Source organism: Streptomyces sp. NPDC052036 (assembly GCF_040680495.1).
Taxonomy (GTDB): domain Bacteria; phylum Actinomycetota; class Actinomycetes; order Streptomycetales; family Streptomycetaceae; genus Streptomyces.
Genome location: NZ_JBFAWW010000008.1, coordinates 239,325 through 285,294 on the forward strand (window position 1 = coordinate 239,325; position 45,970 = coordinate 285,294).

The 45,970-nt window shown below is 69.4% G+C and carries 37 protein-coding genes, 2 tRNA genes and 1 pseudogene (1 of these 40 running past the window's edge); 26 read left to right on the forward strand and 14 right to left on the reverse strand.

All coding sequences use genetic code 11. From position 1 onward, the window contains the following. The 8 genes from AB0L95_RS14920 to AB0L95_RS14955 form a co-directional block, all read right to left on the reverse strand. Nucleotides 1-326, reverse strand: the 5' portion of a protein-coding gene (locus tag AB0L95_RS14920; protein ID WP_365161842.1) for a superoxide dismutase. Its footprint begins 316 nt before the window's first position; 326 of the gene's 642 nt are visible here — the first part of the coding sequence; the start codon lies at nt 324-326; its stop codon lies beyond the left edge, outside the window. Nucleotides 327-468: 142 nt separating this feature from the next. Beyond that, nucleotides 469-1,845, reverse strand: a complete 1,377-nt coding sequence (locus AB0L95_RS14925) for an amino acid permease (protein ID WP_365161844.1) — start codon at nt 1,843-1,845, stop codon at nt 469-471. A 120-nt stretch (nt 1,846-1,965) separates the two neighbouring features. Further along, complete coding sequence (locus AB0L95_RS14930) at nt 1,966-2,859, reverse strand: TauD/TfdA family dioxygenase (protein WP_365161846.1); 894 nt, start codon at nt 2,857-2,859, stop codon at nt 1,966-1,968. A gap of 51 nt (nt 2,860-2,910) precedes the next feature. Further along, nucleotides 2,911-4,260 carry an LLM class flavin-dependent oxidoreductase gene (locus tag AB0L95_RS14935; protein WP_365161848.1) on the reverse strand — a complete coding sequence of 450 codons (1,350 nt, stop codon included), beginning with the start codon at nt 4,258-4,260 and terminating at the stop codon, nt 2,911-2,913. Beyond that, entirely contained in the window at nt 4,257-4,991 is a 735-nt protein-coding gene (locus tag AB0L95_RS14940) for an ABC transporter ATP-binding protein (protein ID WP_365161850.1), read from the reverse strand. The genes AB0L95_RS14935 and AB0L95_RS14940 overlap by 4 nt, the downstream gene beginning before the upstream one ends. Beyond that, on the reverse strand, nt 4,967-5,812 hold the full coding sequence (locus AB0L95_RS14945; RefSeq protein ID WP_365161852.1) for an ABC transporter permease: 846 nt from the start codon (nt 5,810-5,812) through the stop codon (nt 4,967-4,969). The genes AB0L95_RS14940 and AB0L95_RS14945 overlap by 25 nt, the downstream gene beginning before the upstream one ends. A gap of 5 nt (nt 5,813-5,817) precedes the next feature. Then, nucleotides 5,818-6,891 (reverse strand): ABC transporter substrate-binding protein, encoded by a 1,074-nt coding sequence (locus tag AB0L95_RS14950; protein WP_365161854.1) that lies wholly within the window; start codon nt 6,889-6,891, stop codon nt 5,818-5,820. A gap of 264 nt (nt 6,892-7,155) precedes the next feature. Then, nucleotides 7,156-8,346, reverse strand: a complete 1,191-nt coding sequence (locus AB0L95_RS14955) for an ROK family protein (protein WP_365161856.1) — start codon at nt 8,344-8,346, stop codon at nt 7,156-7,158. Nucleotides 8,347-8,814: 468 nt separating this feature from the next. Between AB0L95_RS14955 and AB0L95_RS14960 the strand changes: the two genes are divergently transcribed. Next, nucleotides 8,815-9,396, forward strand: a complete 582-nt coding sequence (locus AB0L95_RS14960; RefSeq protein ID WP_365161858.1) for a biotin transporter BioY — start codon at nt 8,815-8,817, stop codon at nt 9,394-9,396. A gap of 203 nt (nt 9,397-9,599) precedes the next feature. Here the strand turns inward: AB0L95_RS14960 and AB0L95_RS14965 are convergent, their stop codons facing one another. Then, nucleotides 9,600-11,075 (reverse strand): amino acid permease, encoded by a 1,476-nt coding sequence (locus AB0L95_RS14965; RefSeq protein WP_365161859.1) that lies wholly within the window; start codon nt 11,073-11,075, stop codon nt 9,600-9,602. A gap of 273 nt (nt 11,076-11,348) precedes the next feature. Between AB0L95_RS14965 and AB0L95_RS14970 the strand changes: the two genes are divergently transcribed. Continuing rightward, nucleotides 11,349-11,834, forward strand: a complete 486-nt coding sequence (locus tag AB0L95_RS14970) for a ribose-5-phosphate isomerase (RefSeq protein WP_365161861.1) — start codon at nt 11,349-11,351, stop codon at nt 11,832-11,834. A 97-nt stretch (nt 11,835-11,931) separates the two neighbouring features. Next, nucleotides 11,932-12,741: a DNA-formamidopyrimidine glycosylase family protein gene (locus AB0L95_RS14975; RefSeq protein WP_365161863.1), complete on the forward strand. Its 810-nt coding sequence runs from the start codon at nt 11,932-11,934 to the stop codon at nt 12,739-12,741. Nucleotides 12,742-12,802: 61 nt separating this feature from the next. Here AB0L95_RS14975 and AB0L95_RS14980 read toward each other — a convergent pair whose 3' ends face one another. Beyond that, complete coding sequence (locus AB0L95_RS14980; RefSeq protein ID WP_365161865.1) at nt 12,803-14,032, reverse strand: GNAT family N-acetyltransferase; 1,230 nt, start codon at nt 14,030-14,032, stop codon at nt 12,803-12,805. A 150-nt stretch (nt 14,033-14,182) separates the two neighbouring features. Here AB0L95_RS14980 and AB0L95_RS14985 point away from each other — a divergent pair, with 150 nt between their 5' ends. Next, the gene (locus tag AB0L95_RS14985) at nt 14,183-15,364 is read left to right on the forward strand and encodes a PP2C family protein-serine/threonine phosphatase (RefSeq protein ID WP_365161867.1); all 1,182 of its coding nucleotides are present in this window, start codon (nt 14,183-14,185) and stop codon (nt 15,362-15,364) included. A 183-nt stretch (nt 15,365-15,547) separates the two neighbouring features. Here the strand turns inward: AB0L95_RS14985 and AB0L95_RS14990 are convergent, their stop codons facing one another. Then, nucleotides 15,548-16,717, reverse strand: a complete 1,170-nt coding sequence (locus AB0L95_RS14990; RefSeq protein WP_365161869.1) for an acyltransferase family protein — start codon at nt 16,715-16,717, stop codon at nt 15,548-15,550. 556 nt (nt 16,718-17,273) lie between these two features. On the opposite strand from AB0L95_RS14990, the gene AB0L95_RS14995 reads away from it, so the two are divergent. Further along, entirely contained in the window at nt 17,274-17,468 is a 195-nt protein-coding gene (locus AB0L95_RS14995; protein WP_311696973.1) for a hypothetical protein, read from the forward strand. A gap of 170 nt (nt 17,469-17,638) precedes the next feature. Continuing rightward, nucleotides 17,639-18,214, forward strand: coding sequence for a hypothetical protein (locus tag AB0L95_RS15000; RefSeq protein ID WP_365161871.1), 576 nt, complete (start codon nt 17,639-17,641; stop codon nt 18,212-18,214). A gap of 482 nt (nt 18,215-18,696) precedes the next feature. Here AB0L95_RS15000 and AB0L95_RS15005 read toward each other — a convergent pair. After that, nucleotides 18,697-18,767 (reverse strand) — tRNA-Gly (locus AB0L95_RS15005). 151 nt (nt 18,768-18,918) lie between these two features. Between AB0L95_RS15005 and AB0L95_RS15010 the strand changes: the two genes are divergently transcribed. From AB0L95_RS15010 to clpX, 5 genes are all read left to right on the forward strand, one after another. After that, nucleotides 18,919-18,995: transfer RNA gene (locus AB0L95_RS15010), tRNA-Pro, on the forward strand. A gap of 212 nt (nt 18,996-19,207) precedes the next feature. Then, nucleotides 19,208-20,596: a trigger factor gene (gene tig / locus AB0L95_RS15015; protein WP_365161873.1), complete on the forward strand. Its 1,389-nt coding sequence runs from the start codon at nt 19,208-19,210 to the stop codon at nt 20,594-20,596. Nucleotides 20,597-21,068: 472 nt separating this feature from the next. Continuing rightward, nucleotides 21,069-21,680, forward strand: a complete 612-nt coding sequence (locus AB0L95_RS15020; RefSeq protein ID WP_365161915.1) for an ATP-dependent Clp protease proteolytic subunit — start codon at nt 21,069-21,071, stop codon at nt 21,678-21,680. Between the two features lie 154 nt (nt 21,681-21,834). Further along, on the forward strand, nt 21,835-22,515 hold the full coding sequence (locus tag AB0L95_RS15025; protein WP_365161875.1) for an ATP-dependent Clp protease proteolytic subunit: 681 nt from the start codon (nt 21,835-21,837) through the stop codon (nt 22,513-22,515). A 182-nt stretch (nt 22,516-22,697) separates the two neighbouring features. Further along, the gene (gene clpX / locus AB0L95_RS15030; RefSeq protein WP_365161876.1) at nt 22,698-23,984 is read left to right on the forward strand and encodes an ATP-dependent Clp protease ATP-binding subunit ClpX; all 1,287 of its coding nucleotides are present in this window, start codon (nt 22,698-22,700) and stop codon (nt 23,982-23,984) included. 96 nt (nt 23,985-24,080) lie between these two features. Here clpX and AB0L95_RS15035 read toward each other — a convergent pair whose 3' ends face one another. Next, nucleotides 24,081-25,043, reverse strand: a complete 963-nt coding sequence (locus AB0L95_RS15035) for a hypothetical protein (RefSeq protein ID WP_365161878.1) — start codon at nt 25,041-25,043, stop codon at nt 24,081-24,083. Between the two features lie 139 nt (nt 25,044-25,182). On the opposite strand from AB0L95_RS15035, the gene AB0L95_RS15040 reads away from it, so the two are divergent. The 13 genes and pseudogenes from AB0L95_RS15040 to AB0L95_RS15100 all read left to right on the forward strand — a co-directional run bounded on the left by AB0L95_RS15040 (nt 25,183) and on the right by AB0L95_RS15100 (nt 43,154). Next, the gene (locus tag AB0L95_RS15040) at nt 25,183-27,807 is read left to right on the forward strand and encodes a valine--tRNA ligase (RefSeq protein ID WP_365161880.1); all 2,625 of its coding nucleotides are present in this window, start codon (nt 25,183-25,185) and stop codon (nt 27,805-27,807) included. Between the two features lie 102 nt (nt 27,808-27,909). Next, nucleotides 27,910-29,418, forward strand: a complete 1,509-nt coding sequence (locus tag AB0L95_RS15045) for a folylpolyglutamate synthase/dihydrofolate synthase family protein (protein WP_365161882.1) — start codon at nt 27,910-27,912, stop codon at nt 29,416-29,418. Between the two features lie 7 nt (nt 29,419-29,425). Continuing rightward, nucleotides 29,426-29,785: a DUF4233 domain-containing protein gene (locus AB0L95_RS15050; RefSeq protein ID WP_365161884.1), complete on the forward strand. Its 360-nt coding sequence runs from the start codon at nt 29,426-29,428 to the stop codon at nt 29,783-29,785. 98 nt (nt 29,786-29,883) lie between these two features. After that, the gene (ndk, locus tag AB0L95_RS15055) at nt 29,884-30,297 is read left to right on the forward strand and encodes a nucleoside-diphosphate kinase (protein WP_365161886.1); all 414 of its coding nucleotides are present in this window, start codon (nt 29,884-29,886) and stop codon (nt 30,295-30,297) included. A 361-nt stretch (nt 30,298-30,658) separates the two neighbouring features. Next, nucleotides 30,659-31,678: a rod shape-determining protein gene (locus tag AB0L95_RS15060; RefSeq protein WP_234515679.1), complete on the forward strand. Its 1,020-nt coding sequence runs from the start codon at nt 30,659-30,661 to the stop codon at nt 31,676-31,678. A gap of 132 nt (nt 31,679-31,810) precedes the next feature. Continuing rightward, entirely contained in the window at nt 31,811-32,770 is a 960-nt protein-coding gene (mreC, locus tag AB0L95_RS15065; RefSeq protein ID WP_365161888.1) for a rod shape-determining protein MreC, read from the forward strand. Between the two features lie 24 nt (nt 32,771-32,794). Further along, nucleotides 32,795-33,463 (forward strand): rod shape-determining protein MreD, encoded by a 669-nt coding sequence (gene mreD, locus AB0L95_RS15070; protein ID WP_355912043.1) that lies wholly within the window; start codon nt 32,795-32,797, stop codon nt 33,461-33,463. Nucleotides 33,464-33,602: 139 nt separating this feature from the next. Then, complete coding sequence (mrdA, locus tag AB0L95_RS15075; RefSeq protein WP_365161890.1) at nt 33,603-35,858, forward strand: penicillin-binding protein 2; 2,256 nt, start codon at nt 33,603-33,605, stop codon at nt 35,856-35,858. Further along, nucleotides 35,855-37,054, forward strand: coding sequence for a rod shape-determining protein RodA (gene rodA, locus AB0L95_RS15080; protein WP_365161892.1), 1,200 nt, complete (start codon nt 35,855-35,857; stop codon nt 37,052-37,054). The genes mrdA and rodA overlap by 4 nt, the downstream gene beginning before the upstream one ends. Before the next feature lie 214 nt (nt 37,055-37,268). After that, nucleotides 37,269-38,807, forward strand: a complete 1,539-nt coding sequence (locus tag AB0L95_RS15085) for a CYTH and CHAD domain-containing protein (protein WP_365161893.1) — start codon at nt 37,269-37,271, stop codon at nt 38,805-38,807. Nucleotides 38,808-38,937: 130 nt separating this feature from the next. Continuing rightward, a complete protein-coding gene (locus tag AB0L95_RS15090; RefSeq protein ID WP_365161895.1) occupies nt 38,938-40,908 on the forward strand; it encodes a TIGR03960 family B12-binding radical SAM protein in 1,971 nt (656 codons plus the stop codon). A gap of 435 nt (nt 40,909-41,343) precedes the next feature. Then, nucleotides 41,344-41,720, forward strand: a pseudogene (locus tag AB0L95_RS15095) (SpoIIE family protein phosphatase). 657 nt (nt 41,721-42,377) lie between these two features. Continuing rightward, nucleotides 42,378-43,154: a hypothetical protein gene (locus AB0L95_RS15100; RefSeq protein WP_365161897.1), complete on the forward strand. Its 777-nt coding sequence runs from the start codon at nt 42,378-42,380 to the stop codon at nt 43,152-43,154. Here AB0L95_RS15100 and AB0L95_RS15105 read toward each other — a convergent pair. Further along, complete coding sequence (locus tag AB0L95_RS15105; RefSeq protein ID WP_365161899.1) at nt 43,099-43,908, reverse strand: hypothetical protein; 810 nt, start codon at nt 43,906-43,908, stop codon at nt 43,099-43,101. The genes AB0L95_RS15100 and AB0L95_RS15105 overlap by 56 nt on opposite strands. A gap of 169 nt (nt 43,909-44,077) precedes the next feature. On the opposite strand from AB0L95_RS15105, the gene AB0L95_RS15110 reads away from it, so the two are divergent. Further along, complete coding sequence (locus AB0L95_RS15110; RefSeq protein ID WP_365161900.1) at nt 44,078-45,154, forward strand: sodium-dependent transporter; 1,077 nt, start codon at nt 44,078-44,080, stop codon at nt 45,152-45,154. Nucleotides 45,155-45,308: 154 nt separating this feature from the next. Next, entirely contained in the window at nt 45,309-45,527 is a 219-nt protein-coding gene (locus AB0L95_RS15115; protein ID WP_365161902.1) for a DUF5133 domain-containing protein, read from the forward strand. Nucleotides 45,528-45,970: the final 443 nt, after the last annotated feature.

Genomic DNA, 45,970 nt, shown 5'->3' on the forward strand with positions numbered 1-45,970 from the left:
CCGAACGACTCGGCGATGGCGTCGGCCAGCTCGCCCACGCCGTCCTGCTCCAGCGGCTCCCCGCCGCCGTCACCGCTCATGTTCTGCCAGTAGATCGAGTGCAGGATGTGGCCGGAGAGATGGAAGGCCAGGTTCTTCTCCAGGCCGTTGATCGAGCCCCACGCTTCCTTGTCCCGCGCCTCGGAGAGCTGCTCCAGGGTGTCGTTGGCACCCTTCACATACGCCGCGTGGTGCTTGTCGTGGTGCAGCTCGATGATCTCGGGGCTGATCACGGGGGCGAGCGCGGCGTAGTCGTACGGCAGCTCGGGCAGCGTGTAGACGGGCATGGGGGTCCTCTCCTACCTCTTATTGCAAAGAGCTTGCAAGTACACGCTAGCAACAAAAAGAGCAGGGCGGGGCCGGGGCGGGCAAGAGGAAGGCCCCCACGTGTCGACGTGAGGGCCTTGCCGGTCGAAGGAGGGGACGGCGTCAGTCCCGGGCGCGTGCCCGCTGCCGGGCGTAGCCCAGCACGGCCAGGAACAGCGTCATGCCGCCCGTCGAGTACAGCTGCACCCGGGTGTCCGGCTGCCGGGCCATCAGTACGAAGATCGCCGTCATGCCCGCCAGCGCGACCCAGGTCAGCACCGGGAACGCCCACATCCGCACGACCAGCCGCTCGGGCGTCTCCTGTTCCAGCCGGCGGCGCATACGCAGCTGCGAGACCGCGATGAAGAACCAGACGACCAGGATCACCGCGCCGATCATGTTCAGCAGCCAGGGGAAGACGTCGTTCGGCCGCCAGTAGCTGAGCACGACACAGCCGAAACCGAACAGCGACGAGGTCAGCACGGCGGCCCGGGGCACACCGCCAAAGACCCGGCCCAGCGCCTTCGGGCCCTGGCCGCGCTGCACCAGCGAGTACGCGATGCGCGAGGAGCCGTAGATGTTGGCGTTCATCGCGGACAGCAGCGCGACCAGCACCACCACGCTCATCAGTCGTCCGGCGCCCGGAATGCCCAGGTGGTCGAGGGCCGCCACGTACGGGCCCTTCCCGACGACCTCCTTGTCGTGCCACGGGACGAGGGTGACGATGACCGCCATCGAACCGATGTAGAAGACCGCGATGCGCCACATCGCCGTACGGACCGCGCCCGCCACGCCCCGGACCGGATCCGGGGACTCCGCCGCGGCGATGGTGACGGTCTCCAGACCGCCGTACGCGAACACCGACGCGAGCAGTCCGATGACGAAGCCCTGGCTGCCGTGGGGCAGGAAGTCGCTGAGGTTCGAGGCGCCCGGGGAGTCGGTGCCGGGCAGCACCCCGGCGATCGCCAGCACGCCGAGCACCAGGAACAGCGTGATCGCACCGACCTTGAGCGCCGCGAACCAGAACTCGAACTCGCCGAAGTTCTTCACCGCGGCCAGGTTCGCACCGCAGAAGACGACCATGAACAGCGCCACCCACGCCCACTCAGGCGTCCCCGGCAGCCAGCCGGTCACGATCTTCGCGGCGCCGATGCCCTCCAGGCCGACGGCCGTGCACAGCAGCACCCAGAACGACCAGCCCGCGGTGAAGCCCGCCCAGGGGCCGATCGCCCGCTCGGCGTGCGCGGAGAAGGAGCCCGAGGAGGGATGGGCGGCCGACATCTCGCCGAGCATCCGCATCACCAGCATGACGAGCAGACCGGAGACGGCGTACGCGATCACGATCGACGGGCCGGCGGCGGCGATACCCGCGCCGGAGCCCACGAACAGTCCGGCGCCGATCACACCGCCGAGGGCGATCATCGACAGATGGCGCTGCTTCAGTCCGTGCGACAGGGCGACGCCGGTCTCCGGTGGTGTCTCGACGGTCGTGTGGGGCATGGGCGCCTCGTCCAATTGCAAGAGTCGGGCAAAAACCCCCACAGTCTGGGCAGCCTCTCCGCTCCGGCGGAGAAGCTGCCCACTATCCGGACGTCGGCTGTACGGAAGGTGAATCTCCCGTTACGCGGCGATCGTCGTGTAGTGCGAGGCGTCCCCCTCGATCACATAGCTCTCCTTGCCCTCCACGCCGACCGGGATGTCACCGGCGACGGTCACCCGGTTCAGACGGCGCGGCAGGCCGTCGTAGTTGTCGATGGCGTAGTGCTGGGTGATGCGGTTGTCGAACAGCACGAGCTGGTTCTCCGACCAGCGCCAGCGCAGGATGTTCTCCGGCCGGGTGACATACGCCTGGAGCAGGTCCAGGATCCTGCGGGACTCGGGCACCGACAGGCCGGCGATCCGCTGGGCGAACCCGCCGATGAACAGCCCCCGTTCGCCGGTCAGGGGGTGGACGCGCACCACCGGGTGGGCGGTGCGGTACCTGATCGAGGTGAACTGGGCGCGCTGGGCGGCCTTCTCCTCGTCGATCGCCTCGTCCGGCACCGCGTAGTCGTAGTCGTTGGTGTGCTCCGCCCACAGGGTGTCGGCGAGGCGGCGCAGGAGTTCCGGCAGGTCGCGATAGGCGGCCGCGGCGTTGGCGATCAGGGTCTCGCCGCCGTACGGCGGGATTGTGAGCGAGCGCAGGGTGCTGGCCTGCGGCGGATTGAGGACGAAGGTCACATCGGTGTGCCAGTGGTTGGCGCGGCCCCGCTCGCTGTCCACGGGCAGCACGTTCGGGGCGCCCTCGACGGCGGGCACCGTCGGGTGGGCGGTGGTGAGGTCCCCGAAGTGGCGGGCGAACGCCTGCTGGCCCTCGTCGTCGAGGTTCACCTCGTCGAAGACGAGCGCCTTGTGGACGTTGAGGGCCTCCCGGACGGCGGCGGCCGTCTCCTCGTCGAGGGGTTTGGAGAGGTCGACGCCGACGATCCGTGCGCCGATGTTCGCGGTGACCTTGTGGATCTCGATGGCCGGCATGGCGGGTCCTTTCAGACGGTGGCGAGGGCGGTCAGGCGGTGGCGAGTGCGGTCAGGCGGTGGCGAGTGCGGAGGTGCGGTCGGTGACGTACCGGTTGGCGGGCCGCGGGAGGCCGTAGCGCTCCCGCAGGGTCCGGCGCGGGCCGTACTCGGCGCGGAGCAGGCCCCGGGCGCGCAGGAGCGGGACGACATGCTCGACGAAGGCCTCCAGGCCGGAGGGCAGCAGCGCGGGCATGATGTTGAAGCCGTCGGCCGCACCCTGGGTGAACCATGTCTCGATGGCGTCCGCGACCTGCTCGGGCGTCCCGGCGAAGGTGAGGTGCCCGCGCCCGCCGCCGAGCCGTCCGATCAGCTGCCGCACGGTCAGCCGCTCGCGCCGGGCCAGCTCCACCACGAGCGTGTAACGGCTCTTGGCGCCCTCGATCGAGCTCTCGGGCGGGAGATCGGAGGGAAGTCCGGCGTCCAGGTCGAGGCTGCCGGGCTTCAGACGCAGCAGGTTCTCCAGCCGGTCGCGGCCGTGCTCGTGCACGATGTGCTCCTCGAGGACCCGCTCGTTCGCCCGCGCCTCGGCCTCCGTGGAGCCGAGCACCGGGACGATGCCGGGCAGCACCTTGATGTGGTCGGGGTCCCGGCCGGCCGCCCGGGTGAGGGACTTGAGGTCGGCGTAGAAGGCCTGCGCGCCGTCCAGCGTCTGCTGGGCGGTGAACACCGCCTCCGCGTACCGGGCCGCGAACCGCTTGCCGTCCTCGGAGGAGCCCGCCTGCACCAGCAGCGGATAACCCTGCGGCGAGCGCGGCACGTTGAGGGCGCCCTCGACGCTGAAGTACGTGCCCCGGTGCCGTGGCGGATGCAGCTTGGCGTCGTCGCCCCACACGCCCGCCGCCTTGTCGGCGACGATCAGATCGTCCTCCCAGCTGTCCCACAACTTCAGCGCCACGTCGAGGAACTCGGCGGCGCGGGCGTAGCGCTCGGCGTGCGCGGGCTCGTGCTCGGCACCGAAGTTGCGGGCGGCCTCGGCACCCGCGGTGGTCACGATGTTCCAGCCCGCCCGGCCGCCGCTGAGGATGTCCAGCGAGGCGAGTCTGCGGGCCAGGTTGTAGGGCGCGTTGTACGAGGTGGACGCCGTGGCGATCAGCCCGATGTGCTCGGTGGCCGTCGCCAGGGCGGTGAGCAGGGTGAGGGGCTCCAGGGCGCCGGAGGGGCGCTGCGCCACACCGCCCCACAGCTGGGGGCTGTCCGCGAGGAACAGCGAGTCGAAGGTGCCGCGCTCGGCGATCCGAGCGAGACCGACGTAGTGGGCCAGGTCCACATGAGCGTGCGGGTCGCTCTCCGGGAGCCGCCACGACGCCTCGTGGTGGCCGGTGTTCATCAGGAACGCGTTGAGATGCAGCTGACGGGTCATGCGGGATCCTCCGTGACGCCCAGCGCGGCGAGCAGCCGTTCCCGGTACGCGCCGAGGAGCGGGTCCCGGTACGAGCGCGGATGCGGGCGGTCGATGGTCAGGTCGAGGCCGATCCGGCCCCGGTCGAGGACGAGGACGCGGTCGGCGAGCACGATCGCCTCGTCCACGTCGTGGGTGACGAGCAGCACGGACGGCCGGTGGCGCTGCCACAGCTGCCGCAGCAGGCCGTGCATTCTGATCCGGGTGAGCGCGTCCAGCGCGCCGAACGGTTCGTCGGCCAGCAGCAGTTCGGGCTCCCGGACCAGGGAGCGGGCCAGGGCCGCGCGCTGGGCCTCGCCGCCGGACAGCTCGCCCGGCCAGGCCCGCTCCCGGCCTCCCAGGCCCACTTCGGCGAGGGCGGCCCGGCCGCGTTCGGCGGCCTCCTTGCCGTCCGTGCCCAGCAGGACGTTGTCCAGCACCCGGCGCCAGGGCAGCAGCCGCGAGTCCTGGAAGACCACGGAGACCCGCTCCGGCGCGGTGAGCCGACCGTCGCCGTCGACCTTGTGGTCGAGGCCGGCGATCGCCCGCAGCAGGGTGCTCTTGCCCGAGCCGCTGTGCCCGAGCAGGGCGGTGAACTGGCCGGCGGGCAGATCGAGATCGATGCCGTCGAGGACCTTGCGGCCGTCGTAGGACCGGGTCAGGCCCTGGATGCGGACGGCGGGGCGGGTCAGCTGCTCAGTGTGCGTCGCCACGACAGCACCCTCCGTTCGACGATGCGGACCGCGCTGTCGGAGGCCAGGCCGAAGATGCCGTAGATCGCCAGGCCGACGAGGATGACGTCCGTCTGGCCGTAGTTCTGGGCCTGGAACATCAGATAGCCGAGGCCGCTGGTGGCGTTGATCTGCTCCAGCACCACCAGACCCAGCCAGGAGCCGGTCACGCCGAGCCGCAGCCCGACAAAGAAGCCGGGCAGCGCGCCGGGGATCACGATCTGGCGGATGAACCGGTACCTCGACAGGCCCTGCACCTCCGCGAGTTCGACGAAGCGGCTGTCGATGCCGGACAGGGCGGCATGCGTGTTCAGATAGACCGGGACGTAGACGACGATGGCGATGATCGCGATCTTGAAGGTCTCGCCGATGCCCAGCCAGAGGATGAACAGCGGGATCAGACCGAGGGTCGGGATCGCCCGGTTGAGCTGCACGGTCCCGTCGATCAGTGCCTCACCGGTCCGGCTGAGTCCGGAGGCGAGCGCGAGCAGCACCCCGGCGGTCAGTCCGAGCGCGAAGCCGTAGGCGGCCCGCCGCAGCGAGGTCAGCACATCCGTGGACAGCGTGCCGTCGGTCCACAGACGGACCCCGGTCCTCAGAACCGTCCACGGGGCCGGGATCGCGGCCGGGTCCAGGCGGCCGGCGGCGGAGGCTGCGGCCCACAGGGCGAGGAGCAGAAGCGGGCCGAGGAGGCGGGCGGCGGGCAGCGGCCTGCCGGGGGCGAGACCGCGGCGCCTGCGTCGCGCGGGCGGAGCGGAGGGCGCCGCGGGTGCCGCGGCCGTGGTCGTGGTCGTCGTGGTCACGGCGCTCACCTCCGGTACTCCGCGGACACGGCCTTCGCCGCGAGGCCCTCGAAGCGCCGGTCGAAGAGCGAGCGGACGTCGAACTTCTTCACGAAGCCGCCCTCGGCCAGCAGATCGGCGGTCTCCTGCTCCCAGGCGATCGCCTCGTCCCAGCTCGGCGGGAACAACGGCTTGTTGGCGAGCCTGGTGATGGACTCGGCCTGGGCCAGGGTCAGGTTCTGCGTCCCGACGTAGAACTCCCGGTTCCAGAGGTCCGGGTGCTCCCACTGCCACACCTGGCCCTTCGCCCACTGCGGGATGTACGCGGCGATCGCGGCGGCCTTCGCGGGGTCGTTCAGCACCGGGGCGGGCGCCCACAGGAGATTGAGCAGGTCGACCACCTCGGTGGGGACCGTCCGGGCGCCCTTGGACGCGTACAGCTTCAGATACGCCGGCGCCTGGTTGTTGGCGAGCGGGGCGACGTCCACCTGGCCGGACTGCAACGCGGTGAGGAACTGGTTGCTGGTGAGCGGCACCAACTGGACGTCGTCGTACCTCAGGCCGGCCCTCTTCAGCGCGCGCAGCAGCACGACTCCCTGGGCCTGCCCCTGGGAGAAGGCGAGCTTCTTTCCCTTGAAATCCGCGACGGTGCGGATGTCGCTGCCGGGCTTCGTGGCGAAGAGATAGTTGGGCTTGCGGGTGATGTCGATCGCGACGATCTTTGCGTCGAAACCCTGATAGTGCGCCTGGATCGGCGGGATTCCCGCGTTGTTGGCGAGGTCGAGCGACTTGGCGCGGAAGGCGTTGATCACGTCCGGTCCCGCCCCGATGTTCACCCAACTCGACACGGTGAACGGCAGCGCGCGAAGGTGCGCCAGTTTGAACTGCAATTGCTGGACGTTCTGGTACGAGGCGATCTTCAGGCTCGTACCGGCCGGGACCCGGTCCGCGAGCGGGGCCGAGGAGGCCCCGGCCCCCGAGGTCCCGGCCGCGGCGCTGCTTCCCGCGCAGCCGGTCAGCCCGGCGGCACCGGCGGCGAGACCGAGCACAGAGGTGAGGAACAGACGCCGGTCGACACCGGACGCGGGCGGAGAAGGCATGGGAGGACTCCCTGGTTCACAGGACAGGCGTGACGTGACAGAGGAATTCCGGGCTCGACACAGCCCGGGAAAGGAAATCGCGGGGAGCGAGGAGAAGAGAAAGCAAAGGAAGGTGAAGGCGCCGCAGAGCATCGCCTGACGAGACGTCAGGGTGTCAATGTGTCAGCAACAAAGGGTGCGACAGATCATGCGCGGGCTCATGAACACGATGCTCCCGGCCCCGAAGAGGCGTGTCAACATTCCGAGTTTCTGAATTAATTCCGATCAGGTGGAGGCGCCCAGCGGATCCCTGTAGAGCACGTCCAGAGCCACCGAGCCGCCCGCCACGGCCAGTACGGAACCCGGGAAACTCGTCGGCAGGACCGCCGCCGCCCGGTCCGTTCCGACCGCCTCTCGCAGTGCCGACAGACAGTCCTCCCGGTGCATCACGCCGACCTCGGTGACCACGACCGTCTCCGGATTGAGCACGTCGAGCAGCAGCCCAGCCGCCCGCCCGGTCGCCCGCGCCCGGTCCACCAGCAGCCGTACGGCCGCCCGGTCGCCGGCCGCCGCCGCGGTGACCAGGTGCATCGGGTTCGCCCCGTCGATGACACCCGCCTCCCGGGCCCGCCGGCACAGCGTCCGCTCGCTCAGCTCGACCTGGAGGCAGCCGACGCGTCCGCAGTCGCACGGCTCGGTCCCGCCCGGTACCGGCAGATGGGAGATCGCCCCGGCCTGGGAGCGCGGCCCGTAGTGCACCTGGCCATGGGTGGCGAAGGCCGCGTCGACCACGTTGCCCACGAACAGATGCAGCACACTGCGGCTGCCGCGCGCCCGCCCGAACAGTCGCTCCCCGTTGACCAGGGCCCGCGCATGCCCGTCGATGTGCACCGGCAGCCCGGTGGCGGCGCCGAGCAACTCCCGCACGGGCACCTCCCGCCAGCCCAGCAGCGCATGTTCGACGATGGTCCCCGAGTCCCGGTCCACCCAACCGCCGGCCGCCACCCCCACCCCCAGGGGCGTGCCCGCCTCGCTGCCCGTGAGCAACGCCCGCAGCCCGTCGGCGGCCCGCGTCAGCACCCGCTCCGGGTCGGTGTGCTCGTGCGCGAGCCGCCGCTCGATCAGCACCCGCCCGCGCAGGTCCAGCAGGGCGACGGTGGTGTACGGCACCGCCACATGCACCCCGCCCACCACGAACCGGGAGTCGTCGAGGTCGACCGGTACATGCGGACGGCCCACCCCGCCCGAACGCCGGGGCGCCGCCGCCTCACGGATCAGCCCGATGTCGGTGAACCGGGCGCAGTAGTCCGTCACCGACGCCGGCGACAGCCCGGTGAGCCGGGCGATGGTGCTGCGCGCCACCGGTCCGTGTTCCAGCACGGACCGCAGGACGACGCTCGCGTTGGTCCTGCGCCGGTCGCGGGCGGCTGCACGGGGCACGGGGGAGGGGGCGGGGAGGCTTGCGGTTCGGGGCATGGGGCTTCCTCAGGGAACGGGTCCGACACTGCGCCGTCTTCGAACACTGGAGGCGCGCCGGAGCCGCTCCGCCCGCCTCACAGCAGGGGGCGACAGGTGGCCGTGCCCTGGCGTCGCAGGTCGACATAGCGACGCGACGTGAGATTCCGGGCCTGGGCAACCATGGGCTCGAAGCTAGCAAAACGGTTCACCACTGCCCAGACGGCGACCGACGGGCGAGACGGGAGCCCTGAGGAGTGCCATGCGGTTGGTGAATCCCTACAGTTGCCCTCGGGCGGAGCCCACCAGTGTCACCGCCGTCACCTCAGTGACCGGAATCACGCCGCATCGTGTGTAAGCCCCGGTTTTTGTGCACAGCCCACCAACTCCCGGATCCGGCCTTTGTCGAGCGCTGACGGTGATCGGCTCACCGGCCCTGGGATAGCGTCACGGTGTCCCGAACCGTCCCCACCGCCGGAGTGAGTTCCCATGAGCACCGCCACCGCCACAGTTGCCCGCCCCGGCGAGGTCCTCGCCGACCTGCTGCCCGCCTCCCGCGTGCGTGACGTCGCCCTCGTGGTCGGCGGTGCCGCGCTCACCGGACTCGCCGCGCAGCTCTCGGTGCCCGTGCCGGGCTCCCCGGTGCCGGTGACCGGCCAGACCTTCGCCGCGCTGCTCGTCGGCACGGCGCTCGGCGCCCGCCGCGGCTTCCTGTCGCTCGCCCTGTACGCGCTGGCCGGTGTCGCCGGCGTGCCGTGGTTCGCCGGCGGCGGCTCCGGTGCCGCCGCCCCGTCCTTCGGCTATGTCCTCGGCATGCTGCTGGCCTCCGCCGCCGTGGGCGCCCTGGCCCGCCGCGGCGCCGACCGCTCGGTGCTGCGCACGGCCGGCGCGATGCTGCTGGGCGAGGCGATCATCTACGCGGTCGGCGTCCCGTACCTGGCGCTGGCCACCGGTATGTCCGCGCACGCCGCGATCGCGGCCGGGCTCACCCCGTTCCTGATCGGCGACGCCCTCAAGGCGGCCCTGGCGATGGGCCTGCTGCCCACCGCCTGGAAGCTCGTCAGGAAGTGACGTAACCGCACCATCCGAGATCCCGCGGTACGGGGGCCGGGCAGCACGCCCGGCCCCGCCGTTTTCGTACGGCACCCCCGAGCCCGGACCCCGTTCGTCCCCGGAAACACAGAAGGGCCCCGCGGCCTTACGCCGCGGGGCCCTTCCCTTACGCCTTGTGCTGTGGCCTTTCCGGTCGCAGCACCAGCTCACTCACCTGCTGATCAGGCGCCGACCTCGGCCCGCGCCTGCTCCGCGTCCACCGTGGCGTCGGCGGTCCGGCCGCCGCCCAGCTTCTGCTTCACCACGGCGATCACGAGCACGACCGCCGCCACGAGCAGCGACAGCAGCACCGTCTCGCGTCCGTCGTGCTCGGTGTCGGTCAGCATGTAGCCGAGGACGAACACGATCAGTGCGGCGGCGGCCCAGGTCAGGTACGGGTACAGCCACATCTTCACGACCAGCTTCTCCGGTGCCTCACGCTGGATGATCTTCCGCATCCGCAGCTGCGAGAAGCAGATGACCAGCCAGACGAACAGGGCGACCGCACCGCTGGAGTTCACCAGGAAGAGGAAGACGGAGTCCGGGAACTTGTAGTTGAAGAACACCGCCAGGAAGCCGAAGAGGACGGAGACGACGATCGCCGCCATCGGCACGCCACGGCGGGTGGTGCGGGCGAAGGCCTTCGGCGCGTCGCCGCGCCTTCCCAGCGAGAAGGCCATGCGGGAGGCCGTGTAGAGCCCGGAGTTCAGACAGGACAGCACCGACGTCAGCACGATGAAGTTCATGATCTCGCCGGCGTGCGCGATCCCGAGGGAGTCCAGGGCGGCGACGTAGGAGCCCTTGTCCTTGATCGACGGGTCGTTCCACGGCAGCAGGGAGACGACCACGAGGATCGAGCCCAGGTAGAAGACGCCGATGCGCCAGATGATGCTGTTGGTCGACTTGGTCACCGCACGCTGCGGGTCCTCGGACTCGCCGGCCGCCAGCGTGGCGATCTCGCTGCCCATGAACGAGAAGACGACGAGCAGCACACCGGTGAGGATCGCCCCGGGACCGTGCGGCAGGAAGCCGCCGTGCGCGGTCAGGTTGCTCAGTCCCGCCTTGTCGCTGTGCACGCCGGGCAGCACACCGAAGATGGCGAGGGCGCCGACCACGATGAAGGCACCGATCGCCACGACCTTGATCCCGGCGAACCAGAACTCGAACTCACCGTAGGAGCCGACGGAGACCAGGTTGGTCGCGGTCAGCACGATCATCACGATGAGGGCCCAGCCCCACTGGGGCACGGCGGGGATCCAGCTCTGGAGGATCTTGGCGCCCGCGGTGGCCTCCACGGCCAGCACGACCACCCAGAAGAACCAGTACAGCCAGCCGATCGAGAAGCCGGCCCAGCGGCCGAGGGCGCGGTCCGCGTGCGCGGAGAAGGAGCCGGAGGTGGGGTTCGCGGCGGACATCTCGCCCAGCATGCGCATCACCAGCACCACGAGCGTGCCGACGAGGGCGTAGGAGAGCAGGATGCCGGGGCCGGCGGTGGCGATTCCGCTACTGGATCCGACGAACAGGCCGGCGCCGATGACGCCGCCGATGGCGATCATCGACAGATGGCGGTTCTTGAGTCCGGCCTGGAGACCGCCGTCGGGTTCTCCGGCGGAGCCGGGAGCATTTCCGGCCTTGGTGGGGGTCGGCTGCGAGGTCATGAAGGAAATTTCCTTTGAGCCGGGTGTACGGGGATGTGGGGGACACACGCACGTACGAACGCGGGCCCCGTACGGGGGCGAGGGCGCCAGAAGTACGGGGGCTCATACGAGCGGTGTACGAGCCGGTCCAGTGAATCGGAGGCGAAGAAATTCGGAAACCTTTGAATCCGGATTGTTACTTGAGGTTTTCTTGAGCTTCAATGGTGTAGCTCACATCTATTTCGCCCGGAACCCCGCGAAGCCGACCGACGGCAGGCGTGACACACTCGGGTCATGCGCGTGTATCTCGGCTCCGACCATGCCGGCTTCGAACTGAAGAACCACCTCGTCGAGTGGCTCAAGTCCGCCGGCCACGAGCCCGTCGACTGCGGGCCCCACATCTACGACGCCCAGGACGACTACCCGCCGTTCTGCCTCCGCGCGGCGGAGCGCACCGCGGCCGACCCCGACTCCCTCGGCATCGTGATCGGCGGCTCGGGCAACGGCGAGCAGATCGCCGCGAACAAGGTGAAGGGGGTCCGTGCGGCCCTCGCCTGGAGCGAGGAGACGGCGTCCCTCGGCCGCCAGCACAACAACGCGAACGTCGTCGCGGTGGGTGCGCGCATGCACACGCAGGACGAGGCGACGAAGTTCGTCGAGACGTTCCTGGCGACGCCGTTCTCGGGTGACGAGCGGCATGTGCGGCGCATCGACATGCTCGCGGACTACGAGACCACGGGCGACCTGCCGCCGATCCCCGCCCACCACCCGCAGGACTGACCGCCCGCCCGGCGTCCGGGGTGCCTGAACCGGGGCCGGGGTGCCCCTGCGGCGCCCCGGCGTCCGGCGTGCCGATGATCTGAAAGGTGGGGCAAGGGTGCCGGAGGGGCACACGATTCACCGGCTGGCCGAGGACTACGCCGCACGGTTCGCCGGCGGCCCCGTCACCGTCTCCAGCCCCCAGGGCAAGTTCGCCGACGCCGCCGCCCTGCTCGACGGCGCCGCACTGCACACCGCCGACGCCCACGGCAAGCACCTCTTCCTCGGCTTCCGCGGCGGCGACTGGGTGCACATCCACCTCGGCCTGTTCGGCAAGGTCACCTTCGGCGACGCCCCCGCGCCCCCGCCCACCGACACGGTCCGCCTCCGCCTGGCGAACCCCGCCTCGTACGTCGACCTGCGCGGCCCCACCACCTGCGCGCTGATCACGGACGAGGAGAAGGACGCGCTGCACGCCCGTCTCGGCCCCGACCCGCTCCGCGACGACGCCGACCCCGCGGCCGCCTACCGCCGCGTCTCCCGCAGCCGTACGACCATCGCCGCGCTGCTCATGGACCAGAAGGTCATCGCCGGAGTCGGCAACGTCTACCGCGCCGAGGTCCTCTTCCGGCACGGCGTCGACCCCTACCGCCCCGGCAAGGACATCTCCCCGGCCGAGTGGGACACGATCTGGGCCGACCTCGTCGGCCTGATGCGCGAGGGCGTCCGCAACAACCGCATCGACACCGTCCGCCCCGAACACACCCCCGAGGCCATGGGCCGCCCGCCGCGCGTGGACGACCACGGCGGCGAGGTGTACGTGTACCGCAGGGCGAACCTGTGCTGCCATGTCTGCGGGGGCGAGATCCGCACCGCCGGTCTCGCCGCCCGCAATCTCTTCTGGTGTCCGGGCTGCCAGAAGAGATAGCCGCCCGGCCGGGGCCCGAACCGGCGCCGTCGGGACCGGGACCGGGCCGCTGCCGGTTGCGTCAGAACCCGTGCGGCAGCCAGGGCGCCACCGTCGAGCCGAACGCGAGCGACGCCTCCGCCAGCGCCCCCTGCCGCAGCTCCCTCACCCGTCCGGCCGCCGCCAGCGTCGTGAGCGACACCCCGCCCAGGTACGCCGACCCCAGCTCGCGTACCGACAGGGCGAGATCGGCGGCGTCCGTCGTGCGCGCACAGGACGCGCCCTTCGCGTCCCCGATGAGCCGCCAACGCCCCTCGTTCCACGGACAGAAGGCGTCCGCCACCTCGAACACCACGTCCACCGGCGCCTGATATGTCCGCGCCTGAAGCGCCGCGCCGACGTCGACGAGTCGTACGTAGAGCGCGTCCCGCACTCGCGGCGTGCACCGCCGGATGTCGGACACCAGATGCTGCCAGGCCTCGTCCACCGGCCGGCCGTGCACGGCCAGCGTCGTCGTCAGATCGATGCCGAACAGGAAACGCCACAGCGCCGCGTCCGTCGCCGGATCGAGCGCGGCCAGATCCGACAGGGTGACCGTGCCGTTGTGCCCGGTGACGCCCCAGTCGAGCCGGGTGCGAAAGCGCGTGTACCCCGTGATCTCGCCGTCCCGCTCGGCGACCACACACTGCAACGCCGACGCCCCGTCCCGTCCGCCCGGCGGGTCGAGCAGCGCCACCCGCTCCCAGCCGGGCTCCCGCGCCGGCATGCCGGGGCGGCCGGGCACCAGCCGCGCGTACACCGCCTCGCACGCGTCGAGGACGTCGGCGGGCGCCGCGTACCGCAGTCGTACGTCATCCGTGCCGGGCGGAACGGACAGGTGCACCCGGCTCGTGTCGATCTCCGCGCCGAGCTGGAAGGTCCCGACGCCGTACCCGAACCTGCCGTAGATCGCCGGCTCGGACGCGGTCAGCACCGCGAGCGGCTCGCCCCAGTCACGGATGTCGTCCAGCTGTCGGCGCATCATCGATGTGAGCACCCCGCGCCGGCGGTGCGTCGCCGCGACGCCCACCATCGTGATGCCCGCCGTCGGGACGGGGGCGCCGCCGGGGACCGTGAGGCGGAAACGGTACGCCCCCGCCGTGCCCACGCACACCTCTTCGTCCCATACGCCCAAGGAACGGTCGAAATCGGTGAGTTCCTTCAACAGCGCCTGCTCTTCGGCCGATTCCTCCGTCCCGCCGAAGGCCCGGACGAGATTGCCGTACCAGTCGTCCCACTCGTTCTGCCGCAGCACCCGCACGTCCGTCGTCATAGACCATGCCTACCAGGGCAATGCGGGACGAGCGAGTGGATTTCCCCCCGGTCACAAGGGCCCGGTTCCTGTGAAGTTGAGCGCTCGGACGGGGGACAAGTGGGACCTCCCGTGCCAAGCACCTGGTCCGATGGATAGGGTCCCGAATCAATGGCAGCAGGACGAGAGCGGCGCGGAGAGGCCGAGACGTTCACGGCCCGGTTGAGGAAGCAGTGGCACCGGGCCCGCACCGGCATGCGCAGATCCGCCGTGGACTACTTCCGCGGGGACGGCTCGGACTGGGTGGCGCTGGCCGGTCTGCTGCTGATGGTTCCCCTGATCGCGGCCACCACCCTGGTCGATCCCGTCTGGTGCTCGCCGGCCGTGCTCGTCCTGCCGATCGTCGCCGGCGGTCTGCTGCTGCGCCCTTCCAGCCTGCTCGGTCTGTACGCCGCGGCGGCCACCGCGCTGATCGTCGAGTCGGTCAAGCTCGGCCCGTACACGGAGGGCCCGTCCCGGGTCACCCCCGGGATCGTGCTCGTGGTCGCGGCCTGCGGGTTCTTCGGGCTGCTGATCGCGCAGTTCCGCAGCCGGGTCGGCGTGCCCTGGCGGCGCGGCGGCACCATGCTCTTCGACCTGCGCGAACGCATCCGGGTCCAGAGCAAGCTGCCGAAGCTGCCGCTCGGCTGGCACCGCGAGATGGCGCTCAGACCCGCGGGCGGACAGTCGTTCTCGGGCGACTTCGTGGTCGCGGCCCGCACGAACGGGGGCCGCACCCTGGAGGTCGTCCTCACCGATGTCTCGGGCAAGGGTATGGACGCCGGCTCACGCGCCCTGCTGCTGTCCGGGGCGTTCGGCGGACTGCTGGGCTCGCTCCCGCCGCACGCCTTCCTGCCCGCCGCCAACGGCTATCTCCTCCGTCAGGACTGGGACGAGGGCTTCGCGACCTCCATCCATCTGGTCCTGGAACTGGAGTCGGGCGACTACGAGCTGTACTCGGCCGGCCATCCGCCGGGCCTCCAGCTCAGCGCGGGCAGCGGCCGCTGGGAGGAGAAAGTGGCGGAGGGCCCGCTCCTCGGGGTCTACGACGGCGCCCAGTTCGACTCCGTGAAGGGCACCCTGCGCCCCGGCGATGTGCTGATGCTGTTCACGGACGGCCTGGTGGAGACGGCCGACCGCGACATCGTCGAGGGCATGGACCGCCTCATGGGCGAGGCCGACCGCTATGTGGCGGGCGGCTTCCGCGGGGCCGCCTGGCATCTGATCGAGGCAGTGGCGAAGGACGTCAACGACGACCGGGCGCTGCTGCTGATCTGCCGGGAGGGCCCGACGGCCCAGGCAGTGATCCGCTGACTCCGGTGACCCGCTGAACCCGCTCATCCACTGAATCCGCTCAATCCGCTGGACGCGGCGACACACGAAGACCGCCTCCGCGCCCGTGTCCCTGGCGCGGAGGCGGTCCTGTCCTCGATCCGGAAGCGGTCGGAGGCGGTGCGGGGGGTGCCTTCGTACGATGCCGGGCGGCGGGCCCTGCGCTCAGGCCGTCGCCCGTTCGCGGGCCAGCGCCGCCGCGTCCCTCTGGAACGCCCAGTCCATCCGCGGCTCCATCGCGAACCGGAACACCCGGCGCACCGGGGGCGTGCACAGCAGCGTCACCACCGCGCCCGCGAGCAGCGTCACGACCACCTCGCCCAGGGGCCGGTGCAGCCAGGCCGCGTCGTACCACCCCTGGTAGTCGGCGCCCTTCACGAAGAAGCCGTGCAGCAGATAGCCGTACAGCGTGCCCGCGCCCAGCGTCGTGAACCACATCTTCCGGCCCGGCACCCAGGCGAAGAAGCAGGCGGTGAGGAGCAGCGAGCAGCCCAGCAGCGCGAGCACCATCAGCGGGCCGCACCACCACGGCGCGCCCAACTCCTGTGCGCTGTCGCGGTGGTAGAACCAGCCCGGGTTCATCCGCGGTACCGCCCACCACGCCACGGCGAGCGCACCGGCGAACACCGGCACCGCCAGGATCCGCACGACGCGGCGCCGTACCAGCTGGAAGTGCTCTTGCTTCATGGACAGGCCGATGACGAAGAACGGCAGGAACTGCAGCACCCGCTGGAGGTCGAGGTCGTCACCGATGTCGGGGGAGACGGACGCCAGCATGGCGATCACGACGGCCAGCGGGACGGGGTGGCGGACCAGCTTCCAGAGCGGGGTGGTCATCCGCCAGATGAAGAGCGCGGCCAGGAACCAGGTCAGATACCAGGGGTCGAGCAGGCTGATCGGCAGGCTGGGCTCCCCGCCGACGGTGCGTTTGAAGAGGACGTACGCCGTCTCGAACACGACGTACGGCACCAGGACACCCGTCACCAGCCGCTTCAGCCGGTCGGGGCGCATGTCGAAACTGCGCGAGAAATAGCCGGAGATGACGATGAACGCGGGCATGTGGAAGGCGTAGACGCACATGTACGCCGCCTGCAGGACGTGGCTGCCGCCCTTCAGCGGTTCCCAGGAGTGGCCCATGGCCACCAGCACGATCGCCAGGTACTTGGCGTTGTCGAAGAAGGCGTCACGCTGCTTCGCGGGCGGCTCGGCGGGTTCTGCGGTACGCGGACTCGGGACTCCGTCCGCGGGGGACCGCACCGGGGGGAGGGGCGCGCGTGCGTGCGGTGCCGACGATGGGCCTGTTGCTCTTGAGGAGGACGAGGCGGCGTGGAACATCTGAGGCACCCTAGCGTTGTCTGCGGGCTCTCGTAAAACCCTGGATGCGAATATTGGTTATCCCCTGCGGGTACCCAGGATTCGATGGGTTGGGCATTGCGGCGGCGTGTTCTGCCACACACTGCTGATCACTCGGGGAAACGCTCGGAGTTCCGCCGATTTTCTTACCGCATACGGGTGTTGTGTCCACATTCATGCCGACTAAAGAGGGCATATCGCCCGCGGGTGACTCTGGCGGAATGTCTGAAGATGGCGGCCGTGAACGGGACATGAGGAAGACATGAGAGGGTTATTCGAATTACCTGCGAACGCGATGTGTGGGCATGGAAACGATCGGAGGTAATTCCTGCCGGGCATCCCCCGAATTGCTGTGCGGGAACCCCGAGTTAACGATCGTTCGGCGATGCGCTCGCGCGGCCCGCGCGGCTGAGGGGACCGACGATGCCTCACGGGCCGCATAGGGCGGGCCTGTTGGTGGCACCATGGTTCTGGCGGGGGTGCGAGGGGTTGGCGCCCCCGGGCCGGGAGAGCGGACCGACCGAGGGTGTGATCAGTTGTGGCCATTTCACTGTCAGTGGTGCTGCTGTTGGCGATCATCCTGGTGGTGTTGATCCGAGGGGGCTCGATCAAGGCCGGTCCGGCGATCGTGGCGATCCTGTTCGGCTTCTTCCTCGCCTCGACCGGCATGGCCCCGTCCATCAGCCGCTTCCTGAACTCGATAGCGGAGACCATCAACTCGATCAGCTTCTGATCGATCAGGTTCCGACCGGACGCGGCAGGCGCGGCCCCGCCGGACGCGCTCCGCTCCATCCGTCGTGCGGAGCCGATCGGAGCCGCCCCCAGCCGGTCGGCCCCGGCCCGGACCCGCCCTGTACCGTCACCTGACGTCTGTACGGGATTCCCTGGTCAGAGGAGCGACGCATGGCACCGGTGATCTCGAACCACGGGCCGTCGCGGCCGGTGAGCCCGGCCCGGGCGTCGGCGTACCTCGTCGTGTTCGTGCTGATCGGGATGGGGCTGATGGCCTTCGGCGGCTACCAGGCCGGCCACGCCCTCGGTCTGCTGGGCGAGCCCGGCAGGCTCACCGTCGCCTCCTGCGCGGAGGCCGGCCGGGTGAAGCCCGAGATCCGCTGCACCGGCACCTTCCGCCCGGACGGCGGCCGCTCCCTCGACCCGGCGGCCCATATCGTCGTGAACCCGTCCCTGGCCGCGGGGGAGAGCATCCGCCTCGACCGGGTGCACACCGGCTCCTATGTGCGGATCAGCCCGGCCCGCGCCGAGGGGTACGCGGCGCTGACCCTGTTCGGGGCGGCGCTGTTCGCCTTCGGAGGGGCCGGATTCGCCTCCCGGACGAACCCCTCCGGCCGACCCGAGTTCCGCGCCGGCCCCACCGGCAGCGCAGGGCTCCGCGTCGGGCAGGCAGGGGTCGTTCTGCTGCTGGGCGCGGGGCTCTGTCTGATCATCGCGTTCCTGAGCCCGCTGCTGGGCGGCGACTGAGCCGCGTAGCCGGTCCGGAAGACGGCGCGCATGCGCCCCTGCCGACCTGCCGAGACGCCGACCTGGACCGAAGAACAGCCGGGCCGGCTCCACCTCATCCGTCCTGCTGCCGCCGTCTGCGGCGCAACCCCCCGGCGCCGACGACGGCGAGGAAGAAAGTGCCGCCCACTGTCAAAGGGAGGCGAGCGGCGAACGGCCCCAGAGGGGGTCGTTCAAGGAAGGCCCGATCGAACGCAATTCCGATCAGGGCGGCTGCCAGCGTGATCGCCCATAAAAGCAGTACGAGCAACCATGCGCTCCGGCTGCTCAGCCAGGAAGTCATCGGATCATCATGCCCCGACGTACCGCCGACCGCAGCCCCCTCGCCGACCCGGATGCGCCACGAACGGGCACGCGGCGGGCACGCAAGGGCGGATCAAGGTCCGAAACGCATCAGGGCCAGACAGAGGATCAACCCTCCGACCTGGCCCTGAGCCATACAGAGCGGGCGACGGGAATCGAACCCGCGTAGCTAGTTTGGAAGACTAGGGCTCTACCATTGAGCTACGCCCGCAACGGACGCGCCGCAGGTCAGTGACCGCGGCACAGGAGGCATCGTAGCGGGTCGCCCGCCCCGTAGGCCAACGCGTCGGTCCGTGCCGCCGCCGGTCGGCAAAGCGGCCGACGTGGCCTGTTCGGGCATGTACCCTACGTGTCGCACCAGACGGGGTGTGGCGCAGCTTGGTAGCGCGTCCGCTTTGGGAGCGGAAGGCCGTGGGTTCAAATCCCGCCACCCCGACCAACCGGCAGGCGCCGTCCGGCCCCGCCTCGCATGATCGCCTTTTGGGGCGCCCCGCGGCTCCGGTTACTATGCAAGCTGCGCGCCCGTGTGTCTGCACTGCCATGTCTCTCAGGCAGGGGCCCGCTGATCCGCCGAAGGCAGCGCCCGTCAGGGCGCGGCAACTCGGCAGAACCCGCAGAACCCCAAGAAGTCAGCCACAAGGAGACCGAACCGTGAAGAGCGCCGTCGAGACCCTGAACCCGACCCGGGTTCGGCTCACTGTTGAGGTGCCCTTCGAGGAGCTCAAGGACAGCCTCGACGCGGCGTACAAGAAGATCAACCAGCAGGTCACGGTGAAGGGCTTCCGCAAGGGCAAGATCCCGGCCCGCGTCATCGACCAGCGGTTCGGCCGCGGTGCGGTGCTGGAGGAGGCCGTCAACGACGCGCTTCCCAAGTTCTACACCGAGGCGGTCAACGAGGCCGAGCTGAACCCGCTGGGCCAGCCCGAGGTCGACATCAAGGAGCTGAAGGACAACGAGGTGCTGTCCTTCACCGCCGAGGTCGACATCCGCCCGACCATCGAGATCCCGGACTACTCCGGCATCGAGGTCGAGGTCGACGCGGTCGAGGTGACCGACGAGGACATCGAGAAGTCTGTCGAGCAGCTGCGCGAGCGCTTCGCGTCGACGACCCCGGTCGAGCGCGCCGCCGAGGACGGCGACGTCGTCACCATCGACCTGGAGGCCAAGGTCGACGGCGAGGTCCTGGAGGACGGCGTCGCCAGCGACGTCTCGTACACCATCGGCTCCGGTGAGCTGCTGGACGGTATCGACGACGCCGTGAAGGGCCTCTCGGCCGGCGAGTCGGGCACCTTCGCCTCCGAGCTGAAGGGCGGCTCGGCGGCCGGCCAGGAGGCCGAGGTGACGGTCAAGGTCACCCAGGTCGCCGCCCGTGAACTGCCGGAGCTGGACGACGAGTTCGCGCAGCTCGCGTCCGAGTTCGACACGCTGGAGGAGCTGAAGGCGGACAGCCGCAAGCGCCTCGCGAACATGAAGCAGTACGACCAGGCCACCCAGGCCCAGGAGCGTGTCCTGGACAAGCTGCTGGAGCTGGTCGAGGTCCCGGTCCCCGAGAAGCTCCTCGAGGACGAGATCAACACCCGTAAGCACAACCTCGAGCACCACCAGCTCGGTCAGATGGGCCTGACCCTCGACCGCTACCTGGAGATCCAGGGCAAGACGGCCGAGGAGTTCGAGACCGAGACGCGCGAGGCCGCGGTCAAGGGCATCAAGACGCAGTTCGTGCTCGACGAGCTCGTCAACAAGGAGAAGCTCAACGTCAACCAGGAGGAGCTGACCGAGCACCTCATGCGGCGTGCGGCCTCCTCCGGCATGTCCCCCGACCAGTTCGCCCAGGCGGTCGTCGAGGGCGGCCAGGTTCCGATGCTGGTCGGCGAGGTCGCCCGCGGCAAGGCCCTGGCGGTCGTCGTCGAGGCCGCCACGGTGAAGGACACCAACGGCGAGATCGTCGACCTGGACGACGAGGACGAGGCGGAGGGCTCCACGGAGACCGCTGAGGCCGCCGAGGCCGCCGAGGCCGCCGAGGAGAAGCCGGAGGCGTAACCCTCCTGGACCACCGGCCCCACTCTCGCTGGGGCCACCGGCCACCGACGGGCCCCGGGACGCACCACGCGTCCCGGGGCCCGTCTCCATAGGCCGCCGTAACCCGCCATGAACCGCCGCGAGGGGGACCGCGCCCCCGTGGCCGCAAGGGGCCCGAGCGGCCCCGGGCGCGGCCGATCGGAGGCGGCCCACAGCCGTCGGGGCTACCGTGATCTCACAGGGGTCCGGGGCGCGGTTCGTGACGGCCGTCGGCCACCGGTCACCGCACAGCCAACCTCCATGCGCTGACAGCGAACACCCGCGGAAGCGGGATGGCACCCGACTGCCTGCGCGTTAGGGTCCATGAATACGAGGGCAGGGGAGTCCCCGAAGCCGCCCCGCAGGGGGACGCGCGGGGTCCCACGCCCCAGCAGAACACGTGAGACGGCTCCGCGCCGTCGTAAGACGAGCAGGTGGATACGTGACGAATCTGATGCCCTCCGCCGCCGGCGAGCCTTCCATCGGTGGCGGCCTCGGTGACCAGGTCTACAACCGGCTGCTCAACGAGCGGATCATCTTCCTCGGCCAGCCGGTGGACGACGACATCGCCAACAAGATCACCGCACAGCTGCTGCTCCTTGCCGCCGACCCGGACAAGGACATTTACCTGTACATCAACAGCCCTGGTGGTTCCATCACGGCGGGCATGGCGATCTACGACACCATGCAGTTCATCAAGAACGACGTGGTGACGGTCGCCATGGGCATGGCGGCCTCCATGGGCCAGTTCCTGCTCAGCGCGGGCACGCCGGGCAAGCGCTTCGCCCTGCCCAACGCCGAGATCCTGATCCACCAGCCCTCGGCCGGCCTCGCCGGCTCCGCGTCGGACATCAAGATCCACGCCGAGCGGCTGCTGCACACCAAGAAGCGCATGGCAGAGCTCACCTCCTTCCACACCGGCCAGTCGGTCGAGCAGATCACCCGTGACTCGGACCGCGACCGCTGGTTCGACGCGGAGGAGGCCAAGGTGTACGGCCTGATCGACGAGGTCATCACCACTGCTGTCGGCATGCCGGGCGGCGGAGGCACCGGGGCAGGCTCGTAAGGGCTCAGCGGGCCTCGTACGGCCGGTAGAGACTCCTGGCGCAGCCGGGGGTCCCAGGCCGCCCGGTAGGCCCGTGACGGCCCCACCGGGCCCCGTAACGGCCCCAGCGCCCCTCAGCCCCCAGCCACCGCCTCAGCCCTTCTCAGGAGACATCGTGAACGACTTCCCCGGCAGCGGCATCTACGACCGCGCGCGCGCCGAGTACACCGGCCCCTCGGCCGAATCCCGTTACGTCATCCCGCGCTTCGTGGAGCGCACCTCGCAGGGCATCCGCGAGTACGACCCGTACGCGAAGCTCTTCGAGGAGCGCGTGATCTTCCTGGGCGTCCAGATCGACGACGCCTCGGCCAACGACGTCATGGCGCAGCTGCTGTGCCTGGAGTCGATGGACCCCGACCGGGACATCTCGGTCTACATCAACAGCCCCGGCGGTTCCTTCACCGCGCTCACGGCCATCTACGACACGATGCAGTTCGTGAAGCCGGACATCCAGACGGTCTGCATGGGCCAGGCGGCCTCCGCCGCCGCGGTGCTGCTGGCCGCGGGCACCCCGGGCAAGCGCATGGCGCTCCCGAACGCCCGTGTGCTGATCCACCAGCCCTACAGCGAGACCGGCCGCGGCCAGGTCTCCGACCTGGAGATCGCCGCCAACGAGATCCTCCGGATGCGCTCGCAGCTGGAGGAGATGCTGGCGAAGCACTCGAGCACGCCGATCGAGAAGATCCGCGAGGACATCGAGCGCGACAAGATCCTCACGGCCGAGGACGCCCTGTCGTACGGCCTGATCGACCAGATCATCTCCACCCGGAAGATGAACAACAGCTCGGTCCGCTGAGGCGTATCACCGCCGGACCCGTATCTTCTGCCGCCCCTTGGCACGGTTTGAAACGGTGCACGTCAAAGTGAACCGTGCCAAGGGGGGCCCGAACGGGGGGCCCGGCAAGGTACCGTCGGACATAAGGCAGCACCAGGAGCCGCTGGACGTAAGGCGTCTCCCAGGCGAAGGGGAAGCACACCGTGGCACGCATCGGTGACGGCGGCGATCTGCTCAAGTGCTCGTTCTGCGGCAAGAGCCAGAAGCAGGTCAAGAAGCTCATCGCAGGCCCCGGTGTGTACATCTGCGACGAGTGCATCGATCTCTGCAACGAGATCATCGAGGAAGAGCTCGCGGAGACGAGCGAGGTGCGCTGGGAGGAACTCCCCAAGCCCCGCGAGATCTACGAGTTCCTCGAGGGGTACGTGGTCGGCCAGGAGGCAGCCAAGAAGGCCCTGTCCGTCGCGGTGTACAACCACTACAAGCGGGTCCAGGCCGGTGAGAACGGCGGGGCCCAAGGCCGCGACGACGCCATCGAGTTGGCGAAGTCGAACATCCTGCTGCTGGGCCCCACGGGCTCCGGCAAGACGCTGCTCGCCCAGACCCTGGCCCGCATGCTGAACGTGCCGTTCGCCATCGCCGACGCGACGGCGCTGACGGAGGCGGGTTATGTCGGCGAGGACGTCGAGAACATCCTCCTGAAGCTCATCCAGGCCGCCGACTACGACGTCAAGAAGGCCGAGACGGGCATCATCTACATCGACGAGATCGACAAGGTGGCCCGCAAGAGCGAGAACCCCTCGATCACGCGCGACGTCTCCGGCGAGGGCGTCCAGCAGGCCCTGTTGAAGATCCTGGAAGGCACGACGGCGTCGGTGCCCCCGCAGGGCGGCCGCAAGCACCCGCACCAGGAGTTCATCCAGATCGACACGACGAACGTGCTGTTCATCGTGGGCGGCGCGTTCGCGGGCCTGGAGAAGCTCATCGAGTCCCGGGCCGGCGCGAAGGGCATCGGCTTCGGCGCGACGATCCGCTCCAAGCGCGAGCTGGAGTCCAAGGACCAGTTCGAGGACGTCATGCCCGAGGACCTGGTGAAGTTCGGGATGATCCCGGAGTTCATCGGCCGTCTCCCGGTCATCACGTCGGTCCACAACCTCGACCGCAAGGCCCTCCTGCAGATCCTGGTGGAGCCGCGCAACGCCCTGGTCAAGCAGTACCAGCGGCTGTTCGAACTCGACGGTGTGGAGCTGGACTTCGAGCGCGAGGCCCTGGAGGCCATCGCGGACCAGGCCATCCTCCGCCAGACGGGCGCCCGCGGTCTGCGCGCCATCATGGAGGAGGTCCTCCAGGCGGTGATGTACGAGGTGCCGTCCCGCAAGGACGTGGCCCGCGTGGTCATCACCGCCGACGTGGTCCTGTCGAACGTGAACCCGACCCTGATCCCGAGGGACGCCCGCGGCCGGGGACCGGGGGAGCAGAAGACGGCGTAACCACCGTCCGGGTCGTCGGACGTGGAAGGGGCCCCGGCCGATCGGCCGGGGCCCCTTCCACGGTGCGATCGTCGCCGTCGTGTCCTCGGCGACGCGTCAGGCCTTGACGCGCACGTCGTCGCGGAGCTTGGCGGCGAGGTCCGCCGTCTCGTCGACGGTGCCCCCGTGGCCGGCGGTCAGGGAGGCGAAGCTGAACGCCGTGACGTCGGCCACGGTGCTGTGGTCGCCCCAGATGCAGATGGGCATGGTGAAGCTCTTCGCGGTACCGCTGCCCGACGCCTCGTCGTTCTCGAACTGGGCCAGCTGGCACTTCATGATGGCGCCGGAGAAGCCGGACGGGTGCACCGTCTCCGGGCTGCCGAGCAGCTTGCCCTTGTCCGTCTTGTCCTTCTGGGACTCCGCCTTGATCTTGGTGAACATGGCATCCACGACGGCCTCGGGGTTGTCGATGGTGCCGTAGACGCCACCGAAGGTGAGGTTCTTGACCGAGAGACCCGTCCCCTTCTCGTATCCGGCGCTGACGTCCTTGGGGTTCTTCACCCCCCACTTCTCGAACTCTGCGAGGTCGTCGTCGCTCATGGCGTCCGGGAAACCGCTGCTGTCCGCCTTCTTGTAGGTGCCGCCGACGACCGTCGCCGGCGTCGTCAGCTTGTGCGGGCCGTCGTCGGCGACCGAGCCGCCACTGCCGCCGAGCACCAGATACGCGCCCACCGCGATCGCCGCCACGACCGCCACCGCCGCGACGATCAGCACCGTCTTCTTCTTGCCGCCGCCCGGCGCCGGCGGCTGCGGTACGCCGTAGGACTGCTGGCCGTACGGAGGCTGCCGGCCGTACGGCGGCTGACCTTGGGGCTGGGCCGGAGGCTGGCCGTAGGGCTGGGGCGCGGGCGGCTGCTGGGCGTACGGGTTCTGCTGGGGCGGGACACCCGGCGGGGCCTGCTGGGGATAGCCGTAGCCGGGCTGGGGCGCCCCCGGCTGCTGGCCGTAGGGGCCCGGCTGACCGTACGGTCCGGGCTGCTGGGGCGGTCCGCCGTACGGGCCCGGCTGGTTGCTGCTCATCGTCTGGGTTCCCCTCCAGATGCTTATGCGTATCCGACATCCTGACGCAAGCGGAGGGACACGACGGGGCCGGGGGGGGCGCACCGTCACCGAAGAATCCCGTTTCGGGACGGGGCCGTGACACCTCTAAACTGACTCCGTGACCGACAACGCTCAGCAGCAGCCAACAGCGCCCGCCACCGAACTGCCGACCCAGTACGCGCCGGCCGACGTAGAGGGGCCGCTGTACGAACGCTGGGTAGAGCGAGGTTACTTCGAGGCGGACGAGAAGAGCGACAAGCCGCCGTACACCATCGTCATCCCGCCGCCGAACGTCACCGGCAGCCTGCACCTCGGGCACGCGTTCGAGCACACCCTCATCGACGCCCTGACCCGCCGCAAGCGGATGCAGGGCTACGAGACGCTGTGGCAGCCCGGCATGGACCACGCCGGCATCGCCACGCAGAACGTCGTGGAGCGGGAGCTGGGCAAGGAGGGCAAGTCGCGCGACGACCTCGGCCGTGAGGCCTTCGTCGAGCGCGTCTGGCAGTGGAAGGCCGAGTCCGGCGGACAGATCTCCGGGCAGATGCGCCGCCTAGGCGACGGTGTCGCCTGGTCCCGTGAACGCTTCACCATGGACGAGGGGCTCTCCCAGGCTGTCCAGACCATCTTCAAGCGGCTCTACGACGACGAGCTGATCTACCGCGCCGAGCGCATCATCAACTGGTGCCCGCGCTGTCTGACCGCGATCTCGGACATCGAGGTCGAGTACCAGGACGACGACGGCGAGCTGGTCTCCATGAAGTACGGCGAGGGGGACGACACCATCGTCGTCGCCACGACCCGTGCCGAGACCATGCTCGGCGACACCGCCGTCGCGGTCCACCCCGGGGACGAGCGTTACCAGCACCTGATCGGCAAGCTCATCAAGCTGCCGCTGACCGACCGCTCCATCCCCGTCGTCGCGGACGAGCACGTCGACCCCGAGTTCGGCACCGGCGCCGTCAAGGTGACCCCGGCCCACGACCCGAACGACTTCGAGATCGGCCAGCGCCACGGCCTGCCCGCCATCACCGTGATGGACGAGCACGCCGTCATCACCGTCCACGGCCCCTTCCAGGGCCTGGACCGCTTCGAGGCCCGCTCGGCCATCGTCGCCGCCCTGCGCGCCGAGGGCCGGATCGTCGCCGAGAAGCGGCCCTACGTCCACTCCGTCGGCCACTGCTCGCGCTGCAAGACCACGATCGAGCCGCGTCTGTCCATGCAGTGGTGGGTCAAGGTCGGCCCGCTCGCCAAGGCCGCCGGTGACGCGGTCCGCGAGGGCAAGGTCAAGATCCACCCCCAGGAGATGGAGAAGCGGTACTTCGACTGGGTCGACAACCTCCACGACTGGTGCATCTCGCGGCAGTTGTGGTGGGGCCACCGCATCCCGGTCTGGTACGGGCCCGGCGGCGAGGTCGTCTGCGTCGGTCCGAACGAGGAGCCCCCCACCGGCGAGGGCTGGCACCAGGAGACCGACGTCCTCGACACCTGGTTCTCCTCCGGCCTGTGGCCGTTCTCCACGCTGGGCTGGCCCGAGCAGACCGAGAGCCTCGCGAAGTTCTACCCGAACTCCGTCCTGGTCACCGGCTACGACATCCTCTTCTTCTGGGTCGCCCGGATGATGATGTTCGGCCTGTACGCGATGGACGGCACCCCGCCGTTCCACACCATCGCCCTGCACGGCATGGTCCGCGACCAGTTCGGCAAGAAGATGTCGAAGTCCTTCGGCAATGCGGTCAACCCGCTGGACTGGATGGACAAGTACGGCTCCGACGCGCTGCGCTTCACCCTGGCCCGCGGCGCCAACCCCGGTGTCGACGTCCCGATCGGCGAGGACTGGGTCCAGGGCTCCCGCAACTTCGCCAACAAGATCTGGAACGCCACGCGGTTCGCCCTGATGAACGGCGCGACGGTCGAGGGCCCGCTGCCCGAGGCCTCGCGCATGTCGGCCACGGACCGCTGGATCCTGTCCCGGCTGAACTCGGTGGTCGCCGAGGTCGACGCGCTCTACGACGACTTCCAGTTCGCCAAGTTGTCCGACGCCCTCTTCCACTTCGCGTGGGACGAGGTCTTCGACTGGTACGTCGAGCTGTCCAAGACGACGTTCCAGGCGGGCGGCGAGCCGGCCGAGGTCAGCAAGCGCGTCCTCGGCGAGGTCCTCGACGTCACGCTGAAGCTGCTGCACCCGGTCGTCCCGTTCGTCACCGAGACGCTGTGGACCACCCTCACCGGCGGCGAGTCGGTCGTCGTCGCCGAGTGGCCCAAGGACAGTGGCTTCCGGGACGCGGCCGCCGAGCGGGAGATCGAGACCCTCCAGTCGGTCATCACCGAGGTCCGCCGCTTCCGCGCCGACCAGGGCCTGCAGCCCGGCCAGCGCGTCCCGGCCCGGCTGAGCCTCGACGGCACGGCGCTCGCCCCGCACGAGGCCGCCATCCGCCAGCTGCTGCGGCTGCAGCCGGAGGGCGAGGGCTTCACGGCCACGGCCACCCTGCCCATCGCGGGCGCCACGGTCGCGCTGGACCTGTCCGGCACGATCGACGTGGCGGCGGAGCGCAAGCGGCTCGCCAAGGACCTGGCCGCGGCGGAGAAGGAGCGGCAGCAGGCCGAGGCCAAGCTCGGCAATGAGGCCTTCCTCGCCAAGGCGCCGGACCAGGTGGTCGACAAGATCCGCACCCGGCTCGCCAAGGCGCAGGAGGACATCACGCGGATCCAGGCCCAGCTGGACCGGCTTCCCGCCGCCTGAGCAGGTCCCGACCGTCGCCCGACGGTGAACCCAAGGCCCCCGGCACCTTACGGTCCGGGGGCCTTGGCCGCGTCTGTCACCGGCGCTCCGTAGACTGGCATCGTGAGTGACCTGCCGCCGCGCGACCCCAACGAGAGCGATCCCTTCGAGGAGATCGTCGAGGCCGAGACCACCCGTGACCCTGACCTCGCGGTGATCGAGGCCGGCAGCCGCACCCTGCGCACCCAGGGCGGCCTGCCGCAGGCCGACGTGCCCGCGCGCCCGGCCGACCCCGAGGTCGACCAGGCGCTGCGCGAGGTCGAGGCCGAGCTGGCCACCCGCTGGGGCGAGACCAAGCTGGAGCCGTCCGTCAGCCGTATCGCGGCACTGATGGACGTCCTGGGGGAGCCGCAGCGTTCGTACCCGTCCATCCACATCACCGGCACCAACGGCAAGACCTCCACCGCCCGCATGATCGAGGCCCTGCTCGGCGCCTTCGAGCTGCGCACCGGCCGGTACACCAGCCCGCACGTCCAGTCGATCACCGAGCGGATCAGCCTCGACGGCGCCCCCGTCTCCGCCGAGCGGTTCATCGAGACCTACCAGGACATCAAGCCGTACCTGGAGATGGTCGACGCCTCGCAGGAGTACCGGCTGTCCTTCTTCGAGGTCCTCACGGGCATGGCGTACGCGGCCTTCGCGGACGCGCCCGTCGATGTCGCGGTCGTCGAGGTGGGCATGGGCGGCAGCTGGGACGCCACCAACGTCATCGACGCCGACGTCGCCGTCGTCACCCCCATCGACCTGGACCACACCGACCGGCTCGGCGGCACGCCCGGCGAGATCGCCGAGGAGAAGGCCGGCATCATCAAGCAGGACGCCACCGTCATCCTGGCCCAGCAGCCGGTCGACGCGGCCCAGGTGCTGCTGAAGAAGGCAGTGGAGGTCGACGCGACCGTGGCCCGCGAGGGCCTGGAGTTCGGGATCGTCGCCCGGCAGATCGCGGTCGGCGGCCAGCTGCTCACCCTGCGCGGCCTCGGCGGCGAGTACGACAACGTGTATCTGCCGCTGCACGGCCCCTACCAGGCCCACAACGCCTCCGTGGCGCTCGCCGCCGTCGAGGCGTTCTTCGGCGTGGGCTCCCAGCGCCCCGAGCCGCTGGACGTCGACACCGTCCGCAAGGCGTTCGCGGCGGTGTCCTCCCCGGGCCGTCTGGAGGTCGTACGCCGCTCCCCGACCGTCGTCCTGGACGCCGCGCACAACCCGGCGGGCGCCCGCGCCACCGCCGAGGCCGTCAGCGAGGCGTTCGACTTCAGCCGGCTGATCGGGGTCGTCGGCGCGAGCGCCGACAAGAACGTCCGGGGCCTGCTGGAGGCGTTCGAGCCGGTCTTCGCCGAGGTCGTGGTCACCCAGAACTCCAGCCACCGGGCGATGGACGCCGACGAGCTGGCCGCGATCGCCGTCGAGGTCTTCGGCGAGGAGCGCGTCCAGGTCGAGCCGCGGCTGCCCGACGCGTTGGAGGCCGCGATCACGCTCGCCGAGGAGGAGGGGGAGTACGCGGGGGCCGGCGTGCTCGTCACCGGCTCCGTCATCACCGTCGGCGAGGCCCGACTGCTCCTGGGGAAGGGCTGACTCTGTCGTGCGTACGCTCTGTGCTTCGACCCTGATCGGCGAGTTCTTCGTCATCGGCTTCGCGGCTCTGGTCGCCATGAAGGACCCGAATCTGTCCACGACCACGGTCTGGACCGTCAGCGGCATCGCGATGGCGCTGTGCGTCCTGCTGTGCGGCCTGATCACCCGCCCGGGCGGGGTCCAGCTCGGCTGGACCCTGCAGATCGCGCTGATCGCCTCCGGGTTCTTCGTGCCGACGATGTTCTTCATGGGCGCGGTCTTCGCGGCACTGTGGTGGGCGTCGGTGCACTTCGGGAAGAAGATCGACGAGGCCAAGGCCCGTTTCGCGGCCATGCAGGACCACGAGAGCAGCCCGGCGGCCCCGTAGCGTTTCCGGGCCGGGGTCGACCTGACGCTGCGTGACGGTCACTCGAACCTGCCCTGTACCCTCTACGCACCGCACCACCTTGATGAAGGAGCCCTCTCGTGACCTCGCGCACCCTCGTCCTCCTCAAGCCCGACGCCGTCCGTCGCGGGCTGATCGGCGAGATCATCAGCCGCATCGAGCGCAAGGCCGGCTGGACCATCAGTGCGCTGGAGATGCGCACCCTGGACCAGGACACGCTGGAGCAGCACTACGGCGAGCACAAGGGAAAGCCCTTCTACGAGCCGCTGGTTAAGTTCATGGCCTCCGGTCCGGTCGTCGCGCTCGTCGTGGAGGGTGAGCGGGTCATCGAGGGCCTGCGCGCGCTCGCCGGGCCGACCGACCCGATCGCCGCCGCGCCCGGTTCCATCCGCGGCGACTACGGTGTGATCGTCCGTGAGAACCTGGTGCACGCCTCCGACTCGGAGGAGTCCGCCGAGCGGGAACTCAAGATCTTTTTCCCGGGCCGCTTCTGAGCCCCGGACGCTTCCCCGGCGTCCGGATGATGAACTTTCGTTCCCGCAATGTGAACAATTCCTGAGGGCCTTTCACGTCACTCGGACGTATGACCAAGAGCGGCCGTGGAAACCGGTCGAACAAACCCGGCCGCTCCCTGGCATATGCGTGCCGTTCGGGGGAACGGCTACCCCCGAACGCCCGTCTCCACAAGCGAGGCGACGCGTCATCTGCTGACAATGGCGAAGACCCTCGCGCAGTGTTTCGTGCGGGCGAGACTACGATGTAAGCCTTCACGTCACAGCACCCACTTCGCCGCCCCAACAAAAGCTGTCATACGCTCATCTTGGGAAGGCCAGACGAATCCTGATGGGGAACTCAATGTCGTTCATCGGCCGTGACATGGCTGTCGACCTCGGGACCGCCAACACGCTGGTGTACGTCAGGGGTCGCGGGATCGTGCTCAACGAGCCGTCGGTCGTCGCGATCAACACCAATACCGGAGGCATCCTCGCCGTCGGTGCGGAAGCCAAGAAGATGATCGGCCGGACCCCGGGCAACATCGTCGCCGTGCGTCCGCTCAAGGACGGCGTCATCGCCGACTTCGAGATCACCGAGCGGATGCTCCGCTACTTCATCCTGAAGATCCACAAGCGACGCTATCTCGCGCGCCCGCGGGTCGTGGTCTGTGTGCCCTCGGGCATCACGGGCGTTGAGCGCCGCGCGGTCATCGAGGCGTCCTCCCAGGCCGGCGCCCGCCAGGTGCACATCATCGAGGAGCCCATGGCGGCCGCCATCGGTTCGGGCCTGCCGGTCCACGAGGCCACGGGCAACATGGTGGTGGACATCGGCGGCGGCACCACGGAGGTCGCGGTCATCTCGCTGGGCGGCATCGTCACCGCCCAGTCCATCCGCGTCGCGGGTGACGAACTGGACAACGCGATCATCCAGTACGTCAAGAAGGAGTACTCCCTCCTCCTCGGCGAGCGGACGGCCGAGCAGATCAAGATCACGATCGGTTCCGCGTACGACCTCGACGCCGACGAGCACACCGAGATCCGCGGCCGGGACCTGGTCTCCGGACTGCCCAAGACCGTGGTCATCTCCGCGGCCGAGGTCCGCAAGGCCATCGAGGAACCGGTCAACGCCATCGTGGACGCGGTCAAGACGACCCTCGACAAGTGCCCGCCGGAGCTGTCCGGTGACGTCATGGACCGCGGCATCGTCCTCACCGGCGGCGGCGCCCTGCTGCGCGGCCTCGACGAGCGGCTGCGCCGGGAGACCGGCATGCCCATCCATATCGCCGAGGACCCGCTCGACAGCGTGGCGCTCGGCTCGGGCAAGTGCGTCGAGGAGTTCGAGGCACTCCAGCAGGTGCTGGACGCCCAGCCCCGCAGATGAGGCGACGCGCCGACTCCGCCGTACGAGACGATCGCCTCTCGTGCGGCGGATCGTTGATATAGAGACATAAGCTCCCCCCTACATCCCCGGGTTCCCCTACACATTCCGACGAGGAAGGCACGGCCGCCGCACGTGAGGGACACACGAGAGAGCCGGCTGCTCCTGGTTCTGCTGATCGCCGTGGCGTTCGCGTTGATCACGGTCGACATCCGCGGCGGCCAGGACTCACCGGTCGAAGGTGCCCGCCAGGCCGCCGCCACGGCCTTCGGCCCGATCGAGAACGGGGTGGCGTCCGCCGTCGACCCCGTCGGCAACGCGGTCGCGGCCGTCCGCGACTCCGCCAGGCGGCACGACCGCATCGCCCAACTCGAACGTTCCAACGCCGCGTTGAAGGCGAAGCTGGGCAGCGACGACCGCAACCGCAGCCGCCTCAAGCAGCTCGACAAGATGATCCGGGTGGCGGGCGAGGGACAGTACGGGATCAAGGGCGCCGAGGTCATCGCCATAGGAGCGGCCCAGGGCTTCTCCTGGACGGTCACCATCGACGTGGGCGCCCACGACGGTATCAAGCGCGACATGACCGTCCTCAACGGCGACGGACTGGTCGGCCGCGTCACCACCGTCGGCCCCGACACCTCCACCGTGCTGCTGGCCAACGACCCCGACTTCACCGTGGGCACCCGTATGGAGGGCAGCGACGAACTCGGGTTCGCCGCCGGGCAGGGCGACCGCCCGCTGCGCGTCCAGCTCCTCAACGGCAAGGCCGACGTGAAGAAGGGCGAGCGCCTCGTCACCTTCGGCTCCGAGGCCGACAAGCCGTTCGTGCCCGGTGTCCCGGTCGGCGTGGTCTCCCGGATCGACCCGTCGGGCGGCGGTCTGACCCGCACGATCTATGTGAAGCCGTTCGTGTCCTTCAGCAGCCTCGATGTCGTCGGCGTCGTCGTCCAGGCACCGAAGAGGGACCCGCGCGACACCGTTCTGCCGCCGAAGCCCCAGCCGACACCCACCCCGACCGTGACCGTCACCGTCACGCCCTCGGCGTCCGCCGACAACCAGGCGTCCAGCGACTACCAGTCGTCCGACGACCAGTAGCAGACGCTCAAGGAGCCGAACCAGATGCGCCTCAACCGGATGCTGCTCTCCACCGCCCTGGTGATCGTCGCCCTGGTGATCCAGGTGAGCGTCCTCGCCCGCCTGCATCTGCCCGGTGCCGTCCCGGACCTGGTGCTCCTGACGGTCGTCGCCCTCGCCCTGGTCTACGGCCATGTCGGCGGCTGCCTCATCGGCTTCGGCGCCGGCCTGCTCTCCGACCTCGCCCCGCCCGCCGACCACGCCGCCGGCCGCTACGCCCTCGTGCTGTGCGTCATCGGCTACCTCGCCGGACTCGCCCGGCCCGAGAACGGCCGTCTGAAGTCCGCCAGCGGCCCGATGTTCGTGGTGGTCGCCGCCGCGATCGGCTCCACCCTGCTCTACGCGGGCGTGGGCGCCCTCGTCGGCGACACCGCCGCCCGCCATGTGGGCCTCACCAGCCTGCTGGCCACGGCCGCTGTGTACGACCTGCTGCTCGCGCCCTTCGTGGTCCCCGGGATCATGGCGCTGGCCCGCCGTATCGACAACGACCCGCTCGCCGAGACCGGATCCGCCAAGGCCGCCGACGTCTCCTCCGGCTGGCTCTCCTCGGGCACCGGACTGCGCATCGGCAGCCAGCGCGGGGTCCTGCGGGTCAAGGCCGCCAAGGCCCGGGTGGCCCGGGCCGGACGCATCAAGGGGGTCAAACGGCTGTGACCCCGCCGGAGCCGGCCGCCCGTTCGCACAGGTCCGCCGTGTACACCTATGACGCGTACGTGCACGGGGCCGGGGCGGCAGCAGTGACCGACACCCGCCCGTCCTCCGCAACCACCCTCGACCTCAGTGGGCTTCGCCGATGACTAACATCCCCGAGACCGGACGGACGCCCCGCGTCCAGATCCGGCTGGTCGTCATCCAGATCCTCGTCCTCTCCCTCCTCGGCACCCTCGGCGGCCGCCTCTGGTATCTCCAGATCCGCAACGGCGCCGAGTACGCCAAGGAGGCCTCCGGCAACCATGTCCAGCAGGTCGTCCAGCCCGCCGTACGCGGCGACATCCTGGACGCGCGGGGCGTGCCCATCGCCGACAACGAGACCCGGCTGGTGGTCTCCGCCTCCCGCACCGACCTGCTGAAGATGAAGGACGACGGCAAGGCGGTCCTCACCAAGCTGGCCGGCGTCCTCGGCATGAAGCCGCAGGACGTCGAGGGGAAGGTCCGCCTGTGTGACGCGAAGACACCGCAGCCCTGCTGGAACGGTTCCCCGTACCAGCCGATCCCCATCACCGACGAGGCCACCCCCCGTCAGGCCCTGCAGATCCGCGAGCGCTCCGAGGACTTCCCCGGCATCACCGCCGAGCCCGAGGCCGTGCGCCGCTACCCGAGCCCCGGCGAGGCCAACACCGCCCAGGTCCTCGGCTATCTCTCGCCCGTCACCGACGGCGAGATCCAGCAGGCCAAGGACACCGACTCGCCCTATCTGCGCTCCGACATGGTCGGCCGCTCCGGCCTGGAGCGCCAGTACGACAAGGTGCTGCGCGGCAAGGCGGGCGTCACCCGCTACGAGGTCGACAACCTCGGCCGCGTCATCGGCAAGGCGAAGAGCGACGCCGCCGAGCCCGGCTCCAACCTGGTCACCAGCATCGACGCCCGTGTCCAGCGGGTCGCCGAGTACGAGCTGGACAACGCGATGAAGGTCGCCCGTAACCAGTTCGACAACATCACCGGCGAGAACTACAAGGCGGACTCCGGTGCCGTCGTCGTGATGGAGGCCAAGACCGGCCGGATCGTCGCCATGGCGTCCGCCCCGACCTACGACCCGAACGTCTGGGTCGGCGGCATCTCCGCCAAGGACTACCAGCAGCTCACCGGCAAGGACTCCGACTACCCGCTGCTCAACCGGGCCATCCAGGGGCAGTCGGCACCCGGCTCCACCTTCAAGGTGGTCTCCACCGCCGCCGCGATCCAGGCCGGCTACGAGTTCGACGGCAACTACCCCTGCACCAGCTCGTACTCCGTCGGCGGCCAGGTCTTCAAGAACTTCGAGGGAGAGAACTTCGGCCCGATCTCGCTCGGCCGCGCCCTCGAGGTCTCCTGCGACACCGTCTTCTACGGCCTCGCCGACAACGAGTGGAAGAAGGACGGCGGCATCAACCCCAAGAAGGGGCAGCCCAAGGACTGGTTCTTCAAGACCGCCCACCAGTTCGGCCTCGGCAAGCCCACCGGCATCGACCTGCCCAACGAGGTCTCCGGCCGGGTCCCCGACCGCCAGTGGAAGCAGGACTACTGGAAGGCCAACAAGGACGCCTGGTGCAAGACGGGCAAGAAGGACGGCGACTACGTCGAGAAGATCGCGTACGAGAACTGCCTCGAAGGCAACAAGATGCGCGAGGGTGACGAGATCAACTACTCCATCGGCCAGGGCGACACACTCCTGACGCCGATACAGGAGGCGGTCATCTACTCGGGGATCTCCAACGGCGGCACCCTGTGGAACCCGACCATCGGCAAGGCGGTCGTCAGCCCCGACGGCAAGAAGGTCACCGAGATCAAGCCCAAGTCGCACGGGCATCTGCCGATCAGCCAGAAGACGCGGGACGTCATGGAGCAGGCCCTCGCGGGCGTCGTCACCCGCGGTACCGCCGCCTGGAAGTTCGGCGGCTGGCCCCAGGACAAGATCCCGCTGCACGCCAAGACCGGTACCGCCGAGGTCTACGGCAAGCAGACCACGTCCTGGCTGGCCACCTACTCCAAGGACTACGCGGTCATCATGACGATCGCTCAGGCCGGTACGGGTTCCGGCGCCTCCGGTGAGGCCGTGCACAACATCTACAACGCGCTGTACGGCGTCCAGAAGGACGGCTCGATCGACAAGAGCAAGGCGTTGCTGCCCACCCCGCAGCAGGGCCTGCCCAAGATCCACCCCGACGGCTCGATCGAGGCCCAGAAGGTCCAGAAGTACGACCCGAGCGCCGACCAGGCGAGCGGGCAGGACCAGCAGGGGAACGCCCCCACCGACAACCCGTCGGCCACCGTGCCCTCGCCCACCGCGAGCAACCGCCGCACCGCCCGGCGCTCGGCCCGCCCGAAGAAGAGGCGGAGGATCCTCACATGACCGGAGCGAACAGCTTCTCCGTCCCCGGGTACGGCCCCGACCGGGCGCGCTGGACCCGGATCTTCGCCCGCGACGGACTGGCCCGCCGGCTCGACTGGCCGATACTGCTGTCGGCCACGGCCCTGTCCCTGATCGGCGCCGCCCTCGTCTACTCGGCGACCCGCAACCGCACCGAGATCAACCAGGGCGACCCGTACTACTTCCTGATCCGGCATCTGATGAACATGGGCATCGGATTCGCCCTGATGATCGGCACGATCTGGCTCGGCCACCGCACGCTGCGCACGGCCGTACCGATCCTGTACGGCCTCTCGCTCCTGCTGATCCTGCTGGTGCTCACCCCGCTCGGCGCCACCATCAACGGCAACCGCAACTGGATCGTCTTCGGCGGCGGCTTCTCCCTCCAGCCCTCCGAGTTCGTGAAGATCACGATCATCCTGGGCATGGCCATGCTGCTCTCGGCCCGGGTCGACGCGGGCGACAAGCCCTACCCCGACCACCGGACCGTGGCGCAGGCCCTGGGCCTGGCCGCCGTCCCGATGATGGTCGTCATGCTGATGCCCGACCTCGGCTCGACGATGGTCATGGCCGTCACCGTGCTGGGCGTGCTGCTCGCCTCCGGCGCCTCCAACCGCTGGGTGTTCGGCCTGCTCGGCGCGGGCGCCCTGGGCGCGGTCTCCGTATGGCAGCTGCACATCCTGGACGAGTACCAGATCAACCGCTTCGCCGCCTTCGCCAACCCCAGCCTCGACCCGGCGGGCGTCGGCTACAACACCAACCAGGCGCGCATCGCGATCGGCTCCGGCGGCCTCACGGGCGCGGGCCTCTTCCACGGCTCGCAGACCACCGGCCAGTTCGTGCCCGAGCAGCAGACCGACTTCGTCTTCACGGTCGCGGGCGAGGAGCTGGGCTTCGTCGGCGCCGGCCTGATCATCGTGCTGCTCGGGGTCGTCCTGTGGCGGGCCTGCCGGATCGCCCGGGAGACGACCGAGCTGTACGGCACGATCGTCGCCGCCGGCATCATCGCCTGGTTCATCTTCCAGGCCTTCGAGAACATCGGCATGACCCTCGGCATCATGCCGGTCGCGGGCCTGCCCCTGCCGTTCGTGTCGTACGGCGGCTCCTCCATGTTCGCCGTCTGGATAGCGGTGGGACTGCTGCAGTCGATCCGGGTGCAACGGCCGATGTCGGCCTGAGCGGCGGCTGTGGCGGTCGCGTCGGCGTAGGGGGCAGTGTCGGCGCACGGGGCTGTGCCTCGTAGGGCGCATGGCTCGGTGAGTGGGGCGCGAGGTGGGCCCGGAGGTGTTTCGGCCGACCGGACCGCGGCCCGCGGTCCGGCCGGAGGGGCGCGTTCCGGACGAACGACGACGAACCCTGCCCTCCCGGCCGGATTGCCACTAGATTCGGTCCATGGCGGACACGAAACGCGAAATCGAGCGCAAATACGAGGCCGAGATCGGGGACGAACTGCCCGACCTGACCGTCGTCGGCGGCGTCTCGGCCGTCGTCGACCAGGGCATCGCCGAACTCGACGCCACCTACTACGACACGGCCGACGCGAGGCTGGCCGACGCCTCCCTGACCCTGCGCCGTCGCACCGGCGGCGGCGACGCCGGCTGGCACCTCAAGCTGCCGGTCGCCGAGGGCGTGCGCGACGAGGTCCACGCCCCGCTCTCCGACACCGTCCCCCCGTACCTCCACGGCCTCGTCCGCTCCCGTGTCCGGGGCGCCGAACTCATCCCCGTGGTCCGGCTGCGCTCCTCCCGCGACACCCGCCACCTCGTCGACGCCGACGGCACCCTGCTCGCCGAGGTCTGCTTCGACCGGGTGCACGCCGAGCGGCTCAGCGGCGGCACGGGCACCGCCGACTGGACCGAGATCGAGGTGGAGCTCGCGGACGACGGCGACCCCGCCTTCCTCGACAAGGTCGACAAGAAGCTCCGCAAGGCGGGCGTGAACCGTTCCTCGGCCGCCTCCAAGCTCGCCAGGGCACTGGAGGAGACCGGCGGCCGCCCCGAGCCCGCCGAGACCGGCGAGCGGCAGCCGTCCCCGGCTCCGGTCCGTGCACCAGGGCCCCCCGCCACCGCGGGCGACCACGTCCTCGCCTACGTCCGCGCCCAGCGCGACGCCATCGTCGAGCTCGACCCCGCGGTGCGCCGGGACGTCTTCGACTCGGTGCACTCCCTGCGCGTCGCCACCCGCCGGCTGCGCAGCACGTTCCGCTCGTTCGGCAAGATCCTGGACCGCGGGGTCACCGACCCGATCGCCGACGAGCTGAAGTGGCTGGCCGGCGAGCTGGGCCTCGGCCGCGACCTGGAGGTCCTCACCGAGCATCTGACGACCGCCGTGTCCGAACTGCCCGCGCCCCTGGTCTCCGGCCCCGTCCGAAACCGCCTGCGCTCCTGGTCCGAGGCCCGGCGCGGCGGCTCCCGGCGCCGGCTGATCGAGGTCCTGGACGGCGAGCGCTACCTGGACCTGCTGAACACGCTCGACACTCTGATCGCCGACCCGCCCCTGCTGAAGGCGGCCGCCAAGGACCCGGAGAAGGCGCTCGCCAAGGCCGTGCGCAAGGACTTCCGCAAGGTCGCCGGCCTGGTCGGCCAGGCCCTCGACCTGCCCCCGGGCCACGACCGGGACGTCGCGGTGCACGAGGCGCGCAAGAAGACCAAGCGCACCCGGTACGCGGCCGAGGCCGCCGTGCCCGCGCTGGGCAAGCCCGCCGGGACCCTGGTCAAGTCGATGAAGTCGCTGCAGACGCTGCTGGGCGACCACCAGGACAGCGTGATGGTCCGCGACGCCCTGCTGGACCTGTCGGCCCAGGCGAACGCGGCGAGGGAGAGCACCTTCACATACGGCGTTCTGTACGGGCGGGAGGAACAGCGGGCGGCGGCCACGGAGGCGGCCCTCCCGGAGATGTGGCAGAAGGTGCGGACCGCCACCGACATCTGAGCCGGTCGGACGGGCCGTCGGTCCGGTCCGCCCGGCCGTCGGACCGTCCGGCCGTCCGGGGCGGAGCCCAGAGCGCGTTAGGCTTGATGGTCACCCCCATCAGTTCCCTCCAGCCCACGAAAGTCGCGAGATGTCTGCCGAAGCCGCTGTATCGGTGTTCCCGCAGCTCGAAGCTCTGCTCCCGCATGTGCAGAAGCCGATCCAGTACGTCGGCGGTGAGCTGAACTCCACCGTCAAGCCGTGGGACTCCTGTGACGTCCGCTGGGCGCTCATGTACCCGGACGCGTACGAGGTCGGTCTGCCCAACCAGGGCGTCATGATCCTCTACGAGGTCCTGAACGAGCAGGAGGGCGTCCTCGCCGAGCGCACGTACAGCGTGTGGCCCGACCTGGAGGCCCTGATGCGGGAGCACGGCGTCCCGCAGTTCACGGTGGACAGCCACCGCCCGGTGAAAGCCTTCGATGTGTTCGGCCTGTCCTTCTCCACGGAGCTGGGTTACACGAACATGCTGACGGCCCTGGACCTGGCGGGCATCCCGCTGGAGGCCAAGGACCGCACCGTCGACGACCCGATCGTGATGGCCGGCGGCCACGCCGCCTTCAACCCCGAGCCGATCGCCGACTTCATCGACTGCGCGGTGATCGGCGACGGCGAGCAGGCCGTCCTGGAGGTCACGAAGATCATCCGCGCCTGGAAGGAGGAGGGCCGCCCGGGCGGCCGCGAGGAACTCCTCTTCCGCCTGGCGAAGACCGGCGGGGTGTACGTCCCCGGCTTCTACGACGTCGAGTACCTCCCCGACGGCCGTATCGGCCGCGTCGTCCCCAACAAGTCGGGCGTCCCGTGGCGCGTGTCCAAGCACACGGTCATGGACCTCGACGAGTGGCCGTACCCGAAGCAGCCCCTCGTCCCCCTCGCGGAGACGGTCCACGAACGCATGTCCGTCGAGATCTTCCGCGGCTGTACGCGTGGCTGCCGCTTCTGCCAGGCGGGCATGATCACCCGCCCCGTGCGCGAGCGCTCCATCACGGGCATCGGTGACATGGTCGACAAGGGCCTGAAGGCGACGGGCTTCGAGGAGGTCGGCCTCCTCTCCCTGTCCTCCGCGGACCACTCCGAGATCGGCGACATCGCCAAGGGCCTCGCGGACCGGTACACGGAGGACAAGATCGGCCTGTCCCTCCCCTCCACCCGCGTGGACGCCTTCAACATCGACCTTGCCAACGAGCTGACCCGCAACGGCCGCCGCTCGGGCCTCACCTTCGCCCCCGAGGGCGGCTCGGAGCGCATCCGCAAGGTCATCAACAAGATGGTCTCGGAAGAGGACCTGATCAGGACGGTCGCCACGGCGTACGGCAACGGCTGGCGTCAGGTGAAGCTGTACTTCATGTGCGGCCTGCCCACGGAGACCGACGAGGACGTGCTGCAGATCGCCGACATGGCGACGCACGTCATCCAGAAGGGCCGCGAGGTCTCCGGCTCGGGCGACATCCGCTGCACGGTCTCGATCGGCGGCTTCGTCCCCAAGCCGCACACCCCCTTCCAGTGGGCTCCGCAGCTGTCCGCGGAGGAGACGGACGTGCGTCTGGAGAAGCTCCGCGACAAGATCCGCGGCGACAAGAAGTACGGCCGCTCGATCGGCTTCCGCTACCACGACGGCAAGCCGGGCATCGTCGAGGGCCTGCTCTCTCGCGGCGATCGCCGCATCGGCGCGGTGATCCGCGCGGTCTACGAAGACGGCGGCCGCTTCGACGGCTGGCGCGAGCACTTCTCGTACGACCGCTGGATGGCCTGCGCGGACAAGGCGCTGGCTCCCTTCGGCGTGGACGTCGACTGGTACACCACCCGCGAGCGCACCTACGAGGAGGTCCTCCCCTGGGACCACCTCGACTCGGGCCTCGACAAGGACTGGCTCTGGGAGGACTGGCAGGACGCCCTCGACGAGACGGAGGTCGAGGACTGCCGCTGGACACCGTGCTTCGACTGCGGGGTGTGCCCCCAGATGGACACTCGGATACAAATCGGCCCGACCGGCAAGAAGTTGCTTCCTCTGACGGTCAAGAACGCAGGTCAGACACCCGCTTCGAGTGGTCACGCGCACTGAGGTGGGCGAGGCACTCGATCGGGTGATTGAGACGCTGGCGGCTGTGAGCAAGGACGAGGTGGCGGCTGCATTGGGTGCGGTCGGCGCTTCGGTCACTCGCCCCTCGGCGCCGCCGGCGCCCTCTCGGACGCCGCTGCCGGGCCCTGGAAGTTCCCCGCACATCGTCTCCGAGGTGGAGTGGGTCTGAGGTCCGCACTGCCTGTGCGTGACTGCATGGTTCCGCGAGCCCCCTTTCCTGACTGGGAAGGGGGCTCGTTGGCGTTAGGAGGCATGTGAGTCCATGAGCTTTGCCGCTGTGGACTGCCTCAGGGGGGTGAGTTACGACTTTCTGTGCGTCATCAAGGCGGCTCGCTCCGCTCCCCGCGCGCGGCCCGGCCCTCGGCCGCAATCTGCACTGCCTGTGTTTCCGGCACGCTGCCGCTGTCAAGGCCGCAGGTGCATCGCACCACTGCGTGCCCGGTCGGGTCATGCTCGATCCATCCTCCCCGGTGGGTTCTGTTCCGGGGTGAGGGTGTGCACGACTGTCGTGCGTTCCACCATGCGCCCATGCTGATCGGCGGGGTCGCCTTCGAAGTCACCACGTTCGGCCTGGCCCCCGGCGACCGACTGGTCCTCTACACCGACGGCTTGGTCGAGAGACCCGCCACCACGCCATCGACGACCGCCTGGACCTCCTCCTCCAACTGCTCCACAGCCCCAACCGATCCTCGGAAGAAACCTGCGACCGGCTCCTGGACGCACTGCGCGATCCGGACGACCACGACGACGTCGCCGTACTCATCGCCCGTGCCCGATGCTGGCCCCGGCCTTAGCCGCCTGACGTCAGAGAGGGGGTACGTCGTGACTGGGGCGGTCAGCTCCACGGCTTTAGCCACCTCCCCGGTCCGGGTCCCGCGTCGAGCAAGACCAGGGGCCACTCGTGCACATTGCGGTCAGGCCCAAAGCCTGCCCGAGTTGCCAACCAGCGTACGGCCCCCTGATCATGCTCGACCCCAGACCAGGCAGGCCACCGGTCAAAGCCGTTCCGCCGACCTCAGTTCACAAGTGGCCGGCAGCACACCCGGAGCGTTGCACCTGAGATCGGTAGTTAGCTGGCGCCTCCACAGGCAGGCCGCTGCGGGGCTGCACGACACTGGCCAGAGTGATGAACCTACATGGATCTGGCATTGATCGGCCCATGAACATAGCCTGGTACCGCAGAAGTTGGGGGGAGCATAGTATCGAGGTCCTACACGGAGCAGACGATCAAGCAGCTGTTCGGCTCCGCCGCTGGTCGCTGTGCCTTTCCATCGGGCCGGAGGAAGCTCATCTATCCCGCCACGAAACAAAGCAGCATCACGATCGTTGGTGGCATTGCGCATATCGTAGCCTTTTCGAATGAAGGCCCGCGCGCCGACTCGACCGTCTCCGACAAAGACAGGAACAGTTTCGAGAATCTACTACTCTTATGTGCGGCCTGCCATCGACTCGTGGACGGCCAGCCGGCCGACTACCCCGATGAGGTGCTGAGAGCAATGAAGAAGGAGCACCTCGATTGGGTGGACAGGAATCTTGAGAACGAGATGAGCGATATCAAGTTCCCGGAACTTGAGGTCGTCTGCAGTCGACTTATATCGAGTGAACTCGCCGATTCAACGGCCCTTCACTCGCTGTCACCTCGCGACAAAATAAACCTAAACGACCTCGGCCTTAGCAGCTCCAAGAAGATCACTATGAGGCTCATGCAAGCTCCACTCGTGGCGGAATACCTGCAAAGCATGGTCACCCATGTCGACCCAGACTTTCCACCGAGGTTGATCGCGGGGTTTCGGCATGAGTATGACAGATACCGGAGCACAGGAATAAAAGGCGATGGACTCTTTCTACTCATGGAGAGTTTCGCCGCTGGTACCTCGGCTGATCAGGTGGTCGTATTCGACGTCACCGAGGCTGCCCCTGTAGCCGTAGGAGGCGGCGTTCGCCTTCTTCTCCTTGCGGGTGACCGCCTCTGGCGGCCGGATGTTTTTGCCATCGGCGGTCTTCTCGCTTCCTCCGGATCAAGCAGATCCAGTATCAGCGTGTCCACCACTCAGGGGTCGGCTCCTCACGATCATCGCCCGCCTGTAGTGCTTCCTCCAAAGCCGGTCCGTGCCTGGTCAAGCCCCTTCCGCGCGTGCCCCGATGCGGGAGCGGACGGTCCGGCACGAGGCGTTATGAGCAGGCGGCACGACGCCGCAGGGCGCTGTACACGACCAGGCCGAGGATGACCGCCAGGAACAGCACGCTGGTGACGACGGTGCCCAGGCCCAAGCCGCCGTCGCCGGTGGGCTGAGAGAGGTAGTCGCCGACGAAGGCGCCGAGAGGCCGGGTGAGGATGTAGGCGATCCAGAAGGTCCAGACCGCGTTCAGGTCGAGGGAGAACCACGCGAGGGCGATCGCGGCGATGGCCGCGGCGAGGAGCACGGCCGACACCCAGTAGCCGAGGTTTATCTCCTCGGCGACCAGGTCGCCGGCGGAGGTGCCGAGCGCGAAGGTGAACAGGACGGCGAGCCAGAAGAACGCCTCGCGGCGGGTGGTGTCGATGTGGTGGATCGACAGGGTGCGCTCGGTGTGGTACCAGAGGGCGAAGACGATGACTAGGGCGATCGCGAAGACCGTGGCGGTGGTCTCCAGCGCCACGCCCATGTTGTCGGTGAGATTGTCGCTGACCAGGGTTCCGACGACGCTGATCAGGGCGACGGCGGGCCAGTACACGCCCGGGCGGTAGCTCTTTGTGCGGAACTGCACCACCAGGACGACGGTGAGCAGCGCGCTCATCAGCAGCGAGACTCCGGTCAGCCCGAGGCCAGCCTTCTCGTTCAGGAGCTCGGCGGCGGTCTCGCCGACCGTGGTGCACAGCACCTTGATCACCCAGAAGCAGACGGTGACCTCGGGCACCTTGTTCCTGCGCAGCCGGTGACGGGAAGGGGCTGCCTGGCCGACCTCCTCAAGCACCGGATTCTCAGATGTCTCGTATGCCATGTTGCCCGACCGTGGCATCGGGTGCCTGAACACATCCTGACTGCCGCCGTGGATCACCCGCCCCGCCCGTTCCGTGCGCGCACCATGGCTCCATGCACACGCACGCACATGGTCTCCGCATAGCGGTCTTCCGTCCCGCCCCTGCCCCCCGCGACGGAAGAAGACCGCCATGCACGCACCCGCTCCCCCCGCCACCTCGGCGCCCACTGACCGCGCGACCGCCTGGCTGCGGCGCCGTCTGGGCCGGGCCGTCGTCCTGTCCTACGCCGCAGCCCTGCTCGTGCCGGGCCCCGGCCTGTGGCTGCGCCACTCCCACGCGCTGCCGCTGGGACCGCTGATCCGACTGCCGGTGTCCACCGCCCCGTGCCTGCTGTGGCTGGTGTTGTTCTCATCCGGGCTCCAGGTCCCCGTCCGTGAGCTGGGCCGAGTCCTGCGGCGCCCGAGTGCACTGCTCGCCGGGCTCGCGCTGCGCCTGGCGATCCCGTTGCTGGTCATCCCGTTCATCGCGGTATTGCTGCACGCCTCGCCCGACTCCGACGGCGGCAGCGGCCTGGTCACCGCGATGATCCTGATCGTGGCGATGCCCGTGGCGGCCGGCGCCACGGTGTGGACCGGCAAGGGCGACGGCGACCAACCGACCATGGTCGGCCTGGTCCTCGCCTCTACCCTCATCAGCCCAATCACCACACCGCTGGTGATCGAGCTGCTGTCTCCGCTGCTCAGTGGCGGCTACGCCGGCTCGCTCGCGGCGAGTGTCCACACTGCGGGCGGTGGCTTCACCTTCGTCGGCGTGGTGCTGCCCTGCGCGGCGGGCATCCTGTTCCGGCTCGCCCTGCCCGCGTCGTTGCTCGGCCGGGCGCTGGGCGCAGTCGTGCCTGTGGCCCTGGCCGGCTCGCTGGTCCTGACGTACGTCAACGCCAGCGGCGCCCTCGGCTCCTTCGTCGCTCGGCCACGCCCGCTACTGCTGGGCGCCGCGCTGGTCGTGGCGGCACTCGTCTGCCAGCTGTCGTTCGTGCTCGGCCGCTGCGCGGCGCGGCTGCTGCGGCTGGACCCGCCCGCCGCTTCCTCGCTCACCCTCGCCTGCGGCATGAACAACAGCAGCGCCAGCGCCGTCCTGATCACCGCCGTGCTCCCCGACAAACCGCACCTACTGCTCCCGGTCCTCGCCTACGGCCTGCTCCAGAAGACAGCCGCCAACGGAGTCGTACGAGTCCGGCCTCCCACGGTGCTGCGTTCTATTGCCTAGAACGGTCCCCGGCCCGACGCCCGGGGGCCGCAGGACACCGGTGCGAACAAGCTGTCGCTGCATGTTCCCGGGATGCGACAGGCGTCGATGGCTGCGACCGTATGGGTGAAGAGTGATCGGTGGGGCCCGGTCGGCACGGGAGGCAGACTTGGTCATGGCGTACCCTTCGCACTTGCGCGAGCTGGTCGAACGATGCGAAACGCTGAGGCGCCGCCTGGCCGTCGACCACAGCGCCGAGACCGCCCGTCGGCTCGAAGATGCGACCCACATGCTGTGCCTACTCACTGGGACCCGCCGACTGGACACGGCGCTGTACGTCGCCCGTCAGCAGATGGCCGAGGCGATAAGACGCAAGCAGCCCAACCAACGCTGAGAGTCTCAGCCGTAAATGTCCAGGTCAGATAGGGCGCGTCGGCTGCAGTCCGAAGACGATCAACACGGTCCCAGATCCTCGCCACCACGGATCTGGGACCGCCATCATGCGCGCTAAGAACAGTACTGCGAGCAGCCCGTTCCGAGACCAATGGGTGATCGATCAACAAAACCGGGTTCGCGGCCTGTCAGTCTTCACGCAGTCCCACCCCGCGGACCGGCACGAGCAGCATCGAAGCCGTTCACGCGCTTCCGGGGCTCTCTGCTGCGCATTCCGCTGCCCGGCCTCACGCCCACCGAGGGTCCATTCAGGCTAGTACTGCAACCGCATTTGAGGGTTTTGGCCTCGGCGTTTGTAGTGGGATCGGCGGGCTCGGGCCTGGCTGCGGCGTCGGAAGCGTGACCAGCGCAGATGGTGCTCGTTGCTCTGGTGGCGGGGTTTGA

Coding starts and splice junctions, on each gene's coding strand:
- AB0L95_RS15000 (WP_365161871.1), top strand. CDS start 17,639: ATGGCACCGGTGATCTCGAACCACGGGCCGTCGCGGCCGGTGAGCCCG.
- AB0L95_RS15090 (WP_365161895.1), top strand. CDS start 38,938: ATGTCTGCCGAAGCCGCTGTATCGGTGTTCCCGCAGCTCGAAGCTCTG.
- AB0L95_RS15105 (WP_365161899.1), bottom strand. CDS start 43,908: ATGGCATACGAGACATCTGAGAATCCGGTGCTTGAGGAGGTCGGCCAG.
- AB0L95_RS15035 (WP_365161878.1), bottom strand. CDS start 25,043: ATGAGCAGCAACCAGCCGGGCCCGTACGGCGGACCGCCCCAGCAGCCC.
- rodA (WP_365161892.1), top strand. CDS start 35,855: ATGACCGGAGCGAACAGCTTCTCCGTCCCCGGGTACGGCCCCGACCGG.
- AB0L95_RS14955 (WP_365161856.1), bottom strand. CDS start 8,346: ATGCCCCGAACCGCAAGCCTCCCCGCCCCCTCCCCCGTGCCCCGTGCA.
- mreD (WP_355912043.1), top strand. CDS start 32,795: ATGCGCCTCAACCGGATGCTGCTCTCCACCGCCCTGGTGATCGTCGCC.
- AB0L95_RS14930 (WP_365161846.1), bottom strand. CDS start 2,859: ATGCCGGCCATCGAGATCCACAAGGTCACCGCGAACATCGGCGCACGG.
- AB0L95_RS14925 (WP_365161844.1), bottom strand. CDS start 1,845: ATGCCCCACACGACCGTCGAGACACCACCGGAGACCGGCGTCGCCCTG.
- AB0L95_RS14970 (WP_365161861.1), top strand. CDS start 11,349: ATGCGCGTGTATCTCGGCTCCGACCATGCCGGCTTCGAACTGAAGAAC.
- AB0L95_RS15085 (WP_365161893.1), top strand. CDS start 37,269: ATGGCGGACACGAAACGCGAAATCGAGCGCAAATACGAGGCCGAGATC.
- mrdA (WP_365161890.1), top strand. CDS start 33,603: ATGACTAACATCCCCGAGACCGGACGGACGCCCCGCGTCCAGATCCGG.
- AB0L95_RS15020 (WP_365161915.1), top strand. CDS start 21,069: ATGCCCTCCGCCGCCGGCGAGCCTTCCATCGGTGGCGGCCTCGGTGAC.
- AB0L95_RS14965 (WP_365161859.1), bottom strand. CDS start 11,075: ATGACCTCGCAGCCGACCCCCACCAAGGCCGGAAATGCTCCCGGCTCC.
- AB0L95_RS15115 (WP_365161902.1), top strand. CDS start 45,309: ATGGCGTACCCTTCGCACTTGCGCGAGCTGGTCGAACGATGCGAAACG.
- AB0L95_RS15110 (WP_365161900.1), top strand. CDS start 44,078: ATGCACGCACCCGCTCCCCCCGCCACCTCGGCGCCCACTGACCGCGCG.
- AB0L95_RS14980 (WP_365161865.1), bottom strand. CDS start 14,032: ATGACGACGGACGTGCGGGTGCTGCGGCAGAACGAGTGGGACGACTGG.
- AB0L95_RS14935 (WP_365161848.1), bottom strand. CDS start 4,260: ATGACCCGTCAGCTGCATCTCAACGCGTTCCTGATGAACACCGGCCAC.
- AB0L95_RS14960 (WP_365161858.1), top strand. CDS start 8,815: ATGAGCACCGCCACCGCCACAGTTGCCCGCCCCGGCGAGGTCCTCGCC.
- AB0L95_RS14985 (WP_365161867.1), top strand. CDS start 14,183: ATGGCAGCAGGACGAGAGCGGCGCGGAGAGGCCGAGACGTTCACGGCC.
- AB0L95_RS14950 (WP_365161854.1), bottom strand. CDS start 6,891: ATGCCTTCTCCGCCCGCGTCCGGTGTCGACCGGCGTCTGTTCCTCACC.
- AB0L95_RS15060 (WP_234515679.1), top strand. CDS start 30,659: ATGTCGTTCATCGGCCGTGACATGGCTGTCGACCTCGGGACCGCCAAC.
- AB0L95_RS14990 (WP_365161869.1), bottom strand. CDS start 16,717: ATGTTCCACGCCGCCTCGTCCTCCTCAAGAGCAACAGGCCCATCGTCG.